At 38.2% G+C, this 57,401-nt stretch carries 61 protein-coding genes, 1 pseudogene, 2 riboswitches and 1 other annotated feature (1 of these 65 only partly in view); of the genes and pseudogenes, 40 read left to right on the top strand and 22 right to left on the bottom strand.

Annotated features, from left to right (window positions below; all coding sequences use genetic code 11):
• The 5 genes from SNE38_RS05560 to SNE38_RS05580 form a co-directional block, all read left to right on the top strand.
• Nucleotides 1-232 carry the 3' portion of a hypothetical protein gene (locus SNE38_RS05560; RefSeq protein WP_336046062.1) on the top strand. The gene continues 92 nt to the left of window position 1, outside the view, so the window shows 232 of its 324 coding nt (coding positions 93-324); its start codon lies beyond the left edge, outside the window; it ends in the stop codon at nucleotides 230-232.
• A 258-nt stretch (nucleotides 233-490) separates the two neighbouring features.
• The gene (locus SNE38_RS05565) at nucleotides 491-1,186 is read left to right on the top strand and encodes a response regulator transcription factor (RefSeq protein WP_336046063.1); all 696 of its coding nucleotides are present in this window, start codon (nucleotides 491-493) and stop codon (nucleotides 1,184-1,186) included.
• Between the two features lies 1 nt (nucleotide 1,187).
• On the top strand, nucleotides 1,188-2,123 hold the full coding sequence (locus SNE38_RS05570) for a sensor histidine kinase (RefSeq protein WP_336046064.1): 936 nt from the start codon (nucleotides 1,188-1,190) through the stop codon (nucleotides 2,121-2,123).
• 103 nt (nucleotides 2,124-2,226) lie between these two features.
• On the top strand, nucleotides 2,227-3,150 hold the full coding sequence (locus SNE38_RS05575) for an ABC transporter ATP-binding protein (RefSeq protein WP_336046065.1): 924 nt from the start codon (nucleotides 2,227-2,229) through the stop codon (nucleotides 3,148-3,150).
• Nucleotides 3,143-3,835, top strand: coding sequence for an ABC transporter permease (locus SNE38_RS05580; RefSeq protein ID WP_191703285.1), 693 nt, complete (start codon nucleotides 3,143-3,145; stop codon nucleotides 3,833-3,835). Before SNE38_RS05575 ends, SNE38_RS05580 begins: the two co-directional genes overlap by 8 nt.
• Before the next feature lie 138 nt (nucleotides 3,836-3,973).
• Here SNE38_RS05580 and SNE38_RS05585 read toward each other — a convergent pair whose 3' ends face one another.
• Nucleotides 3,974-4,744: an SDR family NAD(P)-dependent oxidoreductase gene (locus SNE38_RS05585; protein ID WP_336046066.1), complete on the bottom strand. Its 771-nt coding sequence runs from the start codon at nucleotides 4,742-4,744 to the stop codon at nucleotides 3,974-3,976.
• Nucleotides 4,745-4,935: 191 nt separating this feature from the next.
• Here SNE38_RS05585 and SNE38_RS05590 point away from each other — a divergent pair, with 191 nt between their 5' ends.
• From SNE38_RS05590 to SNE38_RS05610, 5 genes are all read left to right on the top strand, one after another.
• Nucleotides 4,936-5,568 carry a nitroreductase family protein gene (locus SNE38_RS05590; RefSeq protein ID WP_336046067.1) on the top strand — a complete coding sequence of 211 codons (633 nt, stop codon included), beginning with the start codon at nucleotides 4,936-4,938 and terminating at the stop codon, nucleotides 5,566-5,568.
• 271 nt (nucleotides 5,569-5,839) lie between these two features.
• A complete protein-coding gene (locus SNE38_RS05595; RefSeq protein WP_336046068.1) occupies nucleotides 5,840-6,316 on the top strand; it encodes a hypothetical protein in 477 nt (158 codons plus the stop codon).
• Between the two features lie 236 nt (nucleotides 6,317-6,552).
• Entirely contained in the window at nucleotides 6,553-7,041 is a 489-nt protein-coding gene (gene ybaK, locus SNE38_RS05600) for a Cys-tRNA(Pro) deacylase (protein WP_191703281.1), read from the top strand.
• A gap of 14 nt (nucleotides 7,042-7,055) precedes the next feature.
• Nucleotides 7,056-7,673, top strand: coding sequence for a YczE/YyaS/YitT family protein (locus tag SNE38_RS05605; protein WP_191703280.1), 618 nt, complete (start codon nucleotides 7,056-7,058; stop codon nucleotides 7,671-7,673).
• 58 nt (nucleotides 7,674-7,731) lie between these two features.
• Nucleotides 7,732-8,922 carry a glycine C-acetyltransferase gene (locus SNE38_RS05610; protein WP_191703279.1) on the top strand — a complete coding sequence of 397 codons (1,191 nt, stop codon included), beginning with the start codon at nucleotides 7,732-7,734 and terminating at the stop codon, nucleotides 8,920-8,922.
• Nucleotides 8,923-9,162: 240 nt separating this feature from the next.
• On the opposite strand, the gene SNE38_RS05615 is transcribed toward SNE38_RS05610, so the two are convergent.
• Nucleotides 9,163-10,344: a pyridoxal phosphate-dependent aminotransferase gene (locus SNE38_RS05615; protein ID WP_336046069.1), complete on the bottom strand. Its 1,182-nt coding sequence runs from the start codon at nucleotides 10,342-10,344 to the stop codon at nucleotides 9,163-9,165.
• A gap of 157 nt (nucleotides 10,345-10,501) precedes the next feature.
• Here SNE38_RS05615 and SNE38_RS05620 point away from each other — a divergent pair, with 157 nt between their 5' ends.
• The 5 genes and pseudogenes from SNE38_RS05620 to SNE38_RS05640 form a co-directional block, all read left to right on the top strand.
• Nucleotides 10,502-11,293, top strand: a complete 792-nt coding sequence (locus SNE38_RS05620; RefSeq protein WP_336046070.1) for a carbon-nitrogen family hydrolase — start codon at nucleotides 10,502-10,504, stop codon at nucleotides 11,291-11,293.
• Between the two features lie 432 nt (nucleotides 11,294-11,725).
• Nucleotides 11,726-12,979 (top strand): Y-family DNA polymerase, encoded by a 1,254-nt coding sequence (locus SNE38_RS05625; protein WP_336046071.1) that lies wholly within the window; start codon nucleotides 11,726-11,728, stop codon nucleotides 12,977-12,979.
• Nucleotides 12,980-12,992: 13 nt separating this feature from the next.
• Nucleotides 12,993-13,313, top strand: a complete 321-nt coding sequence (locus SNE38_RS05630; RefSeq protein WP_191703275.1) for a YolD-like family protein — start codon at nucleotides 12,993-12,995, stop codon at nucleotides 13,311-13,313.
• A gap of 271 nt (nucleotides 13,314-13,584) precedes the next feature.
• Nucleotides 13,585-14,535: an L-threonine 3-dehydrogenase gene (locus SNE38_RS05635; RefSeq protein WP_191703274.1), complete on the top strand. Its 951-nt coding sequence runs from the start codon at nucleotides 13,585-13,587 to the stop codon at nucleotides 14,533-14,535.
• A 74-nt stretch (nucleotides 14,536-14,609) separates the two neighbouring features.
• Nucleotides 14,610-14,848 (top strand): annotated as a pseudogene (locus SNE38_RS05640) (AMP-binding enzyme); the annotation flags it as partial.
• Nucleotides 14,849-14,911: 63 nt separating this feature from the next.
• On the opposite strand, the gene SNE38_RS05645 reads toward SNE38_RS05640, so the two are convergent.
• From SNE38_RS05645 to SNE38_RS05680, 8 genes are all read right to left on the bottom strand, one after another.
• Nucleotides 14,912-15,145, bottom strand: a complete 234-nt coding sequence (locus SNE38_RS05645) for a sulfate permease (RefSeq protein WP_191703273.1) — start codon at nucleotides 15,143-15,145, stop codon at nucleotides 14,912-14,914.
• Between the two features lie 66 nt (nucleotides 15,146-15,211).
• Nucleotides 15,212-15,991 carry a tryptophan synthase subunit alpha gene (gene trpA, locus SNE38_RS05650; RefSeq protein WP_336046073.1) on the bottom strand — a complete coding sequence of 260 codons (780 nt, stop codon included), beginning with the start codon at nucleotides 15,989-15,991 and terminating at the stop codon, nucleotides 15,212-15,214.
• On the bottom strand, nucleotides 15,988-17,175 hold the full coding sequence (gene trpB / locus SNE38_RS05655; RefSeq protein ID WP_336046075.1) for a tryptophan synthase subunit beta: 1,188 nt from the start codon (nucleotides 17,173-17,175) through the stop codon (nucleotides 15,988-15,990). Before trpB ends, trpA begins: the two co-directional genes overlap by 4 nt.
• Nucleotides 17,172-17,789 carry a phosphoribosylanthranilate isomerase gene (locus tag SNE38_RS05660; protein ID WP_336046076.1) on the bottom strand — a complete coding sequence of 206 codons (618 nt, stop codon included), beginning with the start codon at nucleotides 17,787-17,789 and terminating at the stop codon, nucleotides 17,172-17,174. Before SNE38_RS05660 ends, trpB begins: the two co-directional genes overlap by 4 nt.
• Complete coding sequence (gene trpC / locus SNE38_RS05665; protein ID WP_336046077.1) at nucleotides 17,786-18,580, bottom strand: indole-3-glycerol phosphate synthase TrpC; 795 nt, start codon at nucleotides 18,578-18,580, stop codon at nucleotides 17,786-17,788. Before trpC ends, SNE38_RS05660 begins: the two co-directional genes overlap by 4 nt.
• A complete protein-coding gene (gene trpD, locus SNE38_RS05670) occupies nucleotides 18,577-19,614 on the bottom strand; it encodes an anthranilate phosphoribosyltransferase (RefSeq protein ID WP_336046078.1) in 1,038 nt (345 codons plus the stop codon). Before trpD ends, trpC begins: the two co-directional genes overlap by 4 nt.
• A gap of 6 nt (nucleotides 19,615-19,620) precedes the next feature.
• A complete protein-coding gene (locus SNE38_RS05675; RefSeq protein ID WP_336046079.1) occupies nucleotides 19,621-20,604 on the bottom strand; it encodes a metal ABC transporter ATP-binding protein in 984 nt (327 codons plus the stop codon).
• Between the two features lie 60 nt (nucleotides 20,605-20,664).
• Nucleotides 20,665-20,872, bottom strand: a binding site (T-box leader).
• 171 nt (nucleotides 20,873-21,043) lie between these two features.
• A complete protein-coding gene (locus SNE38_RS05680) occupies nucleotides 21,044-21,529 on the bottom strand; it encodes a QueT transporter family protein (RefSeq protein ID WP_191700740.1) in 486 nt (161 codons plus the stop codon).
• A 6-nt stretch (nucleotides 21,530-21,535) separates the two neighbouring features.
• A riboswitch (PreQ1 riboswitch) is annotated at nucleotides 21,536-21,580 on the bottom strand.
• 291 nt (nucleotides 21,581-21,871) lie between these two features.
• On the opposite strand from SNE38_RS05680, the gene SNE38_RS05685 reads away from it, so the two are divergent.
• The 3 genes from SNE38_RS05685 (at nucleotide 21,872) to SNE38_RS05695 (ending at nucleotide 24,924) form a co-directional block, all read left to right on the top strand.
• Entirely contained in the window at nucleotides 21,872-22,888 is a 1,017-nt protein-coding gene (locus SNE38_RS05685; protein ID WP_336046080.1) for an ABC transporter substrate-binding protein, read from the top strand.
• A 208-nt stretch (nucleotides 22,889-23,096) separates the two neighbouring features.
• Entirely contained in the window at nucleotides 23,097-24,137 is a 1,041-nt protein-coding gene (locus SNE38_RS05690; RefSeq protein WP_191703265.1) for an ABC transporter permease, read from the top strand.
• Entirely contained in the window at nucleotides 24,130-24,924 is a 795-nt protein-coding gene (locus tag SNE38_RS05695) for an ABC transporter ATP-binding protein (protein WP_191703340.1), read from the top strand. The genes SNE38_RS05690 and SNE38_RS05695 overlap by 8 nt, the downstream gene beginning before the upstream one ends.
• 76 nt (nucleotides 24,925-25,000) lie before the next feature.
• Here the strand turns inward: SNE38_RS05695 and ilvA are convergent, their stop codons facing one another.
• Nucleotides 25,001-26,263: a threonine ammonia-lyase IlvA gene (gene ilvA, locus SNE38_RS05700; protein WP_191703264.1), complete on the bottom strand. Its 1,263-nt coding sequence runs from the start codon at nucleotides 26,261-26,263 to the stop codon at nucleotides 25,001-25,003.
• Between the two features lie 345 nt (nucleotides 26,264-26,608).
• Between ilvA and SNE38_RS05705 the strand changes: the two genes are divergently transcribed.
• Nucleotides 26,609-27,358 carry an SDR family NAD(P)-dependent oxidoreductase gene (locus SNE38_RS05705; protein WP_191703263.1) on the top strand — a complete coding sequence of 250 codons (750 nt, stop codon included), beginning with the start codon at nucleotides 26,609-26,611 and terminating at the stop codon, nucleotides 27,356-27,358.
• Nucleotides 27,359-27,428: 70 nt separating this feature from the next.
• On the opposite strand, the gene SNE38_RS05710 is transcribed toward SNE38_RS05705, so the two are convergent.
• Nucleotides 27,429-28,781 carry a YjiH family protein gene (locus SNE38_RS05710; RefSeq protein WP_191703262.1) on the bottom strand — a complete coding sequence of 451 codons (1,353 nt, stop codon included), beginning with the start codon at nucleotides 28,779-28,781 and terminating at the stop codon, nucleotides 27,429-27,431.
• Between the two features lie 371 nt (nucleotides 28,782-29,152).
• On the opposite strand from SNE38_RS05710, the gene SNE38_RS05715 reads away from it, so the two are divergent.
• Nucleotides 29,153-30,295, top strand: coding sequence for a glycerate kinase (locus tag SNE38_RS05715; protein WP_191703261.1), 1,143 nt, complete (start codon nucleotides 29,153-29,155; stop codon nucleotides 30,293-30,295).
• 15 nt (nucleotides 30,296-30,310) lie between these two features.
• Nucleotides 30,311-31,405, top strand: a complete 1,095-nt coding sequence (locus SNE38_RS05720) for a 2-keto-3-deoxygluconate permease (protein ID WP_336046082.1) — start codon at nucleotides 30,311-30,313, stop codon at nucleotides 31,403-31,405.
• A gap of 63 nt (nucleotides 31,406-31,468) precedes the next feature.
• Here SNE38_RS05720 and SNE38_RS05725 read toward each other — a convergent pair whose 3' ends face one another.
• Entirely contained in the window at nucleotides 31,469-32,563 is a 1,095-nt protein-coding gene (locus tag SNE38_RS05725; RefSeq protein ID WP_336046083.1) for a CdaR family transcriptional regulator, read from the bottom strand.
• 136 nt (nucleotides 32,564-32,699) lie between these two features.
• On the opposite strand from SNE38_RS05725, the gene SNE38_RS05730 reads away from it, so the two are divergent.
• The 3 genes from SNE38_RS05730 to larA are packed head-to-tail and all read left to right on the top strand — an operon-like array spanning nucleotide 32,700 to nucleotide 35,060.
• The gene (locus SNE38_RS05730) at nucleotides 32,700-33,242 is read left to right on the top strand and encodes a nucleoside/nucleotide kinase family protein (RefSeq protein ID WP_191703258.1); all 543 of its coding nucleotides are present in this window, start codon (nucleotides 32,700-32,702) and stop codon (nucleotides 33,240-33,242) included.
• Complete coding sequence (locus tag SNE38_RS05735) at nucleotides 33,239-33,784, top strand: ECF transporter S component (protein ID WP_336046084.1); 546 nt, start codon at nucleotides 33,239-33,241, stop codon at nucleotides 33,782-33,784. The genes SNE38_RS05730 and SNE38_RS05735 overlap by 4 nt, the downstream gene beginning before the upstream one ends.
• A 13-nt stretch (nucleotides 33,785-33,797) precedes the next feature.
• Nucleotides 33,798-35,060 carry a nickel-dependent lactate racemase gene (gene larA, locus SNE38_RS05740; protein ID WP_336046085.1) on the top strand — a complete coding sequence of 421 codons (1,263 nt, stop codon included), beginning with the start codon at nucleotides 33,798-33,800 and terminating at the stop codon, nucleotides 35,058-35,060.
• A gap of 120 nt (nucleotides 35,061-35,180) precedes the next feature.
• Here the strand turns inward: larA and bshB2 are convergent, their stop codons facing one another.
• The 3 genes from bshB2 to thiD all read right to left on the bottom strand — a co-directional run bounded on the left by bshB2 (nucleotide 35,181) and on the right by thiD (nucleotide 37,182).
• Nucleotides 35,181-35,858: a bacillithiol biosynthesis deacetylase BshB2 gene (bshB2, locus tag SNE38_RS05745; RefSeq protein WP_336046086.1), complete on the bottom strand. Its 678-nt coding sequence runs from the start codon at nucleotides 35,856-35,858 to the stop codon at nucleotides 35,181-35,183.
• Nucleotides 35,859-35,871: 13 nt separating this feature from the next.
• Nucleotides 35,872-36,222: a YojF family protein gene (locus SNE38_RS05750; RefSeq protein WP_191700754.1), complete on the bottom strand. Its 351-nt coding sequence runs from the start codon at nucleotides 36,220-36,222 to the stop codon at nucleotides 35,872-35,874.
• Nucleotides 36,223-36,333: 111 nt separating this feature from the next.
• Nucleotides 36,334-37,182, bottom strand: a complete 849-nt coding sequence (gene thiD / locus SNE38_RS05755) for a bifunctional hydroxymethylpyrimidine kinase/phosphomethylpyrimidine kinase (protein WP_336046087.1) — start codon at nucleotides 37,180-37,182, stop codon at nucleotides 36,334-36,336.
• A 162-nt stretch (nucleotides 37,183-37,344) separates the two neighbouring features.
• Between thiD and SNE38_RS05760 the strand changes: the two genes are divergently transcribed.
• From SNE38_RS05760 to SNE38_RS05785, 6 genes are all read left to right on the top strand, one after another.
• Nucleotides 37,345-38,055 (top strand): uracil-DNA glycosylase, encoded by a 711-nt coding sequence (locus tag SNE38_RS05760; protein ID WP_191703253.1) that lies wholly within the window; start codon nucleotides 37,345-37,347, stop codon nucleotides 38,053-38,055.
• Nucleotides 38,056-38,094: 39 nt separating this feature from the next.
• Nucleotides 38,095-38,277, top strand: coding sequence for a uracil-DNA glycosylase (locus SNE38_RS05765; RefSeq protein WP_225223709.1), 183 nt, complete (start codon nucleotides 38,095-38,097; stop codon nucleotides 38,275-38,277).
• Nucleotides 38,274-38,546 (top strand): YwdI family protein, encoded by a 273-nt coding sequence (locus tag SNE38_RS05770; protein WP_191703252.1) that lies wholly within the window; start codon nucleotides 38,274-38,276, stop codon nucleotides 38,544-38,546. The genes SNE38_RS05765 and SNE38_RS05770 overlap by 4 nt, the downstream gene beginning before the upstream one ends.
• Nucleotides 38,547-38,597: 51 nt before the next feature.
• Nucleotides 38,598-38,975, top strand: a complete 378-nt coding sequence (locus SNE38_RS05775) for a DUF423 domain-containing protein (RefSeq protein WP_191703251.1) — start codon at nucleotides 38,598-38,600, stop codon at nucleotides 38,973-38,975.
• Nucleotides 38,976-39,112: 137 nt separating this feature from the next.
• Entirely contained in the window at nucleotides 39,113-40,288 is a 1,176-nt protein-coding gene (locus tag SNE38_RS05780) for an amidohydrolase (RefSeq protein WP_336046088.1), read from the top strand.
• A gap of 20 nt (nucleotides 40,289-40,308) precedes the next feature.
• Nucleotides 40,309-41,994, top strand: a complete 1,686-nt coding sequence (locus tag SNE38_RS05785; RefSeq protein ID WP_191703249.1) for a methyl-accepting chemotaxis protein — start codon at nucleotides 40,309-40,311, stop codon at nucleotides 41,992-41,994.
• A gap of 68 nt (nucleotides 41,995-42,062) precedes the next feature.
• Here the strand turns inward: SNE38_RS05785 and gerQ are convergent, their stop codons facing one another.
• Nucleotides 42,063-42,374 carry a spore coat protein GerQ gene (gene gerQ, locus SNE38_RS05790; RefSeq protein ID WP_191703339.1) on the bottom strand — a complete coding sequence of 104 codons (312 nt, stop codon included), beginning with the start codon at nucleotides 42,372-42,374 and terminating at the stop codon, nucleotides 42,063-42,065.
• A gap of 408 nt (nucleotides 42,375-42,782) precedes the next feature.
• Between gerQ and SNE38_RS05795 the strand changes: the two genes are divergently transcribed.
• Both SNE38_RS05795 and SNE38_RS05800 read left to right on the top strand, forming a co-directional pair.
• Nucleotides 42,783-42,953, top strand: coding sequence for a hypothetical protein (locus tag SNE38_RS05795; RefSeq protein ID WP_191703248.1), 171 nt, complete (start codon nucleotides 42,783-42,785; stop codon nucleotides 42,951-42,953).
• A 74-nt stretch (nucleotides 42,954-43,027) separates the two neighbouring features.
• Nucleotides 43,028-43,174: a hypothetical protein gene (locus SNE38_RS05800; protein ID WP_336046089.1), complete on the top strand. Its 147-nt coding sequence runs from the start codon at nucleotides 43,028-43,030 to the stop codon at nucleotides 43,172-43,174.
• Nucleotides 43,175-43,189: 15 nt separating this feature from the next.
• Here the strand turns inward: SNE38_RS05800 and hemQ are convergent, their stop codons facing one another.
• The gene (hemQ, locus tag SNE38_RS05805; protein WP_191703246.1) at nucleotides 43,190-43,927 is read right to left on the bottom strand and encodes a hydrogen peroxide-dependent heme synthase; all 738 of its coding nucleotides are present in this window, start codon (nucleotides 43,925-43,927) and stop codon (nucleotides 43,190-43,192) included.
• Between the two features lie 164 nt (nucleotides 43,928-44,091).
• On the opposite strand from hemQ, the gene SNE38_RS05810 reads away from it, so the two are divergent.
• Nucleotides 44,092-44,919 carry a lipoate--protein ligase family protein gene (locus SNE38_RS05810; protein WP_191703245.1) on the top strand — a complete coding sequence of 276 codons (828 nt, stop codon included), beginning with the start codon at nucleotides 44,092-44,094 and terminating at the stop codon, nucleotides 44,917-44,919.
• 13 nt (nucleotides 44,920-44,932) lie between these two features.
• Here SNE38_RS05810 and SNE38_RS05815 read toward each other — a convergent pair whose 3' ends face one another.
• On the bottom strand, nucleotides 44,933-45,574 hold the full coding sequence (locus SNE38_RS05815; protein WP_191703244.1) for an RsfA family transcriptional regulator: 642 nt from the start codon (nucleotides 45,572-45,574) through the stop codon (nucleotides 44,933-44,935).
• Between the two features lie 222 nt (nucleotides 45,575-45,796).
• Between SNE38_RS05815 and SNE38_RS05820 the strand changes: the two genes are divergently transcribed.
• A complete protein-coding gene (locus tag SNE38_RS05820; protein ID WP_008404549.1) occupies nucleotides 45,797-46,021 on the top strand; it encodes a DUF1450 domain-containing protein in 225 nt (74 codons plus the stop codon).
• A 191-nt stretch (nucleotides 46,022-46,212) separates the two neighbouring features.
• Nucleotides 46,213-47,520, top strand: a complete 1,308-nt coding sequence (locus SNE38_RS05825; protein WP_336046090.1) for an HD domain-containing protein — start codon at nucleotides 46,213-46,215, stop codon at nucleotides 47,518-47,520.
• Between the two features lie 287 nt (nucleotides 47,521-47,807).
• Here SNE38_RS05825 and SNE38_RS05830 read toward each other — a convergent pair whose 3' ends face one another.
• Nucleotides 47,808-47,993, bottom strand: a complete 186-nt coding sequence (locus SNE38_RS05830) for a 2-hydroxymuconate tautomerase (protein WP_191700766.1) — start codon at nucleotides 47,991-47,993, stop codon at nucleotides 47,808-47,810.
• A 65-nt stretch (nucleotides 47,994-48,058) separates the two neighbouring features.
• On the opposite strand from SNE38_RS05830, the gene SNE38_RS05835 reads away from it, so the two are divergent.
• On the top strand, nucleotides 48,059-48,571 hold the full coding sequence (locus SNE38_RS05835) for a YwhD family protein (protein WP_336046091.1): 513 nt from the start codon (nucleotides 48,059-48,061) through the stop codon (nucleotides 48,569-48,571).
• Between the two features lie 331 nt (nucleotides 48,572-48,902).
• Here SNE38_RS05835 and SNE38_RS05840 read toward each other — a convergent pair whose 3' ends face one another.
• Nucleotides 48,903-50,960, bottom strand: coding sequence for a transglycosylase domain-containing protein (locus SNE38_RS05840; protein ID WP_408022376.1), 2,058 nt, complete (start codon nucleotides 50,958-50,960; stop codon nucleotides 48,903-48,905).
• 330 nt (nucleotides 50,961-51,290) lie between these two features.
• Between SNE38_RS05840 and speB the strand changes: the two genes are divergently transcribed.
• Nucleotides 51,291-52,163: an agmatinase gene (gene speB, locus SNE38_RS05845; protein ID WP_191703241.1), complete on the top strand. Its 873-nt coding sequence runs from the start codon at nucleotides 51,291-51,293 to the stop codon at nucleotides 52,161-52,163.
• Between the two features lie 50 nt (nucleotides 52,164-52,213).
• Here speB and SNE38_RS05850 read toward each other — a convergent pair whose 3' ends face one another.
• Nucleotides 52,214-53,296 carry a diguanylate cyclase domain-containing protein gene (locus tag SNE38_RS05850; protein WP_336046093.1) on the bottom strand — a complete coding sequence of 361 codons (1,083 nt, stop codon included), beginning with the start codon at nucleotides 53,294-53,296 and terminating at the stop codon, nucleotides 52,214-52,216.
• 195 nt (nucleotides 53,297-53,491) lie between these two features.
• On the opposite strand from SNE38_RS05850, the gene SNE38_RS05855 reads away from it, so the two are divergent.
• The 3 genes from SNE38_RS05855 (at nucleotide 53,492) to SNE38_RS05865 (ending at nucleotide 57,008) form a co-directional block, all read left to right on the top strand.
• Complete coding sequence (locus SNE38_RS05855; protein WP_191703239.1) at nucleotides 53,492-53,935, top strand: DUF1934 domain-containing protein; 444 nt, start codon at nucleotides 53,492-53,494, stop codon at nucleotides 53,933-53,935.
• The gene (argS, locus tag SNE38_RS05860; RefSeq protein WP_191703238.1) at nucleotides 53,932-55,599 is read left to right on the top strand and encodes an arginine--tRNA ligase; all 1,668 of its coding nucleotides are present in this window, start codon (nucleotides 53,932-53,934) and stop codon (nucleotides 55,597-55,599) included. Before SNE38_RS05855 ends, argS begins: the two co-directional genes overlap by 4 nt.
• A 239-nt stretch (nucleotides 55,600-55,838) precedes the next feature.
• Nucleotides 55,839-57,008, top strand: a complete 1,170-nt coding sequence (locus SNE38_RS05865) for an acyl-CoA dehydrogenase family protein (protein WP_336046094.1) — start codon at nucleotides 55,839-55,841, stop codon at nucleotides 57,006-57,008.
• Between the two features lie 118 nt (nucleotides 57,009-57,126).
• Nucleotides 57,127-57,318, top strand: a riboswitch (cobalamin riboswitch).
• Nucleotides 57,319-57,401: the final 83 nt, after the last annotated feature.

A 57,401-nucleotide genomic window follows, 5' to 3' on the forward strand; every position in this document is an offset into this window, starting at 1 on the left:
TGGAGTGCCTAGGTCTAATGATTTTTCAAGACCGAGAGATTCCTTTTACTCACCATACTCGTTTGATCCAAGACAGGGGCAACAGCAGTTTAATCCTTATTCACAAGCACCATCGTCTCGCTTTGGAGGTTTATCCGATAATTTAAATACTATGATGGGCCATGTTGGTACAATTACGAATGGAGTTAATATGATGAGACAAGTCGGTGCAATGTTTAATCTTTTTAGATAACCTTTAAAAATTAGGAATTCATATTTAGCTTATCTATAAAAATTATTGATAAGCTTTTTTGTTTGCTTCACATCCTACTCATTATAAAAAAGACTCAAATCAAGTCGATTTCCATCGAATTTGATTTGAGTCTCATTTTATTTTTGTCGTGAGGATTTTTGCAGATGTTTTAATAGGATAGGAGATTAACTATATTTCATTCTATAAATTCGTTATGATAATTAAAAAGATTGCGAAAATTAAAAGAGGTGTATAGCAATGCCAAAGCATATTTTACTCGTTGAGGACGACGAATCGATTCGTGAAATGGTAGAGAAATATTTAATCATGGAAGGCTTCCATGTTACTACGGCTTCAAATGGTGAAGAAGCGTTACATCATTGTTTAAATACTTCGTTTGACTTAATGATTTTGGATATTATGATGCCAAAGCTGGATGGTTTAGAAGTATTGAAAGTAATTCGAGAAAAACACGCACTACCGATTTTAATCATGTCTGCGAAAGATAGTGATGTGGATAAGGCAATCGGACTGGGATTAGGGGCAGATGATTATATTGCTAAGCCATTTTCAATTTTGGAGCTTTCTGCACGAGTGAAAGCCGCAATTAGGCGAGCAACGACCTACTCCTCTCATTTAGAGATGAAGCAAGATTTTTTGAAAATTGGTGATCTTACTATTGATATTTTGAACTTTTCTCTCCAAAAAAATGAGCAAATAATAAAACTTACTTCAAAGGAGTTCGCCATTTTGAAGTTATTTGCTACTAATCGTCAGCGCGTTTTTACGAAACAACAAATCTATCAATACATTTGGAACGATGAATATTATGGGGATGAAAATATTATAAATGTCCATATTAGTAGGCTTCGTGAAAAAATTGAAGATGATCCATCCAATCCTCAATATATTAAGACGCTTTGGGGCATTGGTTATAAATTTGAGGGGAATTAACATGATTTTATTTCTTACCATAATTATTTTTTCGTTACTCATCATCATTTATTTCCAATATCGTGAAAAGAAAGAACGTAATATGTCTATTCATTATACATTCGAGAAATTACAAAACATCATGGCTGAGCACACAGGTGAAAAGATTTTAACCATGACTACCAATCGGGAATTACAGTTATTGCTCACAGAGATTAATCGGCTGTTGGACTATAACCAAAAAGCTATTGCTACACAACGTAAAACAGAAGATGCTACAAAGAAAATGATGGCCAATATATCGCATGATCTAAAAACGCCCTTGACTGTTGTTCTTGGGTATATTGAAATGCTTCAGCTAGACACGACTAACAGTGAAGAAGAACAACAACGACTGCTTCGTGGAGTCCATGCAAAAACACTGGAAGTTCTTCAACTCCTGCATCAATTTTTTGATTTGGCTAAAATAGAATCAGGGGATTTGAATTACCCCATCACCAAGATAAATGTGAATGAAATCTGTCGGAAGAACATTTTGACATTCTATGATATCGTCACGTCAAAAGGCATTAATATTCACATCGATATCCCAGAAACAACGGTCTATGCAGTGGGAAATGAGGACGCTCTTGATAGAATTTTGAATAATTTATTAACTAATGCGATTACTTACGGGGCAGCGGGCAAGGTAATTGGTTTAGCTATTGAATATGATGAGACACATATATCGATTAATGTATGGGACCGCGGGAAGGGCATTGATGAATATCATAGAGATCATGTCTTTGAAAGAATGTATACCCTCGAAGATTCTAGAAATAAATCGTATCAAGGTAGTGGTCTCGGGCTGACAATTACAAAGCGTCTCGTTGAATCAATGGGAGGGTTCATTCATTTAACAAGTATTCCGTACGAAAAGACCGTCTTTACTATTTCATTAAAAAGAATTACGTATTAAACCATTTTTATTAAACGTAAGGAATTTTTAAGAATTAGGTAAGAAAAAAGAGAGGTTCAATTCTTATACTTAAAGTAAGTTACAAATAAGGGAGGAAATTTGTATGACATATCTTGTCCAAACAAATCGGCTTACAAAAGTATATGGAGGAAAGGAAGTTGTTTCCGAGGTTAGTATGCATGTAAAAAAGGGAGAAATTTATGGTTTTTTAGGATCTAATGGTGCAGGAAAAACAACAATTATGAAATTGATTACTAATTTGATAAAACCGACAAGTGGACACATCGAAATTTTTGGAGAAACATTAACCCCAAAATCCTATGAAGTTTTAAAAAGAATCGGCACCATCATAGAATATCCTATTTTTTATGAAAAGTTAACTGCACAAGAAATATTGAGTCTCCATTGTGAATACATGGGCTATTATGACAAAAAGGAAATCAATCAAGTGCTTGAGTTAGTCAATCTATCACATACGGAAGGGAAATCAGTAGAAGATTTCTCACTCGGGATGAAACAACGATTAGGTATTGCACGAGCGATTATTACAAAACCTGAATTACTGATTTTAGACGAGCCCATTAATGGTTTAGATCCGAGCGGTATTAAAGAAATTCGCGATTTATTGAAAATGTTATGCAAAGCATATGGGATTACGATTATTATTTCTAGCCATATTTTGGGGGAAATGGAGCGAATCGCAGATACAATTGGTGTCATTCATAATGGAAGGTTAATTAGTGAGCTCTCAATGGACGAGGTGAATCTTAAACATATAGATTACATCGAAATGGTTGTAGATGACGGGAAAAAAGCTGCTTTTATTTTGGAGAACAAATTAGCAATTCCGAACTTCAAATTAGTAGGTGAATCTTGTATTCGTATTTATGAATCGAAACTCACACAAAAGGTCATTTCAAAAGCATTGATTGAACACGATGTGGAAATTAAAGAAATAAGCATGAAAACCAGTTCTTTAGAGGACTATTTTCTGAAATTAATTAGCGGGGGTGAGGTGAATGCTTAATTTAATGCGATTAGAAATGAAAAAGTATAAATTAGGTTCCTATATAAAAGGAGCAGTTCTTGCTAATATCGTCATTGCGGTGACCTTTGTAGCTATGTTGTTCATCTCCCATGCTGAAAGTGAACTAGTTTTCAACAATTACACAGAAGCATTGGCCACTATTGATGCGATTATAAGGGCGATTTTTATTATCTTTGCTGCCACATTAATTTCAAAGCTCATCATTGTAGAGTTTAAAAGTAAAACGATTAACACATTGTTTTTATATCCTATTAATCGAAAAAAATTAATTGCTGCAAAACTCGTAATCGTCATCCTCTTCACATTTGTTTCCATCATCTTTTCGAATGTATTTGTAACAGCCGTGTTTTCTGTAGTTACAGACTACTTTGTTTTGTTACCTGGTACATTAACAGCGGCTATCATTACACAGCACGCTTCTGCAGTACTGATGAATGCAATTGCTACAGCAGGCATATGCCTCATTCCATTATATTTTGGCATGAAAAAGTACTCTGTGCCAGCAACCATTATCTCTTCAATTCTCATCGTCCTGGTTGTTTCTTCAAATAGTGGGAGCTTTTCATTAAATGATATTATTGTCATTCCAATAACACTCGCTATCATAGGCGTCAGTATCGCTTATTTTTCTATCCGGAATATTGATAAGACAGATTTAAAATGATAGTTAGGCAACAATTTGGTTTATTTCAAAATAAACCTGTAGACAAACTTAATTACTTTCGAGTCTGTCTACAGGTAAGATGAAGAGGGAACAATAATTCTTCATCTTATAAATGATGTATAATTCCTATGTTTGGAATTATACATTATATAAAGCACCGTCTATTGTAAACGAGGAAGAACTTACATAAGAAGCTTCATCGGAAAGTAAAAAGGCAATGACATTTGCTACTTCCTCGGGCTCACCGTAACGCTTCATGGGTACGGCATCGTTGTATGCAGCTTGAGCGGCCTCCGCTGCGCCTGGGGCAACATTTGCTTCGATTTTACGCATCATTTGTGTATTGATGACACCCGGATTTACCGTATTTACACGAACATTGAATGCCGCTGCCTCTAAAGCCGCCACCTTATTAAGCCCCATTACTGCATGTTTAGAGGAATTGTATAGTGCCATACTTGGGGAGCCGATTAAGCCAGCTACAGACGACGTATTTACAATAGAACCATATTTTTGTCCTTTCATTACGGGCAATACGTATTTTAAACCGAAAAGAACACCCTTTACATTAATGCCATAAACGAAATCAAACTCTTTTTCTGTAATTTCCTCAAGAGACTTTGCCGGTCCCTCTACACCCGCATTATTAACAAATCCATCGATGCGTCCAAATTTCGAAATCGTTTGATCCACATAGTTTTTCACATTGTCCTCTTTGGATACATCCGCTTTTACGATTAAGCTGTTATCTTCATTAAGAGAAAGCTCTGTTTGCACTAATTTAATGGCATCCTCGTTTAAATCAACTAACACAACTTTTGCATGCAACCCTATTAATTTCCTTACAACCTCTTTCCCGATACCGCCTGCTGCACCTGTTACGATGACTATTTTATTATCCAATTTCATCTTCCACAGCTCCTTATCATTAAAAAAATGCCTGCAAATATCTTAACCGCTTTTATAAAATATAGACCTCTTATTTTTAAAGAGCTACATGGAAATAAACTTATTGACAGTTGAGTATAAAACATGGTAAATTTATCTCGAAATGAAGATACTTTAATTCGAATTAAATTATATGGAAGAGGTAGAAAAAAATGAACTTTGAAGAATTAGTGAAATCCCGCCATTCCGCAATGAATTTTATTGAAAATGAACAGATGACCGAAGAAGACTTTAAAAATATATTTGAACTTACGAAAACAGCACCGAGCGCATATAACCTGCAATTTACAAATTACTTAGTCATTACAGATAAGGAAAAGAAAGAAAAGGTTAAAGAGCTAAGCTACAACCAATATAAAATTCAAACAGCAAGTGGCGTTGTCATTGTAATGGGTAACAAAAATAGCATTGAAAGACCTGATGTCGAGAAAATTTATGGTCCATTAAAAATGCTGAAAATGATGGATGAAGTGGACTATGAAACAACAATTAATACAATTAAAAGCTATAGTGATGGATTAAAGGACAAACAAGGTGCACTGGATATGGAACTGTCGTTAAATGCAGGCCTTCACGCAATGTTATTTATGCTAAGCGCAAAGCATTACGGTTTTGATACATGTCCAATGCATGTTCATAATGTAGATGAATTAAGGGAAACCTTCAATATTCCAAATCATTTGGAGCCAATCATGATGATTACGATTGGAAAAAGTGTAGAAAAAGTACGTGCACGCGGATATCGTAAACCCGTTGGAGAATTTGTGAATTTCAACGGTTACTAATAGATCGATAGGGAGACTGTATTAAAAGTAAATTAGACTTTTAATACAGTTTGTTTTGTTATAGAGGATGGGGGAAATGCTAGAAAGTTTTTTCACTCTAGGTATTGAGTACTTAATAAAAATAATCACCTTATAGGTAAATGGAATAGGGGGTAGTTAGTATGAAAGATCTGAATGTGGATATTTTGTGAATATTCTCTATTTATTTTCCGGCAATATTGGTATATTTAAATAAATTTTAATAGGGAATTTACAAGAGGGGTGAAGACAGGTGAAGATTTCTAGCTTGGTCCATGGATCCAACCTTGCATTGGAAGAAAGAAAACGTTTACTGCAGCGTAAAGAGGCAAGTGAAATTTATAAGAAGCACGCAAAATATACAGATACAAGTAAAAATCCACTGCTTGAAGCACTTGAACATTTACTTTCTGGTAAGACGGAAAAAGAATTGCACGACGTGGATGCAGTAGCCGGCAAAAATCCGCAACAACCAGTCGGGGAAAGTAAAGATCAACCTAAGGAATGGGCTCCTTTTAAGAACGAAGATCTACCTTTTATTATGCCCGAAAAATTTCAAAAAGATTTTGCGCGTAATCCAGACGAGCAAACCGTATTTGGTCTGGATTTGGAAAAGCTGTTATTCCAACGTTCATTCAATACCGCTACACAAAAATATATTTCTCATATCGCCATGGTAAACAACGGTTATCGTTCAGTAGATGAACCGGTTTTCTCCCAAATTGCATAACAATAAGCTCACTTTAGTGGAACTACTAGAGGGGGCTTTTATTTTTAGGGATTTGCTAAAGCATACCCCCATAGTAAACATTCAATGATATACTATTTTCAAAGTCGGCTTCTTTTATCCTGGTGGTCAAACCACCTAAAAACAAACAAATGCTGATTGGTTGGCATCCTGCGGGTTTAAAGCTGAATCCGGAAGCAATTATGCCGAGGTGTATATGATAAAAAGGAGTGTTTTCGTTGGTGAAGAAGCAAGCCAAAACAAATGCAATTCGTTTAATTGAGCAGCAAAAAATTGCACACGAGGTTTTTGAATACACGACAGAAAATGGAGAAGCAGTTGATGGCATCACTGTGGCCGGTAAAATCGGTCAGCCTGTGGAAATGGTGTATAAAACACTAATTGCTACTGCTGGAAAAGGGAAATATTTCGTTTTCGTCATCCCGGTCGATGCAGAACTCGATTTAAAGGCAGCTGCAAAAGTGGTAGGAGAAAAAAAAGTTGAAATGATTCCAGTGAAAGAGTTACTTGGCTTAACAGGATATGTGCGCGGAGGTTGTTCACCGATTGGTATGAAAAAGCCGTTTCCAACATTTATCGACCAAGCCGCTTCAGAACTCGATTATATTATTGTAAGTGCAGGCAAAATAGGAATGCAAATGAAGCTTGCACCGACAGATTTAGTAAGGGCAACAAACGGTCATTTTGCAGTGATTGCCGTAAAATAGAAAGAAGGATTGTTGTGTCGAAGAAATTTAAATGGCAATGGGGAAGTTTTTTTATAGGGCAAATTATTATGGCTCTCGGAATTACGATGACGATTAAAGGTAATGTGATCGGGACAGGACCATGGGATGTTTTTCATATAGGCATGTATAAGCAGGTTGGACTGACGATTGGTTCTTGGTCTATTTTGACAGGGCTTTTTATTATTACCGCGACATCTCTTTATTTAAAGCGAATTCCGAAGCGTGCAACAATTTTAAATATGCTGTTGATTGGTTCATTTATTGATTTTTTCAACTGGCTATTACCTGTGGCGAATATATTTTTACTTGAACTCGTCTATTTTACGGCGGGATTCTTTGTCATGAGTATAGGCTGTGCATTATATATCGCACCAAATTTAGGCGAGGGTCCTCGTGATACGATTATGATGATTATTGCGAGTAAAGGCTATTCTGTCAAAACAGGACGTATGATTATGGAAGTATTTGCAACAAGTGCAGGCTGGTTACTTGGTGGACCTGTTGGTGTAGGAACGGTTATTTTAGCGCTCGGCACCGGCTATGTCATTCAGCCATCGCTCTTTTTCTTCAGAAGAAAGCTTGAGGAAATAATCGGAGAGCCACTTACATAAAAAAATTTCCCTATATGCTAAAATAAAGTGGAAATAGAAATCGAAAGGATGAACGCGCATGTCAAACGTATTAAATACCTTTTTAGATGAAAATTTACTGGCATTACAAGCACAAGGTTTATACAATGAAATCGATCCGGTAGAAGGAGCAAACGGCCCGATCATTCAAGTGGCAGGCAAGCAGTTGATTAACTTATCATCGAACAACTATTTAGGCTTGGCAACAAATGATGAGCTGAAGAAGATCGCACAAGACACAATCGCTACATACGGTGTCGGTGCTGGTGCAGTTCGTACAATTAACGGCACACTCGATTTACACGTAAAACTTGAAGAAACATTAGCGAAATTTAAAGGTACAGAAGCAGCAATTAGCTATCAATCAGGTTTCAATTGTAATATGGCGGCAATTTCTGCTGTAATGGATAAAAATGATGCGATTTTATCGGATGCATTAAACCATGCTTCGATCATTGATGGCTGCCGTTTATCAAAGGCGAAAATTATTCCATTTGCCCATGCGGATATGGATGATTTACGCGCAAAAGCAAAAGATGCAAAGGAATCAGGCCTTTACAATAAAGTAATGGTTATTACAGATGGTGTATTCTCGATGGACGGCGATATTGCCAAGCTTCCAGAAATCGTGGAAATTGCAAAAGAATTTGATTTGATTACGTATGTAGACGATGCACACGGTTCAGGCGTTACAGGTAAAGGTGCCGGAACAGTAAAGCATTTCGGTCTGCAACACGATATCGACTTCCAAATCGGTACATTGTCAAAAGCAATTGGTGTTGTTGGCGGCTATGTAGCAGGGAAGAAAAACTTGATTGATTGGTTAAAAGTCCGTTCTCGTCCGTTTTTATTCTCTACCGCTTTACCACCAGGGGATGTAGCAGCAATTACTCGTGCAGTGGAGATGATTATGGAATCAACAGAGCTGCATGACAAGCTTTGGGAAAACGGTCAATATTTAAAAGACGGCTTAGCAAAACTTGGCTTTAATATTGGAGAATCCGAAACACCGATTACACCATGTATTATTGGTGAAGAAAAGCTAACGCAGCAGTTCTCAAAGCGTTTACTTGAGGAAGGCGTTTACGCAAAAGCAATCGTGTTCCCAACAGTACAAAAAGGGACAGGTCGTGTACGCAATATGCCAACAGCAGCACATACGAAAGAAATGCTGGATGAAGCATTGGCCATTTACGAAAAGGTTGGCCGTGAATTAGAAGTGATTAAGTAAAAATAATGCCCGGCACTATTATACATATAGTGCCGGGCTTTTTGTGAAATTGGCGAATATCCAGGAGGAAGTGTCCATTAAGTAAGTGAGAGTGGCGATTATTCGATTGAAATTGGCGATTAAGCTTATCTAAATGGCTATTATTGTTAAAAAAGTGGATAATATAATTTTTATTTGGCGAATAAACACCGTGTTCTTCTTTGTAAGTCAATTTTGACATTTTTAAACGGCAGTGCTTGTTTACTTGGACAGCATTTCTGTAAAAAGTCCAAGCTTCGCCACCCGCTGCATGGCTTCGTGCAAACGCTCTTCATCCACGAGTAGCCCGACACGAATATAGCCCTCCCCATACTCACCAAATCCATTTCCCGCAGCAACAGCAATATCCGCTTTTTCTAGTAAAAGGTCGGCAAATTGCTCGCTCGTATACGGTGTAGGGACAGGAAGCCAGGCAAAAAATGAGCCTTTTGGTGCCGTAATGTGCCAGCCAATTTTTTGAGCTTCTTCAACAAGGACATTTCGTCTTCGTTCATATAAATCTCGCACTTCTTCCACACAAGTTTGCTCTTCATTCAGTGCAATGGCTGCTGCATGCTGAATTGCTGGAAACTGACTGCAAAATAGATGATCTTGAATAATATTAATTGCTTCCACCATTTTCGCATTTCCTACAGCAAATCCAATACGCCATCCCGCCATATTATACGACTTCGACAAAGTATAGAGCTCAATGCCAACTTCCTTTGCACCAGGAGCCTGCAAAAAGCTTGGAGGACGCTCTCCATCAAAACCAATTGCACCATAGGCAAAGTCATGTGCAACAGCGATATGGTTTTCCTTTGCCATCTGAACGGTTTGCTCAAAAAATTCCTTTGTTGCAACACCGCCAGTAGGGTTGTTCGGGTAGTTTAAATACATTAGCTTGGCACGTTGCTTTACTTCATCAGCCAGGTCACCATAGTCCGGTAAAAACTGACTTTCTGCTTTCAATGGCATTGTATCGAACTTAACTTCGGCAAGCGCGACTCCCGACAAATAATCAGGATAGCCAGGGTCTGGAAGAAGCATGTAGTCCCCAGGATTCAATAGCGCAAGCGGAAGTTCGACTAGACCAATCTTTGTCCCGCCAAGTATTGCAACTTCTGTATGCGGATCAATCTCCACATTATACTCCCGCTTATAAAAATCAGCTGCCGCTTGTTTTAATTCCGCAATACCGCGAAATGGGGAATATTTATGTGTTTGCGGATCAGTTGCTGCCATCTGCAATGCTTCAACAATATGTGCTGGTGTTGGCTGGTCTGGATTACCCTGACCTAAATTAATGACATCACGACCTTCAGCCACTGCAGCATTCACCTTATTCAAAAGTGCTGCAAAAAATTGTGGAGGAAGCTGTTGTAGCTTTTTTGAAAATTCCATTATTCATCATCCTTTAAAAATATTAAAATTAATCTTAGTACTTTTCTAGGTTTAAGTAAAGTGAAGATTTTGATAACTTGAATTGGAATGTTACAATAGAAGGTAAGTATGCGAAAACTATATTTCGTAGGTAATTTATTTAAGGGCGGTGCTGTTTATGAAAATCGGCTGTATCCAACTAAATGTAGGTTTTGGAAAAGTAGATGAAAACTATGAGCGTGCGGAGAAGTTTATTCGTGAAGCGGCAGCAGGTGGTGCAGAAATCATCGTATTGCCGGAAATGTGGAATACAGGTTATGCACTTGAAAAATTAGGTGAGCTTTCTGATGTCAACGGTGAACGTACGAAATCATTTTTAAGTGGGTTAGCAAAGGAATTGGCAGTACATATTGTCGGTGGTTCCGTGTCGGTAAAACGTGACGACAAGTTTTATAATACGATGTACACATACAATCGTGTTGGCGAATTAGTTGGCGAGTATAGTAAAGCACATTTATTCCGTTTAATGGATGAGCATTTGTATTTAGAGTCAGGCAATGAGATGAACCGCTTTGCATTAGATGAGCTGGAGGCTGGTGGTGTCATTTGTTATGACATACGTTTCCCGGAATGGTTGCGTTCCCATGCATTGGACGGTGCAAAGGTATTATTTGTCCCGGCACAATGGCCAACTCCACGTATTGATCATTGGAAAATTTTATTGCAGGCTCGTGCCATTGAAAATCAGTGCTTCGTCATTGCGGTAAATCGCATCGCGCGCAAAGTAGAAAATTTCAACGGGCAATCGATGATTATCGGTCCATGGGGTGAGGTTCTTTGGACAGGTGCAGAAGATGAAGAGCTCGCAATTATTGATGTTGATTTTTCAAATGTTGATGAAGTGCGCGGACGAATCCCAGTTTACGAAGATAGACGCCCTGCTCTTTATGAGAAAGTGATAAAAGAATAAATTTTTGAAGCGTACCAGGTGGATATGGGTACGCTTTTTTTATGTTTCACCTAAAAAATAGAGAGTGGAGATTAAGTTGCATCAAGTGGCGAATAAAAAATTAAATTGTCTATTAAAATTGAAAGTGACGGTTATCCGTACTTAAGTGACGAATATGTAAAACCCATTGACGATTAAGTAAGTGAAGGTGGCGATTAAGTAGCTACAGTTGACGAATATAACCTTATAAGAGGCGAATAAAATTTCCCACCGTAAAAAGTTGCTATAATATCCGCTAGTTTGACTATTAAGAACTCAAATTTGGCGAAAAACATAAAATACTTGGCGAAATAAAATTACCCTTCCACAAAGTTCCCCATTACTTACCACTTGCCATCTCACATGTCTCATTTTAATATAAGAACAAACGTTCTCTTTAAGGAGATGAGCTTCATGTATGAAAATGCACCAGAACGCTCGATTATATGTATTGATATGCGTAGCTTTTACGCGAGCTGTATCGCATCGTTAGAAAATTTAAATGTGATGGAAGTGCCAATTGCAATTGTCGGTAATTTTCAGCAAAAGGGAAGCGTCGTACTTGCTGCATCACCACCGATGAAAAAGCGCTTTAATATTCTTACCGGTTCACGTTTGTATGAAATCCCGCCACATCCGGACATTCGTCTATTTGAGCCACGAATGTCACTCTTTATTCGTATGTCGATGGAAATTACACGTTTGTTCAACAATTTCGTTCCAAAAGAGGCCATTCATGTATATAGCGTTGATGAAAGCTTTATCGATTTGACAGGCACAGAAAAATTATGGGGACCTCCTGAAGAAACGGCGCAGTATATTCAACAACTTATTTACAACCAATTTGACATTCCATGTGCAGTCGGTTTTGGACCAAATATGCTCATGGCAAAGCTGGCGCTGGATATTGAAGCAAAGAAAACGGGATTTGCGAAATGGACATATAATGATGTAGCGGAAAAATTATGGCCGATAATGCCGCTATCTACAATGTGGGGAATTGGTCGTCGTACAGAAAAAACGCTGAATCATATGGGTATTTACTCTGTTTATGATTTAGCGCATACCGATTTATCCCTACTGGAAAAGCGCTTTGGAGTGTTGGGTAATCAGCTCTATTATCATGCATGGGGAATTGATCACTCGACTGTTGGTGCACCAATCCTGCAGGGGCAAATCAGCTTCGGAAAGGGGCAAATGCTCATGCGTGATTACCGCAGCCGAAAGGAAATTTTAGTCGTACTGCTTGAAATGTGCGAAGACGTAGCAAGGCGTGCAAGGGAAGCAAAGAAAATCGGACGAACGATATCATTGGGGCTTAGCTATAGTAAAGATGCCTTCGGAGGTGGATTCCATCGTTCGCGCACAATCGATGAGCCGACAAATGATACATTGAAGATTTTTGAAGTATGCAAACAATTACTCGACGAATTTTACGCAGAACGCCCAGCACGCAAAATTACGATTACATTAAGTAACATCGAAAGTGAATATTCAATGCAGCTCAGCTTATTTGATGAGAAGAGGTGGCGTAACCGTAAGCTCGGGGAAACGATGGACCGTTTACGTACAAAATACGGAACGACTGCCTTATTACGTGCTGTTTCCTATACAGATGCGGGTACAGCACTTGCACGGTCGACATTAGTAGGCGGACATAAACAATAAGGGAGTGAACGCGATGAACAAAGATAGAGGTGTGATTAAATGGACCGCGATGATGTTACCCGAGCATGTAAAGTTATTGCGTGAATGGCAGGAAGAGGACGCACTGGTGATACAGCCTGAATTGGATGAAGCTCAATTGGAACAAATTAATGAAAATTTACAGAGAGCCTATTCAGAAGCTAGCCCCATCCAATTGAAAGTATGGGAGCAAACAGGCATTTATACAATTACAGGTATTATTCAAAAAGTAAATGTACACGAACAATATGTGAAGCTAACAGACAACCGAAAAATTCTATTTCATAATATTTATGAAGCGATATTGGATGATTAAAATTCCCACTATATCTATCTAGCAGGCATTTCTCCATGCGGATTTTGTACACGTACAAATGTATCGCTGAAAAAGAATATTCAAAAAATATTGTTTTTTACAAAAGAACACCCTATAATCAATTTCATGGAAATCTTTGAACATCAAGTTTTCATTGTAGATGATTGTACTTTCCTTAAGGACAATTGTTTTTAGTGAATAAAAAATAATAGATAGAGTTCAGCAATATTTAGGGGTGGATTCGTCTTTTAAAGGATAGGGAGGCTTCATCGTGAAAAAAATTATGGTGACCGGCGCTTTAGGTCAAATTGGTTCGGAATTAGTAGAGAAATTACGTCATACGTATGGCGTTGACAATGTATTGGCAACAGATATTCGGAAAATTGATCAGCATGAAGGTCCATTTGAAGTATTGGATGTAACAGATGGGAAACGCATGCATGCGCTCGCACATGATTTTGGCGCAGATACGATGATTCATATGGCTGCACTACTATCAGCAACAGCAGAAAAAAATCCAGTTTTCGCATGGAATTTAAATATGGGCGGTTTAATGAATGCACTTGAAGTAGCACGTGAGCTCGATATGCAGTTTTTCACGCCAAGCTCAATCGGCGCATTCGGTCCTTCTACGCCAAAGGACAATACACCACAAGATACATTACAGCGTCCAACTACAATGTACGGAGTAAACAAGGTAGCGGGCGAATTATTATGTGATTATTACTATACACGCTATAGACTGGATACGCGTGGAGTCCGGTTCCCAGGGTTAATTTCGTATGTAACGCCACCAGGTGGGGGAACAACGGATTATGCGGTCGATATTTATTATAAGGCGATTGCAGAAGGTCGTTACACATCTTATATTGCAGAAGGTACGTATATGGATATGATGTATATGCCGGATGCACTACAGGCAATAGTTGATTTAATGGAAGCAGACCCGGCGAAGCTTATACATCGCAATGCGTTTAATATTTCAGCGATGAGCTTTGAGCCGTCGCAGATTGCAGCGGAAATTCAAAAGCATATTCCAAGCTTCACAATGGATTATGATGTAGATCCGGTACGTCAGGCAATTGCGGACAGCTGGCCAAATGCTATTGATTCATCAGCTGCAATTGAAGAATGGGGTTTTAAAGCAAGCTATGATTTAGAGAAAATGACGGTTGATATGCTGGAGAAACTAAAAGTACGATTAGCACAAAACGCGGTTTGATTTCTTTAACGCAATTGATTAGTGAAGCGAGTGTGGCTGTTGGAAAACAGTTCACTCGCTTTTTTATATAAGTACTAGAAAATGCACTTATGTCCCATGAAGCGGTATTTGAGCAGCTGTAATCGCAATTCCACATGCTAAATGGCAGGAGCGACCACTGGCATGTGTCGTATTAAAAGAAGAACTGACTGCATTTCTGGAAGGACAATTTGCAAAATGGTGGTTACCGGATGATATCGTATTCCTAACAGAAATTCCGAAAACTTCTGTAGGGAAGTTCTTAAAAGCAAAGCTACGCTACGCGAAAATGTGAATGAAATTTATCCACAGCTCCAAGTGTAATACAGAATTGCAGAAAAAATGGGAACGCTTCGAGTTAACGAGCGTTCCCATTTTTTGTTGCTTTTCCACCTGTGAAGAAGCGTTTCATTAAGGAAAGTCCTAGGTTGAAAAGGAAAATAATAAGCGCTACACGAAAGAATGCAACAAAATATTGCCAAACTGTCGTACTCTCAATAAAGAGTAATGACATATTGTCGACTAAAACATACGTAAAATAACCTGCAAGTGCGATGAAAAATATCCCAGCAAAAAAATCCTTTACACTCATTCATTGGCCTCCATCCGCTACTACTTAATAAGTAAACGATACCACAGGAAGGAAAGAGAAAGTAGACTAATTTATCGTAGCTTTTTTCGTCGCCTGCACTAGCGCTTCAATCGTTGCCCAGTCTTGCTCAACTAGTGCAGTAACAATTTTACTGCCGACAATCACTCCATCTGCAATGTCCCCAAAGCTTTTCACATGTTCAATTGTTGAAATGCCGAAGCCTGCTAAAACTGGGATGTTGCTTGCTGCTTTCAAATTCGCGAAATGCCCAGCAAGTTCTGTTGCAAAGCTCACACGTTCGCCAGTAATTCCATTGACTGTTACGGCATAAATAAATCCTTCACTCGCTGCGGCCAATTTTTTTATTCGCTCAACAGGACTCGTTAATGAAACGAGCTGAACAAGCGCAATGCCATGTTCCTTTAATGCAGTATGGAGTAAAGCACTTTCCTCAAACGGCATATCCGGTACGATTAGCCCTTGCACACCACCAAGCTTTGCATCCTTTGCAAAGTCTTCAATACCATATGCCAAAATTGGGTTTAAATAAGTCATTACAACTAGCGGGATATGAATTTCCTGTGAAAAGCTTGTTAACTCTGCCAACACTTTTCTTAGTGTAATACCATGCGCAAGTGCCCGTTCTCCAGCCTGTTCAATCGTTGGTCCATCTGCAACAGGATCTGTAAATGGAATACCCACTTCAACGGCCGATACACCGATTTGCTGGAGCTTTAAAATAGTTGGCTTTAATGTTTCGATACCTCCATCACCAGCCATAATGTAAGGAACAAATGCTTTATCCCCAGTTGCTAATACGTCTTCAAGCTGTTTTTGCAATGTCATTTCACGTCACCTCCAAGTTTATCCATTAATGTGTGAACATCTTTGTCCCCACGTCCTGATAAGCACACGACAATAATTTCATCTGCAGGGCGGTCTTTGGCAAATTGTGCTGCATAGTAAACGGCATGGGCACTTTCCAATGCCGGTAAAATTCCTTCCGTTTCACATAACAGCTTCACACCTTCAAGTGCCTGTTCATCTGTAACAGAAGGGTAGGATGCACGGCCTGTTTCATGTAAATGACAATGTTCAGGACCTACTCCTGGATAATCCAATCCGGCTGAAATAGAATGTGCTTCTTGAATGAATCCATTGTCATCCTGCAGTAAATACATGAAAGCCCCGTGTAGGACGCCTGTTTTCCCTTCATGAATCGCTGCTGCATGCCGATTTGTATCGATCCCTGCACCTGCTGCTTCCACACCATATAGTGCGACTTCCTTATCTTCCACAAAGGGATAGAACATGCCAATCGCATTACTGCCGCCGCCAATACAAGCAATAACTGTATCCGGAAGGCGTCCTTCCTGCTGTAAAATTTGGGCACGTGTTTCATCCCCAATGACACGCTGGAAATCACGCACAATTGTAGGGAAGGGGTGTGGCCCAAGTGCCGATCCTAAAATGTAGTGAGTATCTTCAATATGAGTAACCCAGTGTCGCAATGCTTCATTAACTGCATCTTTTAATGTTGCAGAACCTTTTTCTACCGCAACAACTTTTGTCCCGAGCAGCTCCATACGGAAAACGTTCAGTTGCTGACGGCGTACATCTTCTGCCCCCATATAAACGATACATTCCATATCAAGCAATGCACACGCAGTTGCCGTTGCAACACCATGCTGACCTGCACCTGTTTCAGCAACAATCTTCTTCTTCCCCATACGTTTTGCTAAAAGTGCTTGGCCGATCGCATTATTTATTTTATGAGCGCCAGTATGATTTAAATCTTCACGTTTTAAATAGATTTTCGCACCGCCGACTTTTTTCGTTAAACGCTCCGCAAAATAAAGGGGAGTTTCCCGTCCGACATATTGCTTTAAATAATAATCAAGTTCTTCCTGGAATGAGGGGTCTTTTTTTGCTTCCTCATATGCAAGCTCCAATTCTTCAAGTGAAGTCATCAATGTCTCGGGCACGAATTGACCGCCAAATCGTCCAAAGCGTCCTTTTACTGTCGTCATAAAATCAACTCTCCTTTTGCTATTTCAATAAAATTCGTAATCGCTGTCGAACTTTTTCGACCATCTACCTCTACACCACTTGAAACATCTACAGCAAATGGCTCGACCAGCATTATCGCCAGTCCTAAATTTTCTTCATTTAAACCACCTGCTAAAATGACCTTATTCATCGGAATATTTACTTTATCCAAAAGCATCCAGTCAAATGATTCTCCACTACCTCCACGGAAGTCTGTACCTGGCGCATCAAATAAATAGTAGTCGACATTATAGGTTGCCGCTCGCTTAACATCTTCTTCCCCACGAATCGAAAATGCTTTAATAGCTGGTAGGCCGATTTCCTGTATTTGCTCCTGCGTTTCATCTCCGTGATACTGGATATAGTCGAGTCCGACTTGATCGGCAATTTGTCGAATGACATCGTTCTGTTCATTTACAAAAACTCCAACCTTTTTTACCGTACTTGGAATTACTTTTGCTAATTCAGCTGCTTCCTCTACTGTAATGCGTCGTTTACTGGGCGCAAACATGAATCCGATAAAATCAGCTCCAGCTTTTACCGCAGCTTCGACATGTTCGATTTCTTTCAATCCGCAAATTTTTGCTTTAGTCATCTATTTTCGCCAACCTTCGCTATGATGTCGATTTGTAGTGCTTTAAGGGAGTTCTTGACGTTTCCGCTCACCATTAAGGATTCGCCAACTAAAACGCCTTTTGCGCCTGCATTCGCCACAAAATGCGCATCTTCAGCGTTCCAAATGCCACTTTCGCTAATAAATGCGATGGAAGAAGGGGGAAGGTGCTGGGCAATTTCAGCGGTAGTTGTTAAAGAAACTTCAAATGTCTTTAAGTTACGATTATTTACACCGACAATTTTCGCACCAATATTGAGTGCACGCTGTAACTCTTCCGTATCATGTACTTCTACAAGAACTTCCAGCTGTTTCTCAGTTGCATATGTGTAAAGTGCCTTTAATTGTTCATCCGTTAATGCCGCCACGATCAATAAAATGACTGAAGCACCTGCAGCCTTTGCATAGTCAATCTGCACTTCATGAATCATGAAGTCTTTGCATAACACCGGAATATCCACCGCATTTGCTACCGCATGTAAATCTTCGAAGCTGCCTTTAAAAAATGCCTGCTCTGTTAAAACGGAAATGCAGGCAGCCCCGGCTTCCTCATACTGTCTAGCCTGTTCAACAGGGTCGATATGTGTCGCAATATCACCTTTTGATGGAGAGGCGCGCTTCATTTCAGAAATGACTTGCAACGTACTGGCTGTAATTAATGTTTTATATAAAGAGGGACGTACCTTATCAATTGTTGGAAAGTTTGGTGCTGATGCAAGTAAAGCAGGTAATTCGAGCTTTTTTTTCGCTATAATTCGGTCTAAAATAGTCATATAATCGTTTCCTCCTGCATCACTTTTTTGTTATAGGCAACAACACTTTCTAGCTTTTCATATGCACGACCCGACAGGATGCTGTCCTTTGCCATGTCGATACCTTCTTTCATCGTGCTCGCTAAGCCATATGCAAAGAATCCAATGCCGGCATTTAACACGACTGTGTCGAAATATACACTTTGCTTTCCTTTAAATAAATCGCGCATAATAACTGCGTTTTCAGAAGGGGTCCCACCACGGATAGCTGATAATGGCTGTGCAGTTAAACCTACATCTTCCGCACGAAGCTTAAACGGAATAATATCACCGTGGTCTAAAAGGACGAATGTATTCTCACCGTCCAATGATGCCTCATCCATTCCTTGTGCCCCTGATACGACAATCGCGCGCTCACGTCCGAGCATGTGCAGCACTTCAGCATAATCCGTAGTAAAGTTAGGGCGGTTAATACCAACGAATTGAGTTTTCAAAGGTACAGGATTTGTTAAAGGTCCGACTAAATTAAAGATTGTCGGCTTTCCAAGTGATTGTCGAACTTCGCCGATCCGCTTTAGCTTTGGATGCATGTTTGGTGCATGTAAAAAGGCGATTCCGTGCTGTTTCAATAAATCTATCGTTTGTGCTGTATCCGGGAGTAGGGTAATGCCAAGTGCTTCTAAAACATCCGAGCTGCCTGAAGCGCTCGACACTTTCCGGTTACCATGCTTTGCAACTAAAATGCCCCCGCCGGCTAACACGAAAGCTGCGGTCGTACTAATATTGAAGCTTTGAAGACCGTCGCCACCTGTACCACAATTATCGATATAAATACCTTCTGGTGCATCGACAGAAACGGCATGTGATTTCATGACAGAAGCGAGCCCGGCAACTTCATGTGCTGTTTCACCTTTGATACTCATCGCTGTTAAAAAGGCAGCTATCTGCTCTTTTGGTGTCTGCTCATTAAAAATGAGTTGTGCAGCCTGTTGCATCTCTTTAAAAACTAAATGTTCTTTTCGCTCGATTTTTTCAATATATGGAAGTAAAGGCATACATACTCATCCTTTCAATAGTGAGTGGAATGGGACATCCTCACTCGTTTCTGTGTGAAGATGTGCAACATTTCCCTGAATCGTTATTGTATTATCGGGTGTCGTAAAATCGACTTGCCCGTTAAAGCCGATATAGCCGATATAGCCTTGTGCCGGCAGAAGCTCCTTTACAATATCAATCGCATGCAACGTTGGGTTCAGTGAGCCTTGTGTTGTTGTGGCCAATTTCTGCACTGAATTTTCCACACTAAATGGCTCTATCGGCAATGCTTTGTTTGTAACTGAAATAGATCCGTCCCGTACTTGCATAAAGTTTACCTGTGATGTTCCAAGTACAGTGCAATCATCAAATTCGACATAATACATATAAGGTGCAGCATAATCAATCCGCATTTTTCGATAAAGCGAAAGGGTATCTCCAGTAAATCGTGCGGCATAATGACCATTTCGCTCTTTTTCGACATCGTTTAAGGTATACGACTTTTCGGCAGGTGTTGTGCTTGTAAACAACTGTTCAATCATTACATCGATATTCGGCTCATCCTGCTCAGCTTCGATATTCGTATGGAAAACAGCAATCTCGTCTGTTAAATGATCAAAAATAACGAGTGTATCGTAAACGTGAAACTGCAGTTCAGGCAATGGTTTTTGCAAGGCATGAATATAGCCAATACCCCCGCCTGTAAACGGATATTCGGTATGCGATGATATGCGCGGCATTACCTGTTTTATTAATTGAATAAGCTCACCATCGTATGTGTACTCTCTATTGGACAGATGTGATTTATCGATAAGCTGCTGTCCAATCCCACTATAGGTTTTTCTTGGATTGACGCCGATGAAGGAATAGCGTCCATCACCTTCATACTTGGACGAGCTTTCCAAAAGAAACTTTCGGTGGCCCTTTAAACGTTGGAAAATGGAAATCGGTGTCAGTAAATCACCGTTCACTTTTTTCATTGATGTACGAAAACGTTGTTGAATTACCATTCGACACACTCCTTTTAATTTTGGGAATAAAAAAAGTCCCCAGCAAAAGAATAAACTTTTGCTGAGGACGATCTGCACCGCGTTGCCACCTCGATTGAAGCTATAAAATAGCCTCCACTTAAACCTGATAACGGTAGGGTACCGTCCGCCAACTAATGCCGGCAGCTTTCATAAGGCCCATTCACATTTACCTTTTGACGTATTTTCACCAACCATACGCTCTCTGCACAAAACGGAAAATGCTACTCTTCTTATTCAACAATTTACTCAACTAAACTCTTCTCAACTGAAACGGTGGTCGCGCTCCCGCAACCTGCTACCGTAATGTAATATTTTGAATATGCTTATTCTAACACTGAAAATAAAAATGTCAAACAATTCTAAAAAAACTTAAACAAAAAACCCACCGGCTAATGACCAGTGGGTGAAACGATATATGTTAGATCAATTTTTTGAAATCAAGTCGTTTATTTAAAGTGTACATGATAGGTGCACCAACAGCTAAAACAACAAACTCCCCAAATGCTACAAATAACCATGTCTCCCAAAACGGAAAGTCCAGTACTAGGTTAAGCTGTGCCGCAATGATAAACATTGTAAACGTAAAGAGTGTCGTATTAATAACTAAACGTGCCCAAATGTTTTTTACAAACTTACAAATGAAAATAAAAATTCCTAGTGTAAGAATAGTATGTCCCACGCCAAAAATCAGGTCAATTGGACCAACCGATGACATAAGAAAATTTGAAAAAAATACACCCAATACAACACCCAGCATAAAACGGGGGTTGAAGGCGATTAGATGATTAAATATTTCGGCAATACGAAACTGTACTTGTCCAAAACTAATCGGGGCAACTAGCATTGTAATTGCAATATATAATGCTGCAATAATTGCACTTGTTGCAAGAAACTTTACTTTCATATTAAATTCCTCCTAGTTTTTTAACGTGGGATGGTTACGAACCACGCAAAGCAACTGCAATCATAGCAATATTAAAAACGAAAGTAAAGAATTATAGAACTAATTTTCCATCATTGTTCAATAAATTGACAAATAATAAAATTTTGAATGAAATAAACGCGATTTAGCAGTTTAAAGCACGAAATTAACATTAGTGCATTTACTAGTATATATATTAATTTCTGAACATTCTAAATCTTATTGACTATCTGAAAATGAAGAGGTAATATAATTTTAATTCACACTTCATCCAAATGAAGTTCGTCGCTTTAAAGTGACAGAGAATAATGGGGGGATAAATAGATGACACGTAAATTAACGAAGCTTTCCTTTTTAGTATTTGGGCTTCTTTTACTATTAGCAGCATGCGGTGGAGAAGAGAAAGATACTGCTATTAATGCTACAGCAAGTGACAGAACAAAAGAGACTGCACAAACTGATGAAGCAAAAACATTTAAAATTGGAACAACGCAAATCGTAGAGCATCCATCATTAGATGCGGCAAAAGAAGGATTCAAAAAGGCGATTGAAGATGCAGGGATTAAAGCAGAGTATGTGGATAAATCAGCTAATGGAGATAACAGTGCAAACATGACAATTGCACAACAATTAGTAAGTGATAATGTAGACTTAATTTTTGCGAACTCGACACCATCTGCACAGGCGGCAAAAGGTGCAACTGCAGATATTCCAATCATTTTCACATCGGTAACAGATGCGGTAGGTGCGGAATTAATCGAATCAATGGCAACTCCAGGGTCAAATGTTACCGGAACAATTGATTTACACCCAGAAACAATGCCGAAAACAATGGCATTCTTAAAAGAACTAGGTGTGAAAAATGTAGGGATGGTGTATAACGCAGGGGAGCAAAATTCTGTAGCCCAAATTTCAACTGCTAAAGAATTAGCAGCAAAAGAAGGTATTACAATTGTAGAAGCATCTGCTTCAACATCAGCGGAAGTAAAACAAGCAACAGAATCATTATTAGGTAAAGTAGAAGCGTATTACATCATTACAGATAACACAGTTGTAAATGCATTAGAATCAGTTATCGATGTGGCAAATGCAAATAAACTACCATTAATTGTTGGTGAGTTGGATTCTGTAGCACGTGGCGGATTGGCAGCATACGGTTTCAATTACTATGATATCGGTTATGAAGCGGGGCAAATGGCAGCTCAAATTTTACTGGAAGGGAAATCTCCTTCCGAAATTCCGGCAGCATATCCAGCGAACTTAAAATTAGTCATTAATAAAGCGACTGCAGAAAATTTAGGGTTGGAAGTTAAACCTGAATGGGAAGCAGAAGTTCAATAATTTGAAAGCTGGTAAACAATAGCCAGGAATAAATATTCGCGCTTGTATCCAAAAGGAAGATCAGCCTAAAGTCATCGTAATGAGGTCAAGGCTGGTTGTCTGAGGGGATCCCAGCGCGAATTAACGTTTAACCTCTTTTTAGTGGTCGCGAGTGTTCTTACGCTCGCCATGGTGTAATGGAAAAAACTATAGTAGGAGATGATTCAGAATGTTTACAGCTTTGTTTGGGTCGGTAGAGCAAGGAATCATCTATGCAATTATGGCACTTGGTGTTTATTTAACGTTCCGGGTGTTGGATTTTCCGGATTTAACGGTTGATGGAAGCTTTGTAACGGGTGCAGGTACTGCAGCAATGATGATTGTACTTGGCTATAATCCTATACTCGCAACATTGGTCGCAACAGTTGCTGGATTTATTGCTGGATGTATGACAGGAATTTTACACACTAAAGGGAAAATTAATCCGCTGCTTGCAGGGATTTTAATGATGATCGCTCTTTATTCCATCAATCTTCGTATTATGGGATTAAGTTCCGATACTGGTGTAACGAGACCAAATATTCCACTATTAAATTCAGAAACAATCTTTTCGACATTCGGTAATTTTTGGTCGGGGCTAGGCATTGATTCAGTAATCTCAAATGCATTAAAGTCAATGGGTCTTGCAACGGTGCCCACGACTTGGGGAATTTTAGCCTTAATGATTGTCGTTACGTTTATTATTAAACTTATCGTTGACTGGTTCTTAAAAACGGAAGTCGGCTTGGCAATCCGTGCAACAGGGGACAATAAACGAATGATTCGCAGCTTTTCGGCAAACACAGATTCATTAGTTATTTTAGGATTAGGTATTTCAAACGGTATGGTTGCATTATCTGGGGCATTAATTGCGCAATATACAAAATTTGCGGATGTTGGATTAGGTATCGGGATGATTGTTGTCGGTCTAGCATCTGTTATTATCGGTGAAGCAATTTTCGGAACAAAGTCGATTGTTCGTGTCACATTTGCTGTTATTGCCGGGGCAATAATTTACCGAATGATTTACGCATTAGCATTGCGTGTAAAATGGTTAGATTCAGGCGACATGAAACTAATTACAGCGTTTATTGTTATTTTAGCGTTAGTTATCCCACAAATCGTTAGCAAGTATAAAGAAAAGAAGCGTAAGGCAAAGCGTTTGGAAGAACGTATGGCACTACAAAAGGCGAAATTGAAAGTAGAGCAGGGAGGGAATGGCCTTGCTTAAATTGGATGGAATTAATAAAGTATTTAACGAAGGAACACCCGATGAAAAAATTGCATTGGATAATATTAATTTAAATTTAGCACCTGGCGATTTTGTCACAATAATCGGAAGTAATGGTGCAGGGAAATCGACAATGATGAATATGATTTCCGGTGCCTTAACACCTGACTTTGGGTCCGTCATTATTAATGGCAATGATTTAACACGTTTACCGGAATATAAGCGTGCGGTACATATCGGCCGTGTTTTTCAGGATCCAATGGCTGGTACAGCACCTACGATGACGATTGAAGAAAATTTGGCGATTGCCTATTCACGTAATGCCAAACGGACACTACGGTTCGGTGTAGATAAAAAACGCCGTGAGTTTTTCAAAGCTTCCTTGGAAAAGTTGCATCTAAATTTGGAAAACCGTTTAAATGCAAAGGTGGGCCTATTATCAGGTGGTGAACGCCAAGCATTAAGTCTATTAATGGCGACTTTTACAAAGCCTTCGATATTGTTGCTCGATGAACATACAGCTGCACTTGACCCATCACGTGCGGAGCTTATTACAAAGCTGACTAAAAAACTGGTGGAAGAAAGTAAGCTGACAACGCTGATGGTTACCCACAATATGCAGCAGGCGTTGGACTTAGGCAATCGCTTAATTATGATGGATAAAGGGCAGATTATCTTAGAAGTTGGAGAAAATCGAAAACCAGCATTAACTATTCCGGATTTAATGTCCGAATTCGAGCATATCCGCGGAGAAAAAATGAATTCAGATCGCGCCCTATTAGGCTAAATTAAAATCCCGACAATCATTGAATGACTGTCGGGATTTTTTATATAGATGAAATGAAGAAGGTTTTAGCCAGGTGCTACACAAGCAGTGCAAACAATGTACTGTCTTTATTGACCTCTTTATATTCAAAACCATTGGCCAGCATACGCTCGATTAAACCGGCGCGATCATCAGGGTGGGCAAGTTCAATACCGACTAATGCCGGACCACTCTCTTTATTGTTTTTCTTCGTATATTCAAATGTCGTAATATCATCATTCGGTCCGAGCACCTCAGCCAAAAATTGTCTTAGCGCACCAGAACGTTGCGGGAAGCTGACGATGAAATAATGGAGAAGCCCTTCGTAAATAAGCGAGCGTTCCTTAATTTCCTGCATTCGTCCGATATCATTATTCCCGCCGGAAATAATGACAACAACAGATTTCCCCCGAATTTGCTCCGCATAAAAATCAAGAGCTGCAACCGATAAAGCTCCAGCTGGTTCTGCAATAATTGCATGCTTATTATATAAGTCTAAAATAGTTGTACAAACTTTTCCTTCTGGTACAGTAATAATATCGTCCAAATAATGCCTACATACTTCATACGTTTCCTGCCCGACACATTTAACAGCAGCACCATCGACAAATTTATCAATCCAGTCGAGAGAAACGGGCTCCTTGTTCTCAAATGCAGACTTCATACTTGCTGCACCTGCAGGCTCAACTCCAATAATTTTACTCGTAGGGGATAAGTTTTTAATGTATGCGGATACTCCGGACATTAAACCGCCGCCACCAATGCTACCGAAAATATAGTCAATCGGCTCTTCGATATCATTCATAATCTCTACTGCCACAGTTCCTTGACCAGCCATGACGTCAATATCATCAAATGGATGGATGAAGATGCGGTTTTCTACTTCACAATAGGCTACTGCGCTTTCCGCCGAGTCATCGAATGTATCACCGGCTAACACAATTTCTACAAAGTTCCGGCCAAACATACGAACTTGATCAATTTTTTGTTTTGGCGTTGTTTTTGGCATGAAAATGGTTGCTTTAATTTCAAGCTTTGCACAGGCATAGGCGACACCTTGTGCATGATTCCCAGCACTTGCACAGACGACACCTGCAGCACGTGCCTCATTTTCGATTTTCTTGATTTTATAATAGGCACCGCGTAATTTAAAGGACCGAACATGCTGTAGGTCTTCACGCTTAAAATAAATTTTTGCACCATACTTTTCGGATAAATATTCATTTAACTGCAGTGGGGTATGCACGACGACATCTTTTAAAAAATGGTGGGCAATCAATACATTTTCAACTGCAATTGTTTTAGGTTGAGCAACTTCCATTTTCATGTAACCTCCGTAATCAGTTTAAAGATTACATCATTCTATCATAAATTTACGCTTAAGAGACATGAAAAGTCAGTAAATTTAGAAAGTTCTTAAATTATTCATAATGAAAGCGTTTTATTGGAGAGAGTAACTTAATCCATTCCTATTCCATCCAAAAATTGCATAGATTTTTTGGGAAACGGACAGCCTTATGAAGAATTGTCAGAGCCTGCATCTGTTGCTTTTTTGTTTATACAAAGAAGTGAAGGGGTAAAAAATACAATGTTATGGCAGTGGAAATTTGGTTGTAGTACATCAATTATTTACAAGTTCCAAGAACATATCTAGGAGGAATTAAATATGACTAAAACAGCTATCATTACAGGTGGGGGAAGCGGATTAGGTCAATCGACAGCTATCCGTATGGCCCAGGAAGGTATAAATATTGCAGTAGTGGATGTAAGTGAAAAAGGCGGTAATGAAACAGTCGAAAAAGTAAAAGCACATGGCGTCGATGCTATTTTTATTAAAGCAGATGTTTCAAAAGCAGAGGAAGTAAAGAAATATGTAGACGAAACAATGGAGAAATTCGGTTCTGTCGATTACTTCTTCAATAATGCAGGGATTTCAGGAAGCGGAAAATATTATTTAGATACAACAATCGAAGAAATTGAACAGATAGTCGGCATTAATTTACTAGGTGCATTGTATGGGGTACGTTATGTAGCAGAAGTTATGTTAAAAAATGGTGGAGGGGCAATCGTGAATACAGCCTCAAGTGCGGGTGTTATTGGACAAGATTCCGTTGTCACATACTCAGCAACGAAACATGGGATCATTGGCTTAACGAAAAGTATGGTAGCAGAATACGCAAAAGATGGATTACGTGTCAATGCGATTGCACCGGGACCAACTGAAACACCGATGGTTAAAACATTTTTCGAAGCAAACCCGCAAATGAAGGAAAATGCAACAAGTGGAATTCCACAAAAACGCTTAGGAACACCAGAGGAAGTGGCAGAGCTTGTAACTTTCCTATTAACATCAAAAGCAGAATATATTAATGGGGAAGTCATCCGTATTGACGGTGGATTCACTAGCACAAAATAAATATATAAAGGGCTGCCCGAAAAGTCAGAGGGAAATCTGATTTTTCGGCAGCCCTTTATTTTTGTTCGATTTAGAATAGTAAATGAGCGATTGCAGCAATAATTGGAATTGAAATAATTGTACGGATTAGGAAGATAATGAATAAATCCCAAAGCTTTAATGGGAGCTTCGTACCTAATATTAATCCACCGACTTCCGACATGTAAATCAATTGCGTAACAGATACCGTAGCAATGAAGAAACGTGTCATTTCCGATTCAATGCCTGCCCCTAAAATTGAAGGCAATAGCATATCAGCAAAACCTACAATCATCGTTTGAGCGGCTTCACCAGCTTCAGGAATTTGAAGCAGCGCTAAAATCGGCTCAAATGGCATTCCTAAAATACGGAAGAAGCTTGTAAATTCGGCCAATACTAATGCGATTGTTGCGAATGCCATAATAATAGGCGTTACCGCAAACCACATTTCCAATACATTCACAAAACCGTTTTTCACCATTTTACCTAAGTTGCGATTTGAATTCGCTTTATTCAACGCATTGTGTAAGCCATAAGAAAATACATTGAAGCCTTCTTGTACATCTTCACGATTAGCAGGGACTTCATTACCGTCAATTAACGTATCCGCCTTTTGCTTTAGCGGGTAAATACGCGGCATAATGAACGCCAAAATTAATCCACAAATGATAACAGAAGCATAAAACTCAAGGAAGTAATCCCCAATGCCAATTGTTTCAACAACGACTAAACAGAATGTAATGGAAACGACAGAAAATGTTGTCGCGATTGTTGCTGCTTCCCGACCTGTATAATTTTTTTCCTCATATTGCTTGCTTGTTAGTAAGACACCAATTGTCCCATCACCAACCCATGAAGCCAAACAGTCTATTGCAGAACGACCAGGAATTTTGAATAGGGGACGCATAATCTTCACCATCATTGACCCGAAAAATTCAAGTAAACCGAAGTCAGTTAATAATGGCAGTAATAGCCCGGCAAATAGGAATAATACAAACATGAATGTTACAAGGCCGGCAGCAGGATCGAGTAGCACACCTGTTGTTACATCACTTGTTAAACTTTCCGGACCGATTTGGAAAATATACATACTTGCGAAAACAACCGCAAGCACACGCATAACTGTCCAAAACCAATTAACACGGAATAAAGAATCCGCTAAAGAATGAGAACTTTTTTGTGGTATGAATTTTATTGCTACAGAACCTACAGCAGCAATTACAAACACAATAAATGCGAACCAATGAATAAACGGTTCAACTTTACCTGCCAAAAAATTAGCAAGAATAGCAATCGGCACTTTTATACCATCTTCTGTTCCAATTGGAGTAATAAAAATAAATACACCGAGCACAGAAAACGCTATAAAAAGAAACCACGTGTTAAAAGAAAATTTCTTTGTCATATATATAACCTCTTTAATTTATTAGTTGAATATTTATACACTATAAATCTTGAATATTCATTTGTCTACTGTTTTGCATAAAGATTAAATTTTCAGAAATGTATGATGTGGGGAGGTGATTAATCTTTACCCTATGTAAAAATATTTACACTTATAATACCTCAACATGGATTTATAGGATAACAAACTAAAAGAGTATTATTGGCTGTTTTATTTTAGTACTTAATGGAAGTGAAATAATAAATTTTGTTAAATGTAATAAAATTCTACTCTAAAAAAGCAATTTTTTTGTCACTATTAATATAGAAGTAACAAAATAATAATCTTATAATTCAGTTAGTTGGAAGCGTTTACAAAACAGGAGGGTAATAATGAACATTATTATAGCGCCGGACTCCTTTAAGGGGAGCCTAAGTGCCGTTGAGGTATCAAATTACATAGAAATGGGAATTAGACAGGCTTTTAGAGATGTAAAAACCATTAAGCTTCCAGTTGGTGATGGTGGAGAAGGTACTATGGATACTTTGGTTGCGGCGACTGGAGGTACAAAAAAATGTATATCCGTGACAGGGCCATTAGGAAATAAAGTAAATGCAACTTACGGAGTGTTAGGTGATGGAATAACATGCGTAATTGAAATGGCAACCGCTTCTGGGTTACATCTAGTCCCAAATGGTCAATTATCTCCCTTAACTACAACAACTTATGGAACGGGAGAACTTATAAAGCATGCATTAGATGAAGGATATAAGTCATTTGTTATTGGGTTGGGGGGTTCGGCAACTAATGATGGTGGAGCTGGCATGTTACAGGCATTAGGAATGAAACTGCAAAATCAAAAGGGGGAGGAAATAAAATTTGGAGGGGGTGAATTAAATAATATTCACCACATTAATTTATCTCATTTCGATCGACGAATTAAAGAGTGTAAGTTTTTGATTGCTTCAGATGTCCAAAACCCTTTAATTGGTCCTACTGGGGCCTCTCATGTTTTCGGACCTCAAAAAGGAGCCTCAAAAGAAGAAGTCATAATTCTAGATGAAAATTTAGTGCATTGGGCAAATATGATTGAGGCAACTACAAGTATTACACTTCATGAAAAAGCAGGGGCAGGTGCAGCAGGAGGAATTGGAGGAGCATTTCAAGCATTTTTCCCCGTGGAATTTCAAAGAGGTGTGGATGTCGTTTTAGATTTTATTAAATTAAATGAATATTTAAATGATGCACATTTAGTCATTACTGGTGAAGGAAAAGTTGATAGCCAAACAGTATATGGAAAAACACCGCTTGGAGTAGCGCAAAGGGCAAAATTAAAAAATGTACCGACAATTATAATAGCTGGATCCATAGGTAAAGGGTTTGAAAGTTTATATGAGCATGGTGTTGTAAGTGTAAATAGCATCATAAATCATCCAATGAATTTAGAAGAAGCTATCTTAAAAGCAGGGGAATTATTGGTTTCAACGTCTGAGCAAGTCGTTAGGACATTTTTTTACAACGAAATTAAAAATTAATAGGGGGTTTTTATATTGAATATCAAGGATACGATTGAAAAAGTACCTGGTGGGATGATGGTGATACCACTATTATTAGGGGCTACATTAAATACAATTGATCAATTGCATATTCCGTTTGTAATGAATATTTTAAAAGCTTTAGGTACTGCACCGACAAGTGACGGCTACTATGAATTTTTAAGAATTGGTGGATTTTCGCAATACTTATTTAAAGATAGCGCATTAGTACTTATCGCATTATTCTTATTCATCGTAGGTAGTCAAATGAATTTAAAAGTTGGTGGGAGATCCTTAAAAAAGGGCGTTCTTTTAACTGGAACTAAATATTTTGGTGGTCTTGGAGTAGGAATGTTATTTGGAATTATGTTTGACCCATGGACAGGTATTTTGGGGCTTTCCACGTTAGCCCTTATTGCAGGTATGACAAATAGTAATAGTGGTATGTACGCAGCTTTAACTGGACAATATGGTAATCGCTCTGATGTAGGGGGCTTATCTATTTTAGCAATTAATGATGGCCCGTTTCTAACTTTAGTTTCGTTAGGTCTTTTAGGTACAGCATTCCCGGTAATTTCATTTATCGCCGTTTTATTACCAATTGGTATAGGTATGCTTTTAGGGAATTTGGATCCAAAAATTCGCGAATTTTTAAAACCAGGAGAATCAATTTTAATACCGTTCTTCGCCTTTTCATTAGGTGCCGGTATGAACCTATCAAATTTCTTGAATCCAGAGGTGCTTGCAGGCGGATTAGTATTAGCAATTTTAACATTCGTTGTTACTTCAGTTACAGGTGTCTTAGTATTTAAGCTGTTCAAAGAAAAAAGTTTTATTGCACCATTTGCAGAAGCCTCAACTGCAGGTAATGCAGCAGCAACTCCAGCAGCCATTTTAGCTGCAGCAGCTGTCGCAGTATCTTCAGGAGCAATGAGTGCAGCTGACTATGCGAAAATTGAAGCTATAGTGCCTATCGCAACTGCACAAATTTCGATTTCAACTATTACTACATCTATTCTGTGTCCATTAGCAGTAATTTTAGTAGATAGGTATCAAAGGAAGAGAGGCATTATCGGGACAGAGGAGTATCCAGGTTTAGATAAAGTGTAACGAAATAAAGCTATAGCTATAAGGCTGTATCATCATATATGCTACAGCCATTTCCTATTTTAATCACATACTATTTCGCTGCAAAGAAAATTGGTTTAGCCATAAAATAAATTTGATCGTAATAATATCGTTAATATTGCGAGGATTAAGAAGAGTTTCTTTTTGAATTTTATTTAAACGATACTTTAATGTATTTGGATGGATGAATAATGCTTTAGCTGCGATATTAACATTTAAATTTGATTTTATAAAAGTGGAAAGCATTTCTTCATTATCAAGGATAAATCGATAATTTGAGTTATTTAAAAATTTTTTTGCAGCATTTAAAGGGATTTGTGCGAGCATGCCTTCTATTTGATGGTTTTGGTAATTAATAATATTATTTTCTATATTTAAGTTTAATAGCGATTCACATTCTTCATAAGCTGATTTTAAATTTGTAATATTATCTATAGGGGCAGTATAAACAATTTTAACGTTTTTACTAAGATTGATAAAATTTTTGAAATCGTTGATTACTGTTCCCATTGGTTGAACCAAAAGATCGAAGACTAATAGATATCGACTAATGGACATTTTTTTATGTAATGTTGCTCGAGTAACTAAATCATTCATGAAAATAAAATAATCTTTTGTATTTGTTTCAAAATGATTATTAGTTTCAACAACCGTAATTAAATATTTTTTCTCTACAGAGATATCCAAATTAAAAAGAAGACGTTTTAAATTTACGATATTAATGGAAGGTTGCATTAGCTCCTCAATAATTAAGGATTGTTGAATATTTTTAAACTCATTTGCAGAAGTTAAATGCGCTTGCTTTAATAATAATTCAGCGAGCATTTTGACTATATTAGAAATTTCCTCGATTTCATTAGGGTCACCTGTTATTCCGATTGCACCAACAATTTCGTCGTTAAATTCGATTGGAATATTAATACCTTCCTGTGTACCTTGATATTTTTTTGTATCTTCTTTAAATATCTTAATTACTTTTTTCTTTTTAAAGACCATTATAGCACCTTCATGAAATTGAGAAATTCTAGAAGGATTTTTAGAAGCGATTATAATTCCCTCCAGATCCATTATATTAACATTTAACGAAAGTACTTTTGAAGTTTCATTAACGATAGCTTCAGCTAAAACCTTTGTTAACATATTTGCACCTCATAAATTAGTCGGACTATTAATTCCTGTTAAATTTTATTTTAGTTGGTATATTGGTAAAGTATAATAGTAATATTCGAAAAATACAAAATATTATGTCTTTACAAAATGCTTGGAGGGTGTACTAATGGAGAAAATAAAGGATATAGAATTTATAATTCAGCAATCACTAGAAAAAGATGAACCGGTTATTATAGCGATAGATGGTCCAGCAACAAGTGGGAAAACAACTTTGTCTCAAAAATTAAAAGAAAAATTTAATATAGTTATGATACCGATGGATCATTTTTTCTTACCAATGAATATGAAAACACCAGAAAGGCTAGCTGAAATAGGGGGAAATGTAGATTATAGAAGAGTGGAGGAAGAGATTTGCATTCCTTTTAAAAACCGAGAATTTTCTCATTATAGAGCGTTTAATTGTCAAACAAAAACTTATGAAGAAAAACAAGGACAGCAAAGCAAAGTTTTGCTATTAGAAGGTGTATATGCATTACACCCAACACTTCAAAAATATATAGATTATGCGTTAGTTTTAGAAATTACAAAGTCAGAACAAATGACAAGGCTTAAAAAGAGAAATACACCTCAAATAGTAGAAAAGTATATTCAAGAATGGATTCCTTTAGAGGACAGGTATTTTGAATATTTAAACCGAATTGGAGAGTGAAGCAATTGAAAGCACGGTATTTAGTATATACGTCATTGTTTATTGCAATAGCCATCGTTTTGGCGCAAATTGTTAAGGTTTTACCACTCGGTACTCCAGGAGCTATTTTATTACCGATGCATATCCCTATTTTACTGTGTGGTTTTATATGTGGAAAAAAATATGGTTTACTTGCAGGAATACTTACTCCATTTATTGCCTTTTTGATTTCTGGAATGCCAATTATTTTTCCTGTAGGTCTTAGTATGATGTTTGAGTTGGCTACTTATGGTTTTGTAGCTGGTTACACATATAAAAACATGAAATTAAATCCATATATTAGCCTTTTAGCTTCGCTGTTAATAGGGAGAATAGTATTCGGAGTTGCAGGAGCTATTTTATACGGATTCTCAAATCTCGATTTTGGTTTACAAATGTTTATTCAAGCCGCATTCATAATAGCTTTACCAGGAATTCTAATTCAATTAATAATCATTATTCCACTTGTAAAAGCAATTGAAAAAATTCAAACACAAAACAAGCTTCCACAAGTGAATGCATAGAGGGGGAAATACAATGGAAGTATCTTTATTGTATGGTAAAGGAGAATTAAAAATTAATGTACCTGACCATTCTGTCGTTTTGGAACCAAAAAGCATTAATGGGGTAGAGGATGAGATGGGTGCATTGAACGAAGCGCTATTAAACCCTATTGGTACTTCACCGATACATGAAATCGTAAAAGAAACAGATAAAGTTGCAATCGTTATAAGTGATATTACTCGTCCTACACCAAATGAGAAAATAGTTCCTGCGATTATTAATGCACTGCCCCATGTACCAAAAGAGAATTTTGTTATTATAAATGGTACGGGAACACATCGTGATCAAACGGAAGAAGAATTTATTCAAATGTTGGGTGAAGATATTGTCAATAACATTAGGATTATCAATAATAGTTGTCATGATAAATCAACTCAAACGAAAGTTGGAACAAGTAGATTTGGTTGTGATGTTTGGTTGAATTCGGAGTATGTTGAAGCTGATTTTAGAATCGTAACAGGCTTTATTGAGCCACACTTTTTTGCTGGATTTTCTGGAGGACCAAAAGGAATTATGCCTGGTATTGCTGGAATTGAAACAATTATGACATTTCACAATGCAAAAATGATTGGACATCCTTTAGCTACATGGGGAAATATGATTGATAATCCACTGCAAGATATGACACGTGAAATTAATGGTATGTGTAAACCACATTTCATGTTAAACGTTACATTAAATCGCGAAAAGAAAATTACAAATGTATTTGCAGGGGAATTAATTGAAGCTCATGATTTAGGCTGTGCATATGTAAAAGAACATACGATGGTAAAATGCGAAGATCGATTTGATGTAGTGATTACTTCAAATTCTGGATATCCATTAGACCAAAATTTATATCAAGCGGTAAAAGGGATGAGTGCCGCGCAAAAAATTGTAAAAGAAGGCGGTACGATTATTTGTGCGGCAGAATGCATAGATGGTTTACCTAACCACGGAAATTATGCGGAAATACTACAAATGAGAAAAACTCCTCAAGAATTGCTTGATATGATTAATGATGAAAATTTTAAAAAGTTTGATCAATGGCAGGTTCAAAAACAAGCTGTTATTCAAGTATGGTCGGACGTACATTTATATTCAACATTAACACGAGAACAAGTTGAAAATAGTATGTTAAATTATGTAGAAGATATTGAAGTGTTATTAGAGCAATTGAAGGAGAAATATGGTCCAAACTATTCTATTGCAATATTACCAATTGGTCCATTAACTATTCCTTATGTAGAAGAATAGGTTTAATCTATTTCCAATTTCAGATAGACATAAAAAAAAAGCGTCGCAAAACAAAATTTGCGACGCTTTTTATTTCGAGTTTTTTTGTCGTAGTCTCTACAGATTATATAATAAAGAGAATCAATCGTTAAACACAACATTGTAAAATTTTTCGGTATTTAACCAGCTGTCCGATAAAACTTCACCTTCGTCGACACGTTTTGCTGTTTCCTGCAACATCCAGCCAGTTTGCGAAATATGGGCTTTTAGCGCCTTTAATTTGTCTTCTTTGACAGAGCTAATATCAATTGTTACATCAGGCTCTCCATTTTTCTCGACTGTATCATTGGCAAAAGCACAGGCTAAAATACGGGGGCGATATTTCTTATTAATCCGACGAACGGCTTCTACTACTGCACGACCAGTTGCTTCATGGTCGGGATGCACTGCAAATCCAGGTAAAAATGTGAAAATTAAAGAAGGATTAAGTTCCACAATTAAATCGGTTACTAGTTTGATCATCTTTTCATCATCTTCAAATTCTACCGTCTTATCACGTAAACCCATCATACGTAGATCTTCTATACCCATCGCCTCACAAGCAGCAATCAGTTCTTTTCTACGTATTTCCGGCAATGATTCGCGAGTGGCGAACGGAGGATTTCCTAGATTACGACCCATTTCACCTAATGTTAAACAAGCATATGTAACAGGAACTCCCATATTGTGATATAAGCGTAATGTACCTGCAACCGAAAAGGCTTCATCATCTGGGTGAGGGTAAACGACCAAAACATGGCGTTCTTCTTGTAATGTCATGTAAGCAACCTCCTTAATAAGCAAATGGCGATTCGCTAATTTCCAACGCAATCGCTAGCTTTCCTGTATTATCTATTCCAGCCATTAATAAGCGACCTTGATCATCCAATTCAAAATGTGTAATTCCTTGTGCATAAACCCAACCATGTGGCATTTTTAAGCCAACGCGGTGTGGGGCGTCCCCTACAACTTTCCCTAATTCATAACGTAATTGTACGTTACGGATAAAAGCCCCTGCATTGAAAAAGTTTTCATTATAGTGTGTTGCATAAGAGCCATTTGTAGTTTCTAGATGAATAAAAACGTCTTTGTTCGCAAAAGAATTAAGTAATTCCTGGAGCTCGTTAGTATTTACTTCCTTCATCACTCTTATTAACTCCTTTCGAATCTATCTACTAATAGTATAGTCAAACTTTACGAAGTATGAAAAGAAAAAGTCACACAAGAAGCGAATTCTTGTGCGACTTAGTATATTTTATGCATTAATGTAGTTTGGGATCGTCGAAACCGATACTGCAGGTGCACCGAAACGAGGTTTAGCACCATGCATAACTGGTCCAACATGGGCATTTAAAGCCCAACCATGTTTAATTGCAGCCGAAACGAATTCCTTCGCTTCTATTACGGATTCTTCAACAGAAAGACCATTTGCTAAGTTGGCGCAAATACTCGCTGCAAATGTACAGCCTGCTCCATGATTATAAGTTGAAGTGACTTTTTCGGATTCAAGTAATTTGAAGTCTTTCCCGTTATAGAATAAATCCACGGCTTTATCATGCACTAAAGCTTTTCCGCCTTTAATGACAACATTTTTTGCCCCAAGCTCATGTATTTTCAGTGCAGCGGCTTGCATTTCCTCAATTGATTTGGGTGTACCTGTCCCTGCTAATTGACCTGCTTCAAAAAGGTTAGGTGTAACAACTGTAGCATGAGGTAATAAATAATTAACCATAGCTGTTGTATTGCCAGGATTTAATACTTCGTCATCGCCTTTACATACCATTACCGGATCGATGACTACTTTATTCGTTCCTGAAGATTGAATGGCCTGTGAAGCCATTTGTATAATCTCTTCTGTAGAAAGCATCCCTGTTTTAATCGCATCTACTCCTGTAGAAAGGGCTGTATCGATTTGTTTTTGCAAAAGGTCTGTCGGCAATGGTGTCACAGTATGGCTCCAAGTTTTAGGATCCATTGTTACGACTACTGTTAATGCGACCATTCCGTAAGTACCATGTTCCTGGAAAGCTTTCAAATCTGCCTGCATTCCTGCACCTGCAGAAGTATCAGACCCTGCAATTGTTAAAGTTTTTTTAAGTGTCATAAAGCAAATCTCCTTAAAATGAATATTCGAATAATAATTGTCTTTAGTATAGCGCTTATCTGACTATATAAAAATAGCCAGAAAAAGAAAAAACTTTAAGGTCAGAAGAAATTACTTGAACTTCTCTATGAATTTCAATACCGTTTGAGATGAGGTGAAATTATGATTGAACAATTAACAAATAGTTGGAAAGCAATTTTGGCGACACAAGCGCAGCAGTCTTATTATAAAAACTTGCAAAGCTTTTTAGAAACGCAGTATGAAATGGGTACTGTTTACCCAAAAAAGGAACATATTTTAAATGCCCTTTTGTTGACGGATTATGATTCGGTAAAAGTAGTCATATTAGGACAAGATCCATATCACGGTCCCAATCAGGCGCATGGACTCAGCTTTTCGGTCGAGCAGGGACAAAAAATGCCACCAAGCTTAAGGAATATGATGAAAGAGTTACAGCAGGACTTGGGCTGTGAAATACCTGGGCATGGAGACTTAACATCTTGGGCAAAGCAAGGTGTTTTATTGTTGAATACGGTATTAACTGTACAGGCAGGAAAAGCGAATTCTCATAAAGGACAAGGATGGGAACAGTTTACTGATGCAGTTATCGAAAAACTTGCAGAGCGTGTTCAACCAATCGTCTTTTTATTATGGGGAAAGCCGGCGCAAAGTAAACGGATATTAATTGAACGAATTTCCGATAAGCATATTATTCTCCAGGCACCTCATCCAAGCCCATTAAGCGCCCATCGCGGATTTTTTGGAAGCAGACCCTACTCAAAAACAAATGAAGCACTTCTTTCGATAGGTGAAAAGCCCATCAATTGGTGTTTAGATGAAAGTGGTTCTAAACAATCTAAACTTTTACTGTGAAGCATGGTAAAGTAATGATAGAAAGAGAGGGAGCGGCAAATGAAAGTTGATTGCTTTAAATGTCATTTTTTCCGTGTGACATGGGATCAAAATAATCCGCGCGGGTGCACGGCTTATGGTTTTAAAACTAAGCAGCTACCATCTCTCGTTGTAAAACAGTCATCAGGAATGGATTGCTTAAAGTTTGTGCCGAAAAATAGAGGAGGGGACAATGGGAGATGATCACGTATGAAACAATCATCAAACAAATTGAAAAGTTAACCGCAGAAGCTACTCATGCAACAACGGAGCAACTGGCTCGTGAAAAGCTCACGGCTATTCGTGCATTATGTGATGTCGTATTGGACGAAAAAATAAACTCCACAAAGCTCCCAGCTGCAAACCTTGTCAGTACAACTGTTTCCTCACCGGTATATACACAGCCTATTGCAATTCCGGCGCAAAAGCTCGAGGAAGAGGATGCAAATGGGGATTCACTTTTTGATTTTTAATCGTTATTAAAATAGAGAATTATTGAATAGATAAAAGAAAGAGGTAAGAAAATGAAAGGCTCAATTATATCAGGTGCAATTCATGGTTTTTTAGCAGTCGCATTAGGCGCATTCGCAGCACATGCATTGGAAGATATGCTGGATGACTACAGTACGGGAATATGGGATACGGCTATACAATATCAAATGTTTCATGCAGCAGCACTAATATTAGTCGGAATTTTAATGTCAAACGCTATTTTAGGTGAAGTAAAGCAACTGAAAATAGCAATGATCTGTTTTAATGCAGGAATCGTCATTTTTGCAGGTAGTCTAATGGTATTAGCTTTAACAGGAATCGGCATACTGGGGGCAATTACTCCTATCGGTGGTGTCCTATTTTTAATTGGTTGGATAATGGTTATAATGTCAGTAGTAAAAAAGGCATAGAAAAATAGAAGGCGTATACTCCTAAAAATGGAAGTATATGCTTTTTTTATTATTTTAATAGGAAAAATAAAACTTTTATCTAAATTGTTTGAATTTATTGTATAGTTATAAAGTAGGCTAGTAAAGGGGTAAGGAAAATGGACCAATTATTATTAAAGCTAGAAGATCATTTTGAAGAAATGGTGATTATACGTCGCTATTTACATGAGCATCCTGAAGTATCGCATGAAGAAGTACATACACCTGCATATATTGCGGATTTTCACCGTGAGCTTGGATTAGAAGTGCGCGAGTATGTAGGGGGACGTGGAGTTGTAGCCACACTAAGAGGTGCAAGACCAGGAAAAACGGTAGCTTTACGTGCGGATTTTGATGCATTGGCTATTCAGGAATTAAATGATTTGCCCTATAAGTCTAAAAACGACGGTGTAATGCATGCATGTGGTCATGATGGTCATACGGCAACGTTGCTCGTTTTAGCAAAAGTCTTGGTGGGCATGCGAGAGCAATTGTCGGGTAACATCGTTTTTATTCATCAGCATGCAGAGGAAATTGCTCCAGGTGGTGCATTGGCCATGATTGAAGATGGGTGTCTAAACGGTGTAGATGTTATTTTTGGGACGCATTTATGGGCGCCAACCCCCCTAGGCGAAGTGCTTGTAAAAGATGGGGCAATTATGGCAGCGGCAGACCGGTTTGAAATTGTGATTCAAGGTAAGGGAGGACATGGCGCAGAGCCACAGCATTCAGTGGATGCAATAGTAGTGGGAGCCCACTTTGTCACTCAAGTACAGACTATTACTTCCCGTCGTATCGCACCGCTTCAATCGGGGGTTGTGACAATTGGTCAGTTTGAAGCGATCAATCCGTTTAATGTCATCGCCGATACAGTGAAAATACAAGGGACAGTACGTGCTCTAGATGAACAGGTTCGTAAGCAAATAAAAGAAGAAATTGAATTATTGTTAAAAGCAACTTGTTTAGGGATGCACGCTACATATAGTTATCAATATTTCGATGGGTACCCACCTGTTGTTAACCATGAAGAACAAACAAAGTTTATAGCAAAAGTAGCGGAGCAAACAAGTGGAGTAGAAAAGGTTACAGAGTGTCCGCCATTTATGATTGGTGAGGATTATGGCTATTATATGCAGCATATTCCAGGCACATTTTTCTTTACTGGGGCCAAAGATCCGCAGTGGGAAACCGTTTATCCACATCATCATGCCAAATTTGATTTTGATGAAAGAGCGATGCTGATTGCCGCAAAAGTACTAGGACGAGCTGCCTTAGAATTTCTTGAAAATGATTGACAGAGAGAAGGGAAATGGAAATGAGTGTTGGTAAAAAGTTATATTCTGCTTTCATATTAATGATTGTCTTAATAACGATAACTGTAGTTCTTAACTTTATTAGTTTAAATGAAATTCAGGGTAATATGGACGAAGCGCTCGATCATCGTGTTGAGCAAATCCGCACAGTAGATCAAATTCGATTGAATATAGGAATGCAAGGGATGTATGCACGTGCCATAGTGTTGGACGGCAAAGAGGAATCTATCAATAGTTTTAATCAGTACAATGAATTATTGGACGCGGAAATTGATTATTTGGATACATTGGTAGTCAGCGGTACGATGCAGGAATATATGGAGCAAGTAAAAAAGTTCCGCGATGATTTTAACAATGGGTATCTTGATATGATTGATGCATATAATCGAGGGGATCAAATTCTGGCAAATGGATTTATTAATACGAAGCTTCATGTGGCAAGTAACGGCATGTTTGATGTGACAAATCAAATTGTCTTATTTCAAGAAGAACAGCTTGAAGCGATTAATAAAAAAGCCAACAACTCGATTGCCTTTTCTCAAACAGTGGCAAGCATCGCCTTGGTAATCAGTATTTTGATTGGTGTAGCCGTAATGTTATATATTCGTAAAACAATTACATCACCATTAAAGAATATCGTAAAAGAAGCGAATATTATTGCATCAGGCGACTTATCACAGCCGGATTTTGTAGTCAAAACAAAAGACGAAATCGGTCAGCTAGGTAAGTCCTTCAGTATGATGAAAAATAATTTAGCAAATCTAATTAAAAATATGCAAATGAATTCTGAACAAGTAAGTGCTGCAGCACAGGAACTTTCAGCAAGTACAGAGGAAATTACGGCAACAACAGAAGATGTGACGACGCGTGTTAGTCATACAGCAGAAAGATCCCAAATTTCTGCACACGCTTCAAACGAAAGTGCTCGTGCCATGGAAGAAACAGCAGCTGGAATACAGAGAATTGCAGAAGCGACTCAAAAATTACATGGTAATTCTGTTGATGCGACACAAACAGCGAAAAACGGTGGTCAAATTATTCATGATGCACAACAGCAAATGAACATAATTAGTACTTCCACAAATTCTGTCAATGATTTAGTACAGAAGCTGGCTCAACAAACAGAGGAAATCAATAATATCTCACAAATCATTACGGCAATTACGGATCAAACGAATCTTCTTGCGCTAAACGCTGCAATTGAAGCGGCACGAGCAGGGGAACACGGAAAAGGATTTGCAGTTGTAGCGGATGAAGTACGAAAGCTGGCGGAGCAATCTAAAAGCTCGGCAAATTCAATCGTCAACTTAACACTTGAAATTAAAGCAGATACAGAAAATGTCGAACGTGCTGTATCGGACTCTTTAATATCTGTAAAAGACGGTGTAGATATTATTACAAATGCAGGTCAGTCATTTACATCGATTGTGGGAGCAGTAACTGAAATGTCAATGCAAATTGAAGAGATTTCAGCTACATCTGAACAGCTTTCGGCAAGTGCAGAACAAGTAACCGCTTCGGTAAATGAAATTGCCAATGGCTCAAACGAATCGAGCAGCCACCTTGAAATGATAGCAGCAGCCGTGGAGGAACAAACGGCAACGATGCAACAAGTCAATGCAGTGGCAACCACATTAAATGACAATGCCCAAAACCTACAGCAGGAAATCCAACAATTTAAAGTGTAAATAGGAAAAAGCAAGGTGCTAGTGATTGCACCTTGCTTTTTCTTGCATGTTAAAAGACTTGCAGCCTATTAAGGTGTTTGTGTAAAGTAACTTAATTCCTCATCAAATTCAGCATAATCAAAGTAAATCATCGGGAACAAGAAGCGATGGTTATTCTTTAAATCACGCAAAATAACATGGTCGCGTCCAGCTGCTTCGACAACACCGCGAACAGCACGCGTATTGCTGCCAGCTACCGCATTATCAAATGAAAAATAAAACGTACCTGGTTTCCCACGATTTAACCGTAAAATATTTTCAATATAGGATTCCTCACGTGGAACGCCTACACCTTGCATAGTCGTAGGGTACGTAAGCGTCGAAGGATTCATTTGTTGCATTGGAGACGTCCAATAATAAGTCAATTTTGCATCCTTTCATTAAGTAAATTTAATAAACCACTAGACAATTTGCAGTTGCCGATTCTCAACACCCAGCTTCAATATGACCACTACGCCATTGTCCATAATACTAGGCAGGGCATTCGAATGACCTTTTGTAGCATCTTAATCGAGCAAGAAGATTATCTTTTATAACTATAGGCGTTGTAAGTAACCTCCTTTTTCGTTTTAGTATATGCATAAAAAAAAAAAGTTGAACACTGTTGCAGTATTATTTTTTGAATAGTTAACATACTATAGAATAATTTAATATAAATAAGTAATAACTTTCAACGAAATGGGCAATATATGTTACATAAATAGAAAATTGTTGCCCAGTGTTAATGAAAAGCACGGGAGTGGAACGTCATGAAAATAGGAGTATGGTTAGGGATAATTATTAGTGCATTTTTGTCCTTTGCGGTTGCGAAATTTTACGGGCAACCGATCCATTGGTATTTATTAATCCTTCTCATCGTAACGGGTTTGTTCATTAATACCATTATTATAATTTTAAAATTGCAGGATGATCATACGTAAAAGGTGAGTCGATTTAGTTCGACTCACCTTTTTCCGTTTTAGGGATGAAGCCGTTGGCGAATAACTGCTTTGAAATGACGAATATACATCACAAAGTGTCGATTATGTATGGGGTAGTGGCGAATAAGTATGGACGATTGACGAATATCGATAGAAAGATGTCCAATAAAAATAAACCCGTTCAGCCACTTGAAGATGGGATAACCAATAATCAAGGGTGAACGGGTACATCAGTATTAAATCGCTAATAATTTTTCTAGTTTTTCGTTGTCTAATAAGTTACCTACTAGGAACTCACCAAACTCGCCATAGCGGGCTGATACTTCATCGAAGCGCATTTCGTAAACAATTTTTTTGAATTCTAGCATATCATCAGAGAATAATGTTACGCCCCATTCGTGGTCGTCCAATCCAACTGAACCAGTAATGATTTGTTTGATCTTACCTGCATAGCTACGTCCGATTAGTCCGTGAGAATGCATTAATTGACGACGCTTGTCCATCGTAAGCATGTACCAGTTGTCATTGCCATCGCGCTTTTTATCCATTGGATAGAAGCAAACATATTTTGATTTTGGCAATTCAGGATATAAACGTGCACGTACATGTGGGTTTTGGTAAGGATCTTCATCCGACTTCCCAGCTAGGTAATTTGATAATTCTACAATCGAAACGTAAGAATAAGTTGGAATAGTGAAATCTGCAATTGCCAGTTTAGCAAATTTTGTTTCGATTTCGCTTAATTCTTCCGGTGTTTCGCGTAATGTCATCATCATGAAATCTGCTTTTTGACCAATAATAGAGTAGAAAGCATTTGAACCTGTATCTTTATTTAAGTCTTCTAAAAATGCGATAAATTCTTTCGTAGCGGCTTCGCGTTCTTCAGTTGAAACTAATTTCCATGATGCCCAGTCAATTGAGCGGAAATCATGTAATGCATACCAGCCATCTAAAGTAATTGCTGCTTCATTCATGTGCTTAAACACTCCTTGTAAATGAAAATGATTCACAGTTAGTGTAGCATAAATCAGTAAAAAAAAATCATTTCAACCTCGCATATTCGATATTTTCACCAATTTGACATCACTTTGAATTGAGGTATGCTAAAGTGAAGAGAAATTAAGCTAGGAGTATTTATATGAACGAAATTTTAAAGCAAACGAAGTGGCGTTTCGTTGATCAATCGATTAGTGCGAATAAACGCTCACCTTTAGAGTCATTCGCGATGGATGACACACTTTGCCATCTTGTAGGACAGCTCATGTCAGATGCAACACTTCGTACGTGGGTGCATTACGATTCAGTCGTGTTGGGTATCCAGGACCACCGATTGCCGTATATAGAACAAGGAATGCAGACATTAATAATGCATGGCCATAAACCGATTGTCCGGAATTCAGGAGGATTAGCCGTTGTATTGGATGCGGGAGTGCTGAATATTTCCATTGTCATCGGGGAAGACAAACCGCTTAGTATTAATAACGCTTTTGAAATGATGGTCGAATTGATTCGACAGCTTTTTCCAGAAGTCGCAACTAAAATAGAAGCATATGAAGTTGTCGGCTCGTATTGCCCAGGTTCATATGATTTAAGTATCGATGGTAAAAAGTTTGCCGGAATATCACAGCGCCGCATGAAAAATGGCATTGCTGTACAAATTTACTTATGTGTAGAAGGCAGCGGAAGTGAACGGGCAGAGCTGATTAAGCAATTTTACGAGGCAGGTCTAAAAGGCGAGGTAACAAAATTTCAATATCCGGACATTAAACCGGACGTAATGGCTTCATTACAGGAGCTTACAGGACAAAGCATAACTGTATCCCAAGTAAATGAACGCCTACGCAAGCTATTGAACCACTGGAATGGGAAGGTAAATGAACAACCATTGCAGAAAAGTGAAATGGAATTATACGAATATTATTTACAGCGCGTATTGAAGCGCAATGAATCAATGTTAAACAAATAAAAAAGGCGAGGTGCTAATATAGCGCTTCGCCTGAATCATTTAGTGATGACTGGGAAACTAAGTTTCCGTTTCGCTCCATTTTGAACGTCGGTGCGTTTGGCTCTGAATCTTCTAGTGCCACAAGTCTTCTTGCGCGATTCATAATAGATACAAATTGCTCGTAATCTTCTTTAATCGCTTTGTTTTCTTTTTGAAGTGCAGCCAATTGTTGTTCAAGCTGATTCTTTTGTTCCGTTAATAGTGATGTTAATTTGCGCCACTTCACTAAATCTTGCTCATTTGAATTCGTATGTTGCAATTTCACTAAGTATGCAATGACGATATCCAGTGATAAAGCTGATAGTGGAATTGACGTCGGCTGGCTCTCATTAGAAGGCATTAAATATAAAGGTGACGTTCTGCGCTTTGTTGCCGTATTCATCATACGCATACGTTCTTTACGTTCCTTTTTCGCCTGTGCTAAATCTTCTTCATAAATACGTCGTACTACTGCATTCCAGCGGAAACCACACGCTGCAGCTGTTCGATTCAATAGATCACCAGCTTCTTCAAAAGCATTAAGCTGTGTGCTTCCTTCTTTAACATGGCGCAAAACAGCTTCTGCCAATAACTCGTCATTCTCTTTTACCCACGCATCTTGTCTTGTTTTTGTCATAAAAAACTCCCCCTGATCTTATTCATAGTTTTGTTGTTGTAAATCTATCATGTCCAAAGGGGAAAACATTTATTCAATATATCGTAAATTGTTGATAGAATAATGAGAAATATATTCCTATCAGACCTTTGACGGAATTGCTAGTATATGCTTGAATGGAATATGCAATATGAGATACAATAACAAATAGGTTAAAATAGCTAAGGGAAAGGTGTTGACACTATGGCAAACTTATTTCACGTTTGCGATGAATGTCAGGCCGTTAATTTAAAGACGTTAATTCCAAAATTAAAAGAAATTGATCCAGAAGCAACGATTGAAATTGGCTGTCATTCATACTGTGGTCCAGGCCGCAAAAAAACATTCACATTTGTAAACAATCGTCCAGTTGCCGCATTAACTGAAGAGGAGTTAATGGTAAAGGTACTCGACAAACTAAAAAAGTAACGACGTAGGGGGCATGTCCTGAAATGATTTTCAGAACAAGTCCTTTTCGCATTTATAAGGGCTTTGCAGATGAAGTATACTTATCAATAATTTTTTGTACATGAAAACAATTATGCTTTTTGCCTAATGGATTCATTTCTATTTCATTGAAAACTCACTTATAATAAGAAAAAGGGATAAGGAGGTCGGCTATGTTGACGACATATGCAAAAACAAAACTGCTAGAGGAAAAAGTTTTTAAAGACCCTGTCCATCGTTATATCCACGTTCGGGATCAAGTGATTTGGGATTTGATAAAAACAAGAGAATTTCAAAGACTGCGCCGTATTAAACAGCTTGGTACTACATATTTAGTATTCCACGGAGCGGAGCATAGCCGCTTTAATCATTCATTGGGTGTGTACGAAATTGTACGCCGTATTGTAGATGATGTATTCAGAGGAAGAAAAGAATGGGACGAATCTGAGAGATTACTCGTGTTATGTGCAGCGCTATTGCATGATTTAGGGCACGGTCCGTTTTCCCATGCCTTTGAGAATGTATTTGAGACCGATCATGAATATTTTACACGTCAAATTTTATTAGGGGAGACAGAAGTGAACGCAGTGCTTCGTCGAGTTTCACAAGACTTCCCTGAAAAAGTTGCCCAAGTGATAGAAAAAACATATCCTAACGAATTGGTTGTCAGCTTAATTTCAAGCCAAATTGACGCCGATCGAATGGATTATTTACAGCGTGATGCCTATTATACAGGCGTTAGCTATGGTCATTTTGATATGGAGCGCATCATGCGTGTTATGCGTCCCCGCCAAAATGGCGTCGTTATAAAAGAAAGTGGAATGCATGCAGTAGAGCATTATATTATGAGCCGCTACCAAATGTATTTACAAATCTACTTCCATCCTGTATCGCGAAGTGCGGAAGTTGTACTCAATAATATTTTAAAGCGGGTAAAAGTGTTATGTGCGAATAATTATGCATTTAAATATGAGCCATCACCTTTTGTTGCTTTTTTCAAGGGAAACGTAACTTTGGAAGATTATATAGCATTAGATGAAAGTATTATGCTCGCATACTTCCAATTTTGGATGCAGGAAGAGGATCGGATTTTACGTGATCTATGTAGAAGATTTGTTAATCGGAAATTGTTTCAATATACGAATCTCAACCCTTTTAAGCAACCCGAAGTTTACGCAGAACTGCGTCGCCTATTTATAGAGGCGGATATGGACCCGGATTATTATTTAGTGCATGATTCCACATCGGACTTACCTTATGACTTCTACCGACCTGGAATTGAAGGGACGAAAAAGCCGATTTACCTACTTATGCAAGATGGGGAGCAACGAGAGCTATCAGAGGAAAGTCAAATAGTTGAGGCGATTGCCGGCCGTATAAAAGTGGACCATAAAGTTTACTACCCGGAGGAGTTATTGTTAGACGAGAACATTCCGGAAACGTTACGACAAGAAATACAGAGGCTAATTGAGCATGTATAAAAAAGATAGCTAGGACAGAAGTGAAAATTTCATTAGATAACGTGAAAAGCTTTATTATGAAACGTACACTTTATAAAATTGATTAAAACGGCTGGCGGGTAATCGCAGGAGCACCGACGCTTGAGACGTTCGTGTAAGTCCATGTCCGTGCAAAAGCGTCCCTGGAATGGAAATCGATTTATATACAGCAAAAAAACACCATTTTTCTCTTAGAGAAAAATGGTGCTTTTGGTTTTGCTTTGTAAATTTCATTGTAGATTGCTAAGTTGGCAGTAATATAGGACGGATTAATTGTCGCTGTATCGCACGCCACCTTTTGCAAAGTGGTTTTTAGACATTTCTTCGATAATAATGGATACATTTTCTACTGGTGCGTCAACTGTTTTTGAAACAGCTTGTGTCACTTCTTCTACAAGCGCTCGCTTTTGTTCTTCTGTACGCCCCTCAACCATTTTAATTGTAACGATTGGCATATAGTCGCCTCCTAGTTAAAATATAGTGTATAGTATTTATATTAGCTTATTTGGAGGTATTTACAATGGCAAATGAAGAAAATTCTAAACCAAAAATGGGTTTTACGATTATTAAAAATGATCCAACCGATGGGCATAAAGGTTTTGGCATTGGCTCACTTTCTCTAGAAAATGTGTCGCCAGTCATTGTCGATGTCGCAGAAGGAACGGCGATTGTTGATATAGGTGCAATGCATGCAAAAAGTGAAGTAGAGCGTGGTATTAAATTTACAACGAACCGTGAAGACTCAGCAGGCGGAAAAAATTATTGGTTAGTATGGGTGACGATTGACCATAAGGAATCTGGTGCCTACTTTGCAGGCGTAACTGCATGTGAAATGGTTGTGAACCGTGAAAAGCGCCGGGGCTATAAAATATTGGCGGATCATGTAAACAGAATGGATAAATCTATGAAGCGCCATATCATCGTTGACCATATGGATGCACCATCAAAAAAAATATTGGCAGACTTTCTTAAAAGCCACAATGAAGAAATGTGGAACAATAGCGATGAAAAATTAGCAAATGATTTAGTGTAAAATTACTTATAGGTTAAATATAAAGTACAAATAAATATTATGGTCAGTCAATTACTTTTTTGGAAAAATGAATCCATTCGGTGAACAATATGTGACATTTCAAGAACATCCAAATCGATGGTTGAAACTGCTTCCAAAAGAAAGTAAACTGAATTTAAAGCTTGCAAAGTAGTAGGCTAGGACATGTGGGAAATGAATAGTGATGAGTATTATGCGGCATTTGAACATTCCCAAGCCGAATGCCCCATGGTTCTCATCCTTTCGTTAACCACAATAGAAAAGCTCTTTCGTTTTACGGACTAGAACCGGAAACGAAAGAGCTTTTCTATTTTTAGTCCCAAAAACCTTTGAATGCTTCGAAGGGTAATGTTTCAAAGAAATTACCCCATGTATCTGTGTCGAAGAAATCGAATGTTCCACAGGATTCAGTAGGAATATCTGCTGTTTTCATATAAACGACACGCTGGTTCGGACAAGAGGGATCGGCTAACTTACCACTCAGAATATCGACCGTAACAGGCTCGACTCCACTTGGTATTTTAAAAGTTTCGTTTGCCTTTCCATTAAGGGCGGTTTCCATAAATTCAATCCACACTTGTTTAGAAGCTGCCATATCTGCCTGGACAGATAGTGTCTTCCCTTGGTCATAGCCATTCCATACACCGGCAGTCAAACTGGGTGTAAAGCCAATCATCCACTGGTCACTGTTAGTTGTCCCTGATTTTGCTGCATACGTATGGGACATTCTAGAGCGCAGTGATAGACCGGTTGCAGGGGAATAATCACTGAATACAGGGTCGAATATTCCTGTCATCATTTGTGTTAGAACAAAAGCATCCTGTTCGGAAATTACCTGTTCTTTCTCAGGCTTCTTATATTTATAAACGACTTTCCCTTTTGCATCGATAATAGATAATACGGTCACTGGTTTTCTCTTTTCTCCACCAGCTGCAAGGATGTTATACGCATTTGTTAAATCGTACAACGAATTTTCAGCGGTCCCCAATGCAATAGACGGTATATCTTTTTCAGAATATTGAAGTCCAAAGCGTTTTTGAATATCGCGGAAAGAACGGTAGCCGATTCCTTCCAATGTCTTTACTGCATAAATATTATCTGAAATAGCCAATGCTTGAGCTAATGAAAGTGCATGGTCTGCAAATTTGTTGTTAACGTTTTGTGGCGTATAAGTTGCTCGTCCACTATCATAGGTGAATGTTGTTTCACTGACATCCAAAAATGACATAGGGTGAAAATTCTTTTCAAGGGCAGCTGCGTATAAAATCGGCTTGATGGCAGAGCCGGGCTGACGATTTCCCAAGGCGACTCGGTTAAAGGAACTTTCACTATAATCACGCCCCCCAACAAGCGCTGTTACAAAACCAGTATGTGCATCCATACTGACAAAACCAACCTGCAAATCACTATTGGGCATATTCGTTTTAATGGCATTTTCCGCTGCGCGCTGATGTGCCTGGTTCAGGGTGGTTTGAATTGTCCAGCCACCTTCACTAATACTTAGGTTTTTGGATTGTAATATATCACTTGCTTCTTCCCAAACAACATCCAAAAAGTAAGGCGCAATCGATTTTGTCGCAATCCATTGATCACTTTTTAGTGCGACCTGTTCAGTCGTAGCGCGTGTTTTTTCATCGTCTGTAATTTTTCCTTGCTCATTCATTAATCGTAAAATAACGTGCTGACGATTAGTCGCCTTTTCTAAATTATTTAGTGGCGAATAATAAGTCGGTCCTTTTGGAACACCGGCAAGCATGGAAGCTTCCGCCAATGTTAAATCCTTTGCTGATTTGCCGTAAAAATAACGACTCGCAGCTTCTACGCCGTACATTCCGTGACCGTAGTAAACAGTATTTAAATAACCTTCTAAAATTTCCTCTTTTGAGTAAAATAACTCTAAACGGTAGGCGAATAAGGCTTCATTTATTTTCCTGTTCCATGTTTTTTCATGGGTTAAATAAAGGTTCCGAGCATATTGCTGTGTGAGCGTACTTGCTCCTTGGACTTTGCTTCCCGCTTTAAGATCCGCTAAGACGGCTCCAGCAATACGGGAATAGTCAAAACCACTATGATTAAAGAAATCTTTATCTTCAACAGCAACTGTAGCATCAACTAAATAAGGTGAAATATCATCCAATTCTGTCCAATAGCGACGCTCCTCGGTGAAATAATCGCCAATTTGATTATTGTCGCTATCCAAAAAAATCGAAGCTTTCGGGACCGTAAGTGGAGGTGCTCCAGCAACTTGTGCATATATACGCAATGAAAGGAACGTTACAGCGAAAAAACATAAAAGGGCAATAGTAACGAGACCTATTTTTTTCATAAATCTTTTACGGCTTTTTCGTTTTTTATATTGCTGTCTTTTCAAGTTTTTTCACCTCATTTCTTTTTTAGTAGTTAGTAAAAAGTTTTCGTTCATTCACAAAAAGTTACAAAAATTCTATTGCACTTTTAATGAAAACAACTATACTTTTGTCGTAGCACATTAAATGGAAGTAAGCATTTATTCTGCTATGACAATACGTATTCATAATGTCGAATTTTGTCAGTTATACTTAATTATACGAAAATAGCGATCAAAAGTTTCATTTGTTAGATTTAGTATGAGCAAAATCACCGTTCGCTATGCATACGAAATTAAGAACAAATTTATTTATAATTGATAATTTAAAATAGAGAAAGTTGTAGGTGATTGTAAATGAGATTTGACGAAACATATGCGGGTAACATGTTTATTAAAAGCCATCAAAATTACGAGGAAAGTAAGGCAGTTCTATACGGCATGCCAATGGATTGGACAGTAAGCTATCGTCCCGGCCAACGTTTTGGCCCAGCTAGAATCCGTGAAGTATCTGTTGGTTTGGAAGAATACAGCTTTTACTTGGATCGCGAATTAGCGGATGTTCCATTCTTTGATGCTGGAGATATTCCACTGCCGTTCGGTAACCCGGAAAAATCATTGGCGGAAATTAAGACATTTGTTCGTAAAGTATTGGCAGATAACAAAGTTCCAGTTGGTATGGGTGGCGAACACTTAGTATCATTGCCAGTAATGGAAGCGGTATACGAAAAATACTCAGATTTAGCCATTATCCATTTTGATGCGCATACAGATTTGCGTACGGATTATGAAGGCGAACCTTATTCACATGCAACTCCAATTCGTAAAATCGCTGATACAATCGGACCTGAAAATGTCTATTCATTTGGAATTCGTTCAGGCTTAAAGGAAGAATTGCAGTGGGCAAAGGAAAACGGGATGCACATTTCATTATTCGAAGTACTCGAGCCTTTAAAGCAGATCCTACCTAAATTAAAAGGACGCAATGTTTATGTGACAATCGATATTGACGTATTGGACCCGGCACATGCTCCTGGTACAGGCACTGTTGATGCAGGTGGTATTACACCAAAAGAACTTTTAGCTGCAATTCATGAAATCGCGCACTCAGAAGTAAATGTTGTCGGCTTTGATCTTGTTGAAGTAGCACCGATTTACGACCATGCAGAAATAACAGTAAACACAGCAGCGAAATTAATCCGCGAAATGATTTTAGGTTGGGTGAAATAAGGATAAAAATAAAGCGAGCGACGAATTTCTGTCGCTCGCTTTTTAAGTAATTACTTTAAGTTGTTTGCATGAAAATAGCCTGAAGTTTTATTTGATTTTGCATGTTGAGATGCTCTAATTAAATTTTCCGTCAAACTACGGGAAGTAACACCATTATCAGGGAAAGAGCTTAATCCAATGGTGACGGAAATATAAATTACTTCTTTGTCTATTACATTAAAGGGCTGCTGGGCAATAGTATGTATTAAATTATCTGCCTCAAATATCGCTAGAGCAGGAGGGGTATCCTTTAGAATAATGGCAAACTCCTCACCACTTAGCCGACCAACAAATGCATCATTTTTATCTGCATATTCTTTTAAATGAAGAGCCAGCTGCTTAATGATTAAATCTCCTGTAGGGTACCCGTATTTGGAATTAATCATTTTTAAATCTCGAATATCTACCAATAATAAACTGAATATCTCATTTTTCTTCATAAGTTGTTGAATACATTTTTCAAATTCTGTTGTATTAGGCAACTGTGTTAAATAATCAATTTTCCGCAAATAATTGGTTTCCTGTACAGTATCATTTGTACGTTTCACCTGATGAATAACAATGTAAATAAAATAAAATGCGAAAACTGTAAATAAACCATATAGCAGGAGGAATCCGTATCCTTGACTACTAAAGCAAAGTCCTATAAAAGAAATCAAAATCGATTCAACCAAACAAAGCCAAAAATAAGTGAAAACCGTTTTAGAAGTCATTTCATATTTTCGTGTAATTAGAAACAGGAACAGTACTAGTAAAATAAAATTATAGTTAAAAATAGTAGAAATCATCGTTACCTCTGAAAAGAAAAAGCGACCGATTCCTATAATAAGACCGCTTACTAAAATCGCAAATGGTCCACCTAATAAACCACTGAACAGGACTGATACAAACTGGGAATTTACCAATACACCGTCAACAAGATTAATTGCGGAATATGTCAAAATTAGCCCCGTCACACCGAATTTTATACCTGTCACATAAGGAATTGATCGATCGATAAATGGCGTAATTTTAAAGTAATTGATAAATGGCCAGTAAATTAATAGGGTAAACGTAAATAATATACAAAAATAAGACAATATTTCGATAAACATAATTAACTCCTTTATAAAATAATCATTACTCTTTTCTATCGGAAATACTATAAAAATGATTTAATTAACGGAAAAATACTCAAAAATAGGGTGATAAAGGTACTAAATCTAAGTTTAAGTTCAATGTTGCTTAAAGAGATAAACTTATCCTATAATAAAAAGGTTATAGAAATATATGTATAGGAGCTGACTGCTGTGGCGAACGAGAATGGGAAAACAGTCAAAATTAAGCTAATTTCCTCCATCATTCCTACCGAGGGCGAGCTTGAAAAATACGAAATGTGGCTGGAAGGCAACTGTGTAGAAAAAGGCGCTAATCATTATTTACGCTATGAGGAAATTCAGGAAGACGCACGAATTCAAACGACAATAAAGCTAAATGAAGCGAAAGCCTTTATAATGCGAAGCGGTGGTGTCAACATGCGTCTCCCTTTAAATCCAGGCTTACGGGAAAATGGGCATTATGAAAGTCCATTCGGATCATTGCCAATCGTTACCGATACACATCAGTTAGCCATTGAAGTAACACAAAACGAAAAAGTATCAGGGCGTTTTAAAACGCAATATGATCTTATAATAGGCGGCAATTCTGTCGGACAATACACATTGGAAATTCAATTTACGGAGGTATATTCATGAACGCAGTAGAACAATTACAGCAATCGATTAAAGACACTTTAAAAGCGGCAATCAATCAGGCCGGCCTAGTCGAAGCTGACACAGAAGTAAATATTCACCTGGAAACACCAAAGGACAAAGCAAACGGTGATTTTGCCACAAACGTAGCGATGCAATTAACTAAACTGGCGAAAAAGCCGCCGCGTGCCATTGCAGAAAGCATTTTAGAGAATGTAAATACAGAAGGGACAGATATCGAAAAAATCGAAATCGCAGGTCCTGGCTTCTTAAACATTACAGTTCGTAAAGACTTTTTGGCAGGTGTAGTAAAAGCAGCATTCGAACAAGGTGAAAATTACGGTCGTTCTACTGCTGGTGCTGGTGAAAAAGTACAAGTCGAGTTCGTATCGGCGAATCCAACAGGCGACTTACACTTAGGACATGCCCGCGGTGCTTCTGTTGGGGATTCTTTATGTAACGTTATGGATTTTGCCGGTTTTGATGTATCTCGCGAATACTACATTAATGATGCAGGTAACCAAATCAACAACTTAGCGTACTCATTAGAGGCACGCTATAAACAGGCTTTAGGCATGGATGCTGAGATGCCGGAAGATGGCTATCACGGTCCAGATATAATCGCTATCGCTGGGAAATTAGCTGAAGAATTTGGTGCTTCGATTTTAGACAAAACTGAAGAAGAACGCTTCAAATTTTTCCGTGAGCATGGCCTAAAACTGGAATTAGCAAAATTACAAAATGACTTGAAAAACTTCCGTGTTGAATTTGATGTATGGTATTCAGAAACATCTTTATATGAAAACGGTAAAATCGATGTTGCATTAGAGAAATTAAAATCAAATGGCCATGTATTTGATGAAGAGGGAGCAACTTGGTTCCGTTCAACAACATTTGGAGATGACAAGGATCGAGTGTTAATTAAAAACGATGGTTCATTCACATATTTAACTCCGGATATTGCTTACCATGAAGATAAATTACGTCGCGGATTTGATAAATTAATCAATATTTGGGGTGCTGACCACCATGGCTATATCCCACGTATGAAAGCGGCTATTGAAGCACTTGGCTATGAGCGTGAAACATTGGAAGTCGAAGTAATTCAAATGGTTCAGCTTTACAAGAACGGCGAGAAATTCAAAATGAGTAAGCGTACAGGTAATGCTGTAACAATGCGTGAGTTAGTGGAAGAAGTAGGTCTGGATGCAGTACGTTATTTCTTCGTGAAAACTGCAGGAGATTCTCACATGGACTTCGATTTAGATTTAGCAGTATCACAATCGAATGAAAACCCAGTGTATTATGCGCAGTATGCACATGCACGTATTTCATCAATTTTACGTGCAGCAAGCGAGCAAGGTTTTGAAGCATCATTGGAAAACCTGAACTTACTTGTAGCAGAAAAAGAAGAAGATGTTCTGAAAAAGGTAGGTGCATTCCCGCAAATCGTGGCAGATGCAGCGAAACACCGTACACCGCACCGTATCGCGAACTATATCCAGGACTTAGCAGCAGCATTCCATAGCTTCTACAATGCAGAAAAAGTTTTAAACCAAGATAATAAAGAGCTAACTGAAGCTCGTTTAGCATTAATTACAGCAGTAAAAACAACTTTAGCCAATGCATTGAAACTAATTGGAGTAAGTGCACCTGAGAAAATGTAATTTATATTTCAAAACACCCTATTTCCTTTATGCGGAAAATAGGGTGTTTTTTCATTAGCTTGAATATATTCTCCTTTCTCCCGCAATCGTTCCACTTTAGACTTGCAATGCCACCTCTATGAAGTAAGTGAATCCCTACAAAGAAGCTAGGGATATCTATTGACTTGTAAATTTCTGAAACGTACTATTAATTTAACGAAATAACGATGCATGACAACAAACACGAGGTGGTGCTTTTCATGAGCAAGGAATTATTTATTCAAACAGACGAGCAGCGACAATGGTTGGAAAAACTCGAAACAATTTCAGAGAGCGTGAAACAACTCGCCCAACAAACAGATGAACAAGCGACATTTCCATTTGAAAATTTCCGGAAACTGCGGGAAATCGGTTATACAAAAATAACGTTGCCAAAAGAATACGGTGGGGATGGCCTCACATTATATGATGCGATCTTACTTCATGAAACTTTGGCAAGCTATTGCGGTAGCACGGGGCTAGCTGTATCATGGACAATTCAAAATGTAGGCGAAATTTTTGAGAATCGTTACTGGAATCCACAAAAGCTCGACTGGTTTGGAGGAGAAATCGCAAATGGTGCAACAGTAAATCGTGCGGTAAGCGAGTTTGCGATGGGGAGCCCAGTGCGCGGCGGACGTCCGGCGACATCGGCAAAACGTGATGGCAACCATTATATAATTACCGGGCGTAAAAACTATACGAGCGGTGCACCCGATCTAGATTACTTTTTAGTATCAGCTTGGATCGAAGACGAGGACCAGTTAGGATTTTTCCTTGTTCCGAAAACGGTGCAAGGAGTATCGGTGGAAAATACATGGGATGTGGCGTCGATGCGCGGTACAGGAAGCGATGATTTAGTGCTGGACAATGTACGCATTGATCAAACGAACTTAGTGGAAATTCCAAACTATACAACTGGCTTTAAGTTGAACGGTTGGTTGCTCCTCATCCCAGCGACTTATTTAGGGATTGCACAGGCTGCAAGGGATTATGCGGTAGATTTTGCAAATAGCCATTCACCGAATAGTATTAAAGGGACAATTGCCCAGCTGCCTAATATACAAACACTGATTGGAGAAATGGATTTAGCATTGACGAACGCACGCTTTACCATTTACGGAGTAGCCGGGTTATACAATGACCCAACAAAAAAGAAGACACTTATAAATGAAATCAATATTGCCAAACATGTTGTGACAAATACAGCGATTGAAGTCGTTGATAAAGCGATGCGTTTAGTCGGAGCAAAGAGCTTGCAACGATCCAACCCACTTCAACGCTATTACCGTGATGTTCGTGCAGGCTTACACAATCCGCCAATGGATGATATTACGATAAAGCGTTTAGCGGAGACAGCAATTGAAAACAATTTAAAAGCTAAAGAGTAACCTGTTCTTTTATTACACCACACGTGGTCCGATTTCAATCAGATTAAAACAAATTATCTGAAACTTTGGCGGATTTTGCATACAATAAATGAAATATCCGCTATAATAATATTATTAATTAAATATGTACTATAAAGGTTCTTACTATATCCAATTAAAGTAAGAAGTAAAAGGGAAATCGGTTCAACTCCGATGCGGTCCCGCCACTGTAATTGCTAGTTTTGAGCTATATGCCACTGAAATTTTTGGGAAGGCAGCTCATAAACGCTAACGCATAAGCCAGGAGACCTGCCTTTATAATGCCCAATTAATGCCTACGCGGATAGGATGCGGTAAATGAATTTTTTATTTGAATTTATTTGCTTACATAAAGCTTCCTATTTTGTAGGAGGC

This window comes from Solibacillus ferritrahens (genome assembly GCF_037027585.1).
Taxonomy (GTDB): domain Bacteria; phylum Bacillota; class Bacilli; order Bacillales_A; family Planococcaceae; genus Solibacillus; species Solibacillus ferritrahens.

Coding starts and splice junctions, on each gene's coding strand:
- SNE38_RS05585 (WP_336046066.1), bottom strand. CDS start 4,744: ATGAAATTGGATAATAAAATAGTCATCGTAACAGGTGCAGCAGGCGGT.
- ilvA (WP_191703264.1), bottom strand. CDS start 26,263: ATGGAAGTTGCTCAACCTAAAACAATTGCAGTTGAAAATGTATTGATT.
- SNE38_RS05610 (WP_191703279.1), top strand. CDS start 7,732: ATGTCAAACGTATTAAATACCTTTTTAGATGAAAATTTACTGGCATTA.
- SNE38_RS05625 (WP_336046071.1), top strand. CDS start 11,726: ATGTATGAAAATGCACCAGAACGCTCGATTATATGTATTGATATGCGT.
- SNE38_RS05630 (WP_191703275.1), top strand. CDS start 12,993: ATGAACAAAGATAGAGGTGTGATTAAATGGACCGCGATGATGTTACCC.
- trpA (WP_336046073.1), bottom strand. CDS start 15,991: ATGACATTGCAAAAACAGCTTGAAGACGTATTAGCAACTGGGGATAAA.
- SNE38_RS05780 (WP_336046088.1), top strand. CDS start 39,113: ATGGACCAATTATTATTAAAGCTAGAAGATCATTTTGAAGAAATGGTG.
- argS (WP_191703238.1), top strand. CDS start 53,932: ATGAACGCAGTAGAACAATTACAGCAATCGATTAAAGACACTTTAAAA.
- SNE38_RS05810 (WP_191703245.1), top strand. CDS start 44,092: ATGAACGAAATTTTAAAGCAAACGAAGTGGCGTTTCGTTGATCAATCG.
- SNE38_RS05725 (WP_336046083.1), bottom strand. CDS start 32,563: ATGTTAACAAAGGTTTTAGCTGAAGCTATCGTTAATGAAACTTCAAAA.
- SNE38_RS05765 (WP_225223709.1), top strand. CDS start 38,095: ATGAAAGTTGATTGCTTTAAATGTCATTTTTTCCGTGTGACATGGGAT.
- SNE38_RS05680 (WP_191700740.1), bottom strand. CDS start 21,529: ATGAAAGTAAAGTTTCTTGCAACAAGTGCAATTATTGCAGCATTATAT.
- trpB (WP_336046075.1), bottom strand. CDS start 17,175: ATGACGACAGTAAAAGGACGCTTTGGACGATTTGGCGGTCAATTCGTG.
- SNE38_RS05730 (WP_191703258.1), top strand. CDS start 32,700: ATGGAGAAAATAAAGGATATAGAATTTATAATTCAGCAATCACTAGAA.
- SNE38_RS05775 (WP_191703251.1), top strand. CDS start 38,598: ATGAAAGGCTCAATTATATCAGGTGCAATTCATGGTTTTTTAGCAGTC.
- larA (WP_336046085.1), top strand. CDS start 33,798: ATGGAAGTATCTTTATTGTATGGTAAAGGAGAATTAAAAATTAATGTA.
- SNE38_RS05750 (WP_191700754.1), bottom strand. CDS start 36,222: ATGAAGGAAGTAAATACTAACGAGCTCCAGGAATTACTTAATTCTTTT.
- SNE38_RS05685 (WP_336046080.1), top strand. CDS start 21,872: ATGACACGTAAATTAACGAAGCTTTCCTTTTTAGTATTTGGGCTTCTT.
- speB (WP_191703241.1), top strand. CDS start 51,291: ATGAGATTTGACGAAACATATGCGGGTAACATGTTTATTAAAAGCCAT.
- SNE38_RS05760 (WP_191703253.1), top strand. CDS start 37,345: ATGATTGAACAATTAACAAATAGTTGGAAAGCAATTTTGGCGACACAA.
- trpC (WP_336046077.1), bottom strand. CDS start 18,580: ATGACTATTTTAGACCGAATTATAGCGAAAAAAAAGCTCGAATTACCT.
- SNE38_RS05570 (WP_336046064.1), top strand. CDS start 1,188: ATGATTTTATTTCTTACCATAATTATTTTTTCGTTACTCATCATCATT.
- SNE38_RS05590 (WP_336046067.1), top strand. CDS start 4,936: ATGAACTTTGAAGAATTAGTGAAATCCCGCCATTCCGCAATGAATTTT.
- SNE38_RS05820 (WP_008404549.1), top strand. CDS start 45,797: ATGGCAAACTTATTTCACGTTTGCGATGAATGTCAGGCCGTTAATTTA.
- SNE38_RS05580 (WP_191703285.1), top strand. CDS start 3,143: ATGCTTAATTTAATGCGATTAGAAATGAAAAAGTATAAATTAGGTTCC.
- SNE38_RS05850 (WP_336046093.1), bottom strand. CDS start 53,296: ATGTTTATCGAAATATTGTCTTATTTTTGTATATTATTTACGTTTACC.
- SNE38_RS05815 (WP_191703244.1), bottom strand. CDS start 45,574: ATGACAAAAACAAGACAAGATGCGTGGGTAAAAGAGAATGACGAGTTA.
- SNE38_RS05770 (WP_191703252.1), top strand. CDS start 38,274: ATGATCACGTATGAAACAATCATCAAACAAATTGAAAAGTTAACCGCA.
- SNE38_RS05835 (WP_336046091.1), top strand. CDS start 48,059: ATGGCAAATGAAGAAAATTCTAAACCAAAAATGGGTTTTACGATTATT.
- SNE38_RS05830 (WP_191700766.1), bottom strand. CDS start 47,993: ATGCCAATCGTTACAATTAAAATGGTTGAGGGGCGTACAGAAGAACAA.
- gerQ (WP_191703339.1), bottom strand. CDS start 42,374: ATGCAACAAATGAATCCTTCGACGCTTACGTACCCTACGACTATGCAA.
- trpD (WP_336046078.1), bottom strand. CDS start 19,614: ATGCCTTTACTTCCATATATTGAAAAAATCGAGCGAAAAGAACATTTA.
- bshB2 (WP_336046086.1), bottom strand. CDS start 35,858: ATGACATTACAAGAAGAACGCCATGTTTTGGTCGTTTACCCTCACCCA.
- SNE38_RS05715 (WP_191703261.1), top strand. CDS start 29,153: ATGAACATTATTATAGCGCCGGACTCCTTTAAGGGGAGCCTAAGTGCC.
- SNE38_RS05785 (WP_191703249.1), top strand. CDS start 40,309: ATGAGTGTTGGTAAAAAGTTATATTCTGCTTTCATATTAATGATTGTC.
- SNE38_RS05710 (WP_191703262.1), bottom strand. CDS start 28,781: ATGACAAAGAAATTTTCTTTTAACACGTGGTTTCTTTTTATAGCGTTT.
- hemQ (WP_191703246.1), bottom strand. CDS start 43,927: ATGAATGAAGCAGCAATTACTTTAGATGGCTGGTATGCATTACATGAT.
- SNE38_RS05645 (WP_191703273.1), bottom strand. CDS start 15,145: ATGAGTGTAAAGGATTTTTTTGCTGGGATATTTTTCATCGCACTTGCA.
- SNE38_RS05825 (WP_336046090.1), top strand. CDS start 46,213: ATGTTGACGACATATGCAAAAACAAAACTGCTAGAGGAAAAAGTTTTT.
- SNE38_RS05865 (WP_336046094.1), top strand. CDS start 55,839: ATGAGCAAGGAATTATTTATTCAAACAGACGAGCAGCGACAATGGTTG.
- SNE38_RS05795 (WP_191703248.1), top strand. CDS start 42,783: ATGAAAATAGGAGTATGGTTAGGGATAATTATTAGTGCATTTTTGTCC.
- SNE38_RS05620 (WP_336046070.1), top strand. CDS start 10,502: ATGAAAATCGGCTGTATCCAACTAAATGTAGGTTTTGGAAAAGTAGAT.
- SNE38_RS05705 (WP_191703263.1), top strand. CDS start 26,609: ATGACTAAAACAGCTATCATTACAGGTGGGGGAAGCGGATTAGGTCAA.
- SNE38_RS05690 (WP_191703265.1), top strand. CDS start 23,097: ATGTTTACAGCTTTGTTTGGGTCGGTAGAGCAAGGAATCATCTATGCA.
- SNE38_RS05675 (WP_336046079.1), bottom strand. CDS start 20,604: ATGGTAATTCAACAACGTTTTCGTACATCAATGAAAAAAGTGAACGGT.
- SNE38_RS05615 (WP_336046069.1), bottom strand. CDS start 10,344: ATGGAATTTTCAAAAAAGCTACAACAGCTTCCTCCACAATTTTTTGCA.
- SNE38_RS05575 (WP_336046065.1), top strand. CDS start 2,227: ATGACATATCTTGTCCAAACAAATCGGCTTACAAAAGTATATGGAGGA.
- SNE38_RS05660 (WP_336046076.1), bottom strand. CDS start 17,789: ATGACTAAAGCAAAAATTTGCGGATTGAAAGAAATCGAACATGTCGAA.
- SNE38_RS05565 (WP_336046063.1), top strand. CDS start 491: ATGCCAAAGCATATTTTACTCGTTGAGGACGACGAATCGATTCGTGAA.
- SNE38_RS05800 (WP_336046089.1), top strand. CDS start 43,028: ATGACGAATATACATCACAAAGTGTCGATTATGTATGGGGTAGTGGCG.
- thiD (WP_336046087.1), bottom strand. CDS start 37,182: ATGACACTTAAAAAAACTTTAACAATTGCAGGGTCTGATACTTCTGCA.